The organism is Noviherbaspirillum autotrophicum (genome assembly GCF_000818395.1).
Lineage (GTDB): Bacteria > Pseudomonadota > Gammaproteobacteria > Burkholderiales > Burkholderiaceae_D > Noviherbaspirillum > Noviherbaspirillum autotrophicum.
In genome coordinates, this window is the sequence record NZ_JWJG01000028.1 from 2,064,766 (window position 1) to 2,119,949 (window position 55,184).

Genomic DNA, 55,184 nt, shown 5'->3' on the forward strand with positions numbered 1-55,184 from the left:
AAGAGGCCCAGCGCGTCGAGGTCGGCCACGATTTGCTTGCGCGCGTCGTAACGATCCATGCCCTGGTATTTCGCCGGCGCGTTCTCGTTGATCTTCGCGTCCAGCGTCATGATGTTGATCTGCGCGAGCTGATGGCGCTGGCCTACTGCGTAGTCGTTGAAGTCGTGCGCCGGCGTGATCTTCACGCAGCCAGTGCCGAATTCCTTGTCCACATAGTCGTCGGCGATGATCGGGATTTCGCGGTCGGTCAGCGGCAGTTTCAGCATCTTGCCGACCAGGTTGATGTAGCGCTCGTCGGTCGGATCGACCGCGACGGCGACGTCACCCAGCATGGTTTCCGGGCGGGTGGTGGCCACCGTAATATGCCCGCTGCCATCGGCCAGCGGATAGCGGATATGCCACATCGAGCCGTCTTCTTCTTCCGACACCACTTCCAGGTCGGACACCGCGGTGTGCAGCTTCGGGTCCCAGTTGACCAGGCGCTTGCCGCGGTAGATCAGGCCTTGCTCGAACAGGCGCACGAAGACTTCGGTCACGGCCTTGGACATCTTTTCGTCCATCGTGAAGTATTCGCGGCTCCAGTCGGTGGACGCACCCAGCCGGCGCATCTGCCCGGTAATCGTCGAGCCGGAGTGTTCTTTCCACTCCCACACTTTTTCGAGGAATTTCTCGCGGCCGAGGTCGTGGCGCGAAATCTTTTGTGCATCGAGCTGGCGTTCCACGACGATCTGGGTCGCAATGCCGGCGTGGTCGGTGCCGGGAATCCACGCCGTGTTATGGCCGCGCATGCGGTAGTAGCGCGTCAAGCCATCCATCACGGTCTGGTTGAACGCATGGCCCATGTGCAGCGTGCCGGTAACATTGGGCGGCGGCAACTGGATGCTGAATGCGGGCTTGGCCGGATCGGTGCTCGCGGTGTAGTAACCGCGCTGTTCCCACTCGGTGCGCCAGTGTTTTTCAATGTCGGCGGGCTCGAAAGACTTGGCTAATTCCATGATTTAATTTGTGTTTCAGCGAAACTTTCCATTATAAGGGAGGTGGCTGATGACTTTGGCGATCATCGGCGTATAATTCGGGCATTGCCATTTTTAGAGTTTTTTCTCTATTTTGACGGCATCACGCTAGGGGTCCTGGTCATTTGAACCGGGTGAGAAATACCCTCAAACCTGATCTGGGTAATGCCAGCGAAGGGAAGCACTCGGAAGTCCCGCCTTTTTCCGTCGCTCCTTCGCTTTCCGACATCGCAAAGGAGCACCATGAACGCCAACTCGCAATTCCTCGCCGCCACCGCCAAGGTGGACGAAGCCGCGATCCAGCCGCTGCCGAATTCCCGCAAGATTTACGTCGAAGGATCGCGTCCGGACATCCGCGTGCCGATGCGCGAAATCAGCCAGGCCGATACGCCGGCGTCGATGGGCGCGGAAAAGAACCCGCCGATTTATGTGTACGACACGTCCGGCCCGTATACCGATCCGACCGTGCAGATCGACATCCGTTCCGGTTTGCCGGCATTGCGCGCCGCATGGATCGCCGAACGCGGCGATACCGAAGAACTGGCCGGGCCCTCGTCGCAATACGGCATCGAACGCCTGAACGATCCGAAGCTGGCCGAGCTGCGCTTCAATCTGCACCGCAAGCCGCGCCGCGCCAAGGCTGGCAAGAATGTCACGCAGATGCACTATGCGCGCGCCGGCATCATCACGCCGGAAATGGAATACATCGCGATCCGCGAAAACCTGCGCCGCAAGGAATACCTGGAAGGCTTGAAGACGTCCGGCCCGATGGGACAGAAGCTGGCCGACCTGATGGGCCGCCAGCATCCGGGCCAGTCGTTCGGTGCGGCGATTCCCGCCGAGATCACGCCGGAATTCGTGCGCTCCGAAATCGCCTGCGGCCGCGCGATCATCCCCGCCAACATCAACCATCCGGAAATCGAGCCGATGATCATCGGCCGCAACTTCCTGGTGAAGATCAACGCCAACATCGGCAACTCCGCGGTGACGTCGTCGATCGGCGAGGAAGTGGAAAAAATGACGTGGGCGATCCGCTGGGGTGGCGACACCGTGATGGATCTGTCCACCGGCAAACACATCCATGAAACGCGCGAATGGATCATCCGCAATTCGCCGGTGCCGATCGGAACCGTGCCGATTTATCAGGCGCTGGAAAAGGTCAACGGCAAGGCCGAGGATCTGACCTGGGAAATCTTCCGCGATACGCTGATCGAGCAGGCGGAGCAGGGCGTCGACTACTTCACGATTCATGCTGGCGTGCGCCTGCAATACGTGCCGCTGACCGCCAAGCGCATGACGGGCATCGTTTCCCGCGGCGGCTCGATCATGGCCAAGTGGTGCCTTGCGCATCACAAGGAATCGTTTCTGTATACGCACTTCGAAGAGATTTGCGAAATCATGAAGGCGTATGACGTGTCGTTCTCGCTCGGCGACGGCCTGCGTCCGGGTTCGATCTACGATGCGAACGACGAAGCGCAGTTGGGCGAATTGAAGACGCTGGGCGAACTGACGCAGATCGCTTGGAGGCACGACGTGCAGGTGATGATCGAAGGTCCCGGCCACGTGCCGATGCACCTGATCAAGGAAAACATGGACTTGCAGCTGCGGGATTGCGCCGAAGCGCCGTTCTACACGCTGGGGCCCTTGACCACCGATATCGCGCCCGGCTACGACCATATCACGTCCGGCATTGGCGCGGCGATGATCGGCTGGTACGGTACCGCGATGCTGTGCTACGTGACGCCGAAGGAGCATCTCGGCCTGCCGAACAAGGCGGATGTGAAGGAAGGCATCATCACCTACAAGCTGGCTGCGCACGCCGCCGACCTGGCGAAGGGCCATCCCGGCGCGCAGATCCGCGACAACGCGCTGTCGAAGGCGCGCTTCGAATTCCGCTGGGAAGACCAGTTCAACCTCGGCCTCGACCCGGACAAGGCGCGCGAATTCCATGACGAGACCTTGCCGAAGGATTCCGCCAAGGTTGCGCATTTCTGCTCGATGTGCGGTCCGCATTTCTGCTCGATGAAGATCACGCAGGACGTGCGCGACTTCGCTGCTGCGCAGGGCGTGTCTGAAGAGGACGCGCTGAAGAAGGGGATGGAAGTGAAAGCCGTGGAATTCGTCAAGAGCGGCGCGGAACTCTATCGCAAGCAGTAAAGCCATGGAAATCGAACTGAACGGCGCACCGCATCCGATTACGGAAAACCAGAATGTGCAGGCTCTGGTCGAGTCGCTCGATTTGGCCGGCAAGTCGCTGGCCGTTGCGATCAACCGTGAAGTGGTGCCGCGTCATATGTGGCAGCAACGTGTGCTGCAACCGCGCGACCGCGTCGACATCGTGCGCGCGATCGGCGGCGGTTAATCAATAGGAGTAAACATGAATCTCGGTGATCGTCCGCAGGAATCAACCCAGCAGGTAGGCTTGACCATCGCAGGCAAGACCTACCGCTCGCGTCTGCTGGTCGGTAGCGGCAAGTACCGCGACCTGGAAGAAACGCGCGCTGCAACCGAAGCCAGCGGCGCCGAAATCATCACGGTGGCAATCCGCCGCGTGAATATCGGGCAAGACCCGAATGCGCCCAATCTGCTCGACGTGGTGCCGCCGTCGAAATACACGATCCTGCCCAACACCGCAGGCTGCTATAACGCGAAGGATGCGGTGTACACGTTGCAGCTGGCGCGCGAACTGCTGAACGGCCACAAGCTGGTCAAGCTCGAGGTGCTGGGCGACCAGAAAACTCTGTTCCCCAATATGCCGGAAACGTTGAAGGCAGCCGAGACGCTGGTGAAAGACGGCTTCGACGTGATGGTGTACTGCAGCGACGATCCGATCCAGGCCAAGATGCTGGAAGAAATCGGCTGCGTGGCGGTGATGCCGCTGGCGTCGCTGATCGGTTCCGGCATGGGCATCCTCAATCCGTGGAACCTGTCGCTGATCATCGAGCAGTCGAAGGTGCCGGTGCTGGTCGATGCCGGCGTCGGCACCGCGTCGGATGCGGCGATCGCGATGGAACTGGGCTGCGACGGCGTGCTGATGAACACGGCGATTGCGGGGGCGCGCGACCCGATTCGCATGGCGCGCGCGATGAAGCTGGCGGTGGAGGCGGGGCGCGAGGCTTATCTTGCCGGCCGCATTCCGAAGAAATTCGCCGCGTCGCCGTCGTCGCCGATGGAAGGACGGGCGACATGAAACGCCCGAGCGTCCTGATCTTCGCCGGGTCCGATCCGAGCGGCGGAGCGGGACTGCAGGCGGATATCCAGGCCGTGACCGCTCTCGGTGCGCACCCGCTGACGGCCATTACCGCGCTGACGGTGCAGGACAACGACCGCGTGTTCAACGTGCATCCGGTGCCGGCCGGACTGGTGCAGCAGCAGGCGCATGCGCTGATCGACAAGATCGATATTGCGGCGGTCAAGATCGGCATTGTCGGCAACCGAGAAAATGCGGAAGCGGTTGCCGCTACGCTGCGCGTGATGAAGCAGCGCCGGCCCGATCTGCATGTGGTACTCGACCCGGTGCTGGCCAGCGGCCATGGCGATCCGCTGGCTGCGGATAACGCGGCACAGACGATCATGCCGTTACTGCCGGAGGCGACCCTCGTCACGCCGAACCTGCCGGAAGCGTCGGCCTTGTGCGGCGGCGAACGGCGCCTCGATGCGCAGGTCGAAACCTTGCTGCGCTACTGCCCGAACGTATTGATCAAGGGCGGCCACGGCACGGGACCGGAAGTGGTGAACCGCTGGGTCACTGACGGTAATCAGCGCGCCTGGACCTGGCCGCGCCTGGAAGGAAGTTTCCACGGCACCGGCTGCACGTTGGCATCCGCGATCGCGGCCTTGCTGGCGAGCGGCAAGCCGATGGTGGAAGCGATCGAGGCAGCGCAGGCTTATTGTCATCAGGCGCTGGTGGCGGCATATGCGGTTGCCGATGGCCAGCGCATCCCCAATCGCTGGGTTTCTCTTGAGGATGCTGTATGAAGGGACTGTATCTTGTTACGCCCGATTGGGACGACACGCAAAAACTGCTGGACGTAACCGAAGCCGGTTTGCGTGGCGGTGCAGCACTCGTGCAGTACAGGCACAAGACGGCTGGCATGGAATTGCGCAAGGAACAGGCCGCGCAATTGCAGGCATTGTGCCGGCGCTACGGCAGGCCGTTCATCGTGAACGACTTCGTCGACCTGTGCATCGAGCTCGATGCCGATGGCATCCACGTCGGCGGGACCGACATGTCAGTGGCGCAGGTGCGCGCCGCAGTCGGCCCCGGAAAGATCGTCGGCGCGTCATGCTATGGCAGCCTGCGGATGGCGCACGATGCGCATCGGGCGGGCGCGAGCTACGTGGCGTTCGGCGGATTTTATCCGTCGCGCGTGAAAAAGTACGAAGTCAGCACGTCGCCGGCCATCGTGACACAGGCAAAGTCGGCGATTCCGCTGCCGAATGTGGTCATTGGCGGCATGACGCATGAAAATGCCGCACCGCTGGTGGCGCTTGGCACCGACATGGTGGCGGCGATCAGCAGCGTCTACATGGTCGACGATCCGGAGGCGGCGGCAAGGCGCTTCGTGCAGCTGTTTGAAGCGTAGACGGCCCATGCAGAGCCGGACCGTGGCCGCCGCACGGGGACTTGCACAGTGACAAAACGTTGAATTAATCGACAGGCAAGTCTTGGGATCGCCTGTCTTTCCAGGCTGTTATTGAAGCTTGTTCAAGGAAATATCACGGTCTGACGCATACTGCTCCCCGGTATAATCATGGGATGCAAAACCTCCTCCACAACCTCAATCCCGAACAACTCGCCGCCGTCACCCTGCCCGCGCAATCGGCGCTGATTCTCGCCGGTGCCGGCTCCGGCAAAACCCGTGTGCTGACCACGCGTATCGCATGGCTGATCCAGACCGGGCAGGTGTCGCCGGCAGGCATCCTTGCCGTAACGTTTACAAACAAGGCGGCGAAGGAAATGACGGCGCGTCTGGGGGCGATGTTGCCGATCAATACGCGGGGGATGTGGCTCGGTACCTTTCACGGTTTGTGCAACCGCCTGCTGCGCGCGCATTACCGCGATGCCGGCCTGCCGCAGACATTCCAGATCCTCGACTCGCAGGACCAGCTGTCGGCCATCAAGCGCCTGCTGAAGTCGCTGAACGTCGACGATGAAAAATACCCGCCGCGCAACTTGATGTACTTCATCAACAACGCGAAGGAACAGGGCTTGCGCGCGCACGATGTGGAAGCCAACGACGACTACAACCGCAAGTTCGTCGAGCTGTACGCCGCGTACGACCATCAGTGCCAGCGCGAAGGCGTGGTCGATTTCGCCGAACTGCTGTTGCGCACGTATGAACTGCTGACGCGCAATCAGCCGCTGCGCGAGCATTATCAGGCGCGCTTCAAGCACATCCTGGTCGACGAGTTCCAGGATACGAACAACCTGCAGTACAACTGGCTCAAGCTGATGGCGGGCGAACACAACGCGGTGTTCGCGGTCGGCGACGACGACCAAAGCATTTACGCATTCCGCGGCGCGAACGTGGGGAACATGGTCGCGTTCGAGCGCGAATTCCGCGTGCAGAACCTGATCAAGCTGGAGCAGAACTACCGCTCGCACGGCCACATCCTCGATGCGGCCAATACGCTGATTGCGAATAACAGCAAGCGCCTCGGCAAGAACCTGCGCACCGATGCCGGCCACGGCGAGCAGCTGCGCGTATACGAAGCGAGCAGCGATATCCAGGAAGCGAACTGGATCATCGAGGAAGCGAAGAGCTTGATTGCAGAAGGCGCTGCGCGCAGCGAGATCGCGATCCTGTATCGCTCCAACGCGCAGTCGCGCGTGATCGAGCATGCCCTGTTCACCGCCGGCATTCCGTACCGCGTCTATGGCGGCCAGCGCTTCTTCGAGCGCGCCGAAATCAAGCATGCGATCGCGTACCTGCAGCTGATGGACAATCCGCACAACGATTCGGCCTTCCTGCGCGTGGTGAACTTCCCGACGCGCGGCATCGGCGCACGCTCGATCGAGCAGCTGCAGGATGCGGCGCGCCAGTACGGCATTTCGCTGTACGCGGCGGTGCCCTATGTGACCGGCAAGGCCGGCAGCTCCCTCGGCTCGTTCGTGAAGCTGGTCGAGGGCATGCGGTTCGAGACCCAGAACCTGCCGCTGCAGGAAATGGTCAAAGTGATGCTCGACATGAGCGGCCTGATCCCGCATTACCAGAACGAGAAGGAAGGCGCCGACCGCATCGAAAACCTGGAGCAGCTGGTGAGCGCGGCGATGCTGTTCGTGTCGGAAGAAGGCTTCGGCATCGATGCGCCGGCCTTCCTCGGACCCAAGGGCCAGCAGGTGGCCGGCGAAGCGCTGACTACCGCCGATGGCGTGGAAGTGCTGGACGCGGATGCGCCGCTGCCGACCGTGATGTCGCCGCTGTCGGCCTTTCTGTCGCACGCCTCACTGGAAGCGGGCGACAACCAGGCGCAGGCCGGGCAGGATGCCTTGCAGCTGATGACGGTGCACTCGGCCAAGGGGCTGGAGTTCGACGCCGTGTTCATCACCGGCCTGGAAGAGGGATTGTTCCCGCATGAAAACAGCGCACAGGAAGAGGGCGGGCTGGAAGAAGAGCGGCGCCTGATGTATGTGGCGATCACGCGCGCCAAGAAGCGCCTGTACCTGAGCTTTTCGCAAACCCGCATGCTGCACGGCCAGACGCGCTACAACATGAAGTCGCGCTTCTTCGATGAATTGCCGGAAGAAGCGCTGAAATGGTTGTCGCCGCGCGTGCAGCCGCAGTGGTTCGGCCACCGGAAATCCGCATGGGACGAGGCGCCGGAAGCAGGGGCGAACAAGATTGCGCAAAGCTTTTCCCGCAAGGACGCCGGCTGGCGCATCGGCGAAACCGTGATGCACCAGAAGTTCGGCGAAGGCGTCATCGTCAACATCGAAGGCGGCGGCACGAATATGCGGGCGCACATCAATTTCGGCAAGCACGGCATGAAGCTGCTGGATCTCGGTATTGCCAAATTGGAAAAAGTAGCGCCGCGCCTCCACTAATAGCGCGCCTGGCCGCCGTGCGCCGACGCGGGACGGCATGCGGCCAAGTACGTCCCGCCTGCTTTCCCTGACTGTGGATGGAACTTTTTCGGCGCCCGTTCGTTAGAGCGGGTATCGATAATGCGAACCCTTGCCCACCTCGACGACATGCAATGCGCCATCCTCGCCCAGCGCGGCGACAGCCGGGCATTTTCCGAGCTGGTCGCGCGCTATCAGGACCGCATCTACCGCTTCCTGCTGCGGCTGGTCCGCACGCCGGAAGATGCGTCGGAACTGACCCAGGATACCTTCCTGCGCGCTTACCAGGGGTTGAATCGCTGGCGCCCCGATGCCCAGTTCAAGACCTGGCTGTTTCGCATCGCGCGCAATGGCGCGTTCGACCTGCTGCGGCGCGACAAGGTGGTCGAGTTCGTGGAACTGGACGACGACACCGATGTGCCCGATGCGGCCGCCGGGCCGGAGGCCATCGTCGAAACGGCGCAGCGCTACCGCATGCTGGAAGCCGCGTTGCTGCGCCTGCCGGCCGAACATCGCGAAATCCTGCTGCTGCGGGAAATCGAAGACATGAGCTATGAACATATCGCGGACGTGCTGGACCTGAACATCGGCACCGTCAAGTCGCGCATCGCGCGGGCGCGGGCCGCATTGCTCGACATTGTCAGACATCAAACGGAGTCACGCCGATGAACTGCCCGAGGCATGCCGAAATTTCCGCTTACATGGACGATATACTGACGCCCTCCGAGCGTCAGCAGTTTGCGCCGCATCTGGCCGGCTGCCCGGTGTGCCGGCAGCAGCTCGATGACTTGCTGGCGCTGCGGGAGGCGATGCACGCCCTGCCGTCGCCGGGGCTGGGCTTCGACTTGGCGGCGAATCTGGAATTCCGGACGCGCGGCGCAGCCAGGCCACGGCCACCCCGGTCGTTTTGGACGGCATGGGGCGCGCCCGGCTTGGCGGTGGCGCTGTCGCTGGCGTCCGGCGCCTGGCTGGGCGCGATGTGGATCGGCACCGGCGCTGCCGTCGCGCCGTCGACGCCGGTAACGCGCGTGTTCGATCCCGTCCCGCCCGGCGGGCTTTGCGCCGCGGCCGAACTGTGCGGCATATCGAAAGGACTGCAATGAATCGCACTGCGCTGAAATGGCTGCTGGCCGTGTCACTATCGCTCAATGCCGGCATCGTCGCGACCGTCGCCGCCGACAGGCTCGGAGCCATCCCGCATACGACGGCGCCGCAGAGCGAACACGTGAGCCTGCCGGATTATCTGGCGTTGAGCGCCGAACAGCGGCGGCGCTGGGATGAGATGGAGCGCGGCTTTCTGAAGGATCTGGCGGCCAACTGGCGCGAGATCAAGGCGCATCGCGAAACCCTGGTAAGGCAGGCCCTGTCGGCGGCGCCGGACCGCACCGTGCTCGATGCCGAGCAGGCCCGCATCGCTGCCTTGCAGGACAGCCAGCAGCGCCGCGTCATGCAACAGTTGCTCGCCGAGCGCGATGTGCTGAACCCGCATCAGCGGGAAAAGCTGATGGCGCTGTTACTGAACCGCTATGCGCAGGAAGCCACCGAAGAGGAAGTGCTGCACCGGCGCTAGGGCCTGTCATCCCTGCGTGGAGGAGGGCGAAGTGCCGTAGGCGTTGCAGCGTCTAAGCATGGAACATTTTCACGGGTGCTTCGTTTAAGCAGACAGGGCCGCTTGCAGGCGGCGTATCTTGAATATTTTTATGGAACCCATACACAATGAAATCCTCAGCATCCTTACTGGCCGCGATCTCGCTTGCTTTCCCGTTGACCTTGCTCGCTGCCGGGCACGACCATCATGAACACGGCGCGGCGCCGCAGAAAATCGAGCTCAACGCGGGCAAGAAATGGTCGACTGACGAGCCGCTGCTCAAGGGCATGGGCACGATCAGGGACCAGGTTGCCGCTGCACTGCCGCAAGCGCATGCCGGCAAACTGTCGCCGGCCCAGTACGAACAGCTGGGGCAAGACATCAACACCCAGATCGGCTATATCGTGCAGAACTGCAAGCTTGATCCGAAGGCAGATGCGCAGCTTCATGTGATCATCGCCGAGCTCACGCAAGGCGTCGATGCGCTCGAAGGGCGGCAGCCCGACAAGGACCGGGCGCTGGGCGTGGTCAAGGCGGCGCAGGCCGTCAATACCTATGGCAAGTACTTCGACCACGCCGGCTGGAAGCCGGTCAAATTGCCGCATTGATGACAGGCGCAGCGGCAACCGGCCTGCGTTGCGCGGCTCAGGCGGCGGGAGGCTGCTGTGGCCGGCCGAAAATATGGGTGTAGGTGGGATAGAACGAGCAATACATGACCACCGTGAGCATCAGCGTCAGCGGCAAAAGGACGACCATCACCGCCGCCGCGCGCGCAAAGAGCATGGCGATGATGCTGCTGGCGATGGCTGGCAGCAGCACGCCGATCAGTATCCACGCCAGTCCATACGTCAGGAAGGCCTTGCCCGAGCGCTGCACCGCAAAGAAGCTGTAGAACATCGCCTTGCCGACGCTCATGTTCTGCCACATGATCAAGGGCGCGGCATACCAGAAACCCATCGCTGCCGGCGTGTAGACGGCAGCCGAAAAAATCATCGCCAGCGTCAGATTGGACTGGCGCACGGTTTGCTCGTCGAGCTCCTTCTGGCCGCTCATGAGATCCCAGAGGACGCCGCCGTCGACCAGCGCGGAGGCGGCAATCGCGATCACCGCCGCCAGCAGGTAGAGCACGCCGAGCAGCAGCAGGCTGCGCAAGGCCGGCGACTGGAAACCGGTCAGCAGCAGGTTCGGAAAGACTTTCTTGTCCTGTTCGATCTGGACGCATGCCTGCATAAAGGCCATCGAAAACACCGGCACCAGCACCAGCGGCAGGATTTGCCCCAGCAGTGGAACGATGCCGATGGCTAGCATCAGGAACATGTAGCTCAAGAACAGGGTCGACATTTCGAAAGGCTGCTTGCGAAACAATGCGAAGCCTTCCTTCACCCAAAGCCAGCCTGTACGTGCGGGCAATTTTTCCATTGTCAAAATAATGCCGGAGCCGGGTTGTTGATGCGCTGGCGCAAAATGCGTTCGAAATGGGACGGGTCGTGCGGCGTCAGCATTTCCGCTTCGCGCGGCAGGTAGAAATCATACAGCCGCGACAGCCAGAAGCGCAGCGCTCCGGCTTGCAGCATCGGCTGCCAGGCTTCCCTTTCCGCCTCGGTGAATGGCCGTACCGCATGGTAGGCCGCAAGCAGCGCCTGCAGGCGTGCCAAGTCGAGCGCGCCGCTGTCCAGATCGATGCACCAGTCGTTGACCGTCACTGCCACGTCGAACAGCCAAGTGTCGCAGCCGGCGAAGTAGAAATCGAAAAAGCCGGTCAGGCGGTCGCCTTCGAACATCACATTGTTGCGGAACAGGTCGGCATGAATCGGCCCACGCGGCAGCGCGTGATATACCGCCGAGCCGGCAAACGCATCTTGCGCGTGGATTTCCGCGCGCAGCAAATGCTGGCCATCCTGCGGCAGGTACGGCAGCACGGTCGGCGTGGTTGCCAGCCACCAATCCAGCCCGCGCAGGTTGGGTTGGTGCAGCGGGAAGTCCTGGCCGGCGATATGCATTTTTGCCAGCATGGCACCAACGGCGGCACAGTGCACTGGCTTGGGCGACAGTTGCGACGCGCCTTTGAGCTTGGTCACGATCGATGCCGGCTTGCCATGCAGCGTATGCAGGATTTCACCCTGGCGATTTGCGACAGGCGCCGGCACCAGCACGCTGCGGTCGGCCAAATGGCGCATCAGTTGCAGGTAGAACGGCAGTTGTTCGAAAGTCAGCTTTTCGAAAATCGTCAGGACAAATTCGCCGGCTTCAGTTGTGAGGAAAAAGTTACTGTTTTCAATGCCGGATGAAATGCCTTTGATCGCCAGCGGCTTGCCAAGATCGAACTGCGTAATCCATTGCGTGAGGTCATCCAGGCTGACCGGGGTGAATACTGCCATGAGCGAAATCGAAAAAAGAAAATCGGGAATGTGGGGGCGAAATGCGCGTTATTTAAATGCGCGTTATTTTTTTGCCGGTGCGGGCGGCGGCGCAGGGATGGACGCAGCCTGTTCCGACGCCGCTTCCTGCTTGCGGCTCAAGTCGAATTCCTTGACTTGCCACTGCGCGCCGCGGTTGGCGCTGCTCTGGCCGTCGCCGGGCATGGCGCCGGGTTGCTCGTTCGGCTTCAGGTAATAGGTGCTCTTGCCGTTGGTGACCTTCACTTCGGTTACCTTGCCGCCGCGGGCACGCTTTTCGGTGATCTTGCGCTCCTGGTCGGGCTTGCGGATCGTGATGGCCGGCGCGTCGCCTTCTTCCAGCTTTTGCATCTGGGGTGGCGGCGGAGCGTCGGCTTGTTGAGCGTGGGCCAGCAGAGGCGTTGCGAAGGCGGCAATGCAGGTTGCCGTAAGATGCCAGGCCTTGAGTGTGCGCATGATGTTCTTTGACGTGTTATGGGACAGTGCGGCTCGAGCGAGTCGAGCCTCTCCGAAACATTTTAGCAAACCGCGCCCGCTGGCCTGGAAAATAACTGCGTCGGTATTATAAATACGCGCCGGTTTCTTTGCTTTCCGGCGAAAGTAAATCCTCGCGCGCCTCATAAAACGCAAAGATCGCGTCCACGATGTTGGCCGGTTCATCGATCAGCTGCACCAGGTCGAGATCCTTGTCGGCGATCATGCCATCCGCCGCCAGCCGGTCGCGGAACCAGTCGAGCAATCCGCGCCAGAAGGTGGTGCCGACCAAAATCACCGGAATGCGGCGCGACTTGCCGGTCTGAATCAGTGTCAATGCTTCGAACATTTCATCCAGTGTGCCGAAGCCGCCCGGCAGCACGACATAGGCATCCGCATATTTCACGAATGCCACCTTGCGCGCAAAGAAGTGGCGGAAACTGATCGAGATGTCTTGCCACATGTTGCTGCGCTGTTCGTGCGGCAGCTCGATATTCAGGCCGACCGAGGCGGATGCGCCTTCGAACGCGCCCTTGTTCGCCGCTTCCATGATGCCCGGCCCGCCGCCGGAGATGACGGCCAAACCCGCATCGGACAGGCGGCGCGCGATGTCGACGGCTTTCTGGTAGTAGGGATCTTCCGGCTTGATGCGGGCCGAGCCGAAAATCGACACCGCCGGACGCAGCTCCGACAGGCGTTCAGTCGACTCGATAAACTCTGCCATAATCGTGAGCATATGCCACGACTCGCGTGCCTTTTTCGCCGTGGCGCGATTGATGTCTGCCACTTGCCGCAGGCGTGGCACGTTTTTTCCCTTTGACACCATATGAATAAAACCCTGTTGTTGGTTGACGGCTCCAGCTATCTCTATCGCGCGTTCCATGCCATGCCGGACTTGCGCAACGCGGAAGGGGCGCCGACCGGCGCCATCTACGGCATGATCAACATGCTGCGCAAGTTACGCAACGACTACTCTGCAGCATACATTGCCTGTGTATTCGATGCAAAAGGAAAGACCTTCCGTGACGATTTGTATCCGGAGTACAAGGCGCATCGGCCGTCGATGCCGGAAGACCTGGCCCGGCAGATCGAGCCGATCCACGAAGCGGTGCGCGCGCTCGGCTGGCCGATCCTGATGGTCGAGGGCATCGAGGCCGACGACGTGATCGGCACGCTGGCGGTGCAAGCCGTCGAGCACGGCATGCAGGCGGTGGTGTCGACCGGCGACAAGGATCTCGCGCAGCTGGTGAACGACCATGTTTCGCTGATCAACACGATGACCAATGAAAAGCTAGACCGCGCCGGCGTCATAGCCAAGTTCGGCGTGCCGCCGGAACGCATCGTCGACTACCTGACGCTGGTGGGCGACGCGGTCGACAACGTACCGGGCGTGGACAAGGTGGGGCCGAAAACCGCAGTCAAATGGATCAACCAGTACGGCTCGCTGGATGGCGTCATCGAGCATGCCAAGGACGTCGGCGGCGCGGTCGGCGAACACCTGCGCCGCGCGCTGGACTGGCTGCCCACGGCGCGCACGCTCATCACCGTCAAGACCGACTGCGACCTGAAGGCGCACATGATCTCGATTCCGGAATCGCTGGCGGCCAAGCCGGTCGACAATGAGGCGCTGATCGACTTCTTCCGCCGCTATGGCTTCAAGACCTGGCTGCGCGAACTGAGCGGCGAGGCTGCCGGCACGCGCGCCACAGCGCAGGTGCATGACGGGCAGCCGCAAGCCAGCCTGTTCGAGGCTGCCGCGGTGGCCGCCGAGTATGAAACGGTATTGACCGAAGCGCAGCTCGACCGCTGGCTGGATACGATCAATGGCGCCTCCCTGACGGCGGTCGACACCGAAACTACCTCGCTCGACCCCATGCGCGCGCAACTGGTCGGCATTTCGCTGTGCTGCAAGCCGGGCGTGGCCGCCTATATCCCGGTGGCGCATCGTTACCAGGATGCGCCGGCACAGCTGTCGCGCGAACTGGTGCTGCAAAAGCTCAAGCCCTGGCTGGAAGACGCAGGCAAGCCCAAGGTCGGCCAGCACCTGAAATACGACTCTCATATCTTTGCCAACCACGGCGTGACGCTGCGTGGCATCGTGCACGATACGCTGCTCGAATCCTATGTGTTCGAGTCGCACAAGAGCCACGACATGGACAGCCTAGCGCTGCGCCACCTGAACCGCAAGACCATCACCTTCGAGGAAGTGTGCGGCAAGGGCGCGTCGCAGATCTGCTTCGACGAAGTGGCCCTCGAGCGCGCCACCGAATACGCAGCCGAAGACGCGGATGTGACGCTGCAGCTGCACCACGCGATGTGGCCGCAGGTGGCGCAGAGCGAGGGGTTGAAGTTCATTTACGAAAAGATCGAGGTGCCGACCTCGGTCGTGCTGCAAAAGATCGAGCGCAACGGCGTGCTGGTCGACGCGCAGCTGCTGGCCGCGCAGTCGCATGAACTGGGTCTGCGCATGCTGGAGATGGAGCGCCAGGCCTACGAGCTGGCCGGCCAGCCGTTCAACCTGAATTCGCCGAAGCAGATCGGCGAAATCTTCTTCGACAAGCTGCAGCTGCCGGTGGTGAAAAAGACGCCGTCGGGGTCGCCTTCGACCGACGAGGAAGTGCTGCAGAAGCTGGCCGAGAACTATCCGCTGCCAAAGATCCTGCTCGACTATCGCGGGCTGTCCAAGCTGAAGTCGACTTATACCGACAAGCTGCCCAAGATGGTCAATCCCGATACCGGACGCGTGCATACCAACTATGCGCAGGCGGTGGCGGTGACCGGGCGCCTCGCGTCGAACGATCCGAATCTGCAGAACATCCCGGTGCGCACGGCCGAAGGGCGGCGCATTCGCGAAGCTTTCATCGCGCCGCAAGGCAGTGTGATCGTGTCGGCTGACTACTCGCAGATCGAGCTGCGCATCATGGCGCACATTTCCGGCGACGAGAACCTGCTGCGCGCGTTCGCCGAAGGCGAGGATATTCACCGCGCCACCGCGTCGGAAATCTTCGGCGTCGAGCGCGCGGACGTGACGAACGAACAGCGCCGCTATGCGAAAGTAATCAATTTCGGCCTGATCTACGGCATGAGCGCGTTCGGCCTGGCAAGCAACCTCGGCATCGAGCGTTCCGCCGCTCAGCTGTATATCGACAAGTACTTCCAGCGCTATCCGGCAGTGGCGCAGTACATGGCCGACACGCGCACCCAGGCCAAGGCGCACGGCTACGTCGAAACCGTGTTCGGCCGCCGCCTGTGGCTGCCCGAGATTAATTCGCCCAACGGCCCGCGCCGCCAGGCGGCCGAGCGCGCGGCGATCAATGCTCCGATGCAGGGCACCGCCGCCGACCTCATCAAGCTGTCGATGATTGCGGTGCAGGACTGGCTCGAAGGCGAGCGGCTGCAGTCGAAGATGGTGATGCAGGTGCACGACGAGCTGGTGCTCGAAGTGCCGGAAACGGAGCTATCGAACATTCAGCACAAGCTGCCGGAACTGATGCGCAGCGTAGCGGCACTGAAAGTGCCTCTGATTGCGGAGGTGGGCGTGGGCAGGAACTGGGACCAAGCACATTGATCAATCATTTTTCGGAGGAGCGTGATGCAAGACTTGAAAGAAGATTTTGACAGCCTGGTTGCAAAGACGCCGTTGTCAGACGGCATCGACCGGCGTGATTTCCTGATGACGGCGCTGGGCACCGGCTTTGCGGCGGCCGTCTTGCCGGTCGCGGCGCAAAGCGTGATCAAGACCGACACGGCCGGCCTGACGGCGGGCACAGTCAGCGTCACCGTCAACGGCCAGACGGTCCCGGTGTACCGCGCCCAGCCGGAAGGCAAGAGCAACCTGCCGGTGATCCTGGTTGTGTCCGAAATCTTTGGGGTGCACGAGCATATTGCCGATATCGCGCGTCGCTTTGCCAAGCAGGGCTATCTTGCGCTTGCTCCCGATCTGTTCGTGCGCCAGGGGAACCCGGCCTCGTATGGCAGCATTCCCGAGCTGATGAAGGAAGTCATCGCCAAGGTGCCCGACGCACAGGTAATGGCGGACCTCGATGCCTGCGTGGCGTGGGCAAAGGACCATGGCGGCAACACCGATAAGCTGGGCATCACGGGTTTTTGCTGGGGCGGGCGCATCGTCTGGCTGTACTGTGCCCACAATCCCGACGTGAAGGCGGGCGTGGCCTGGTATGGCCGGCTGGTCGGGGAAAAAACGGCGCTGACGCCGACCCAGCCGGTCGATATCGCTGCCGGCCTGAAGGTGCCGGTGCTCGGATTATACGGCGGCAAGGACAGCGGCATTCCACTTGATACCGTGGAAAAGATGAAAGCCGAGCTGGCCAAGGGCAGCAGCAAGTCGGAAATCGTGGTGTTTCCGAATTCCGGCCATGCATTCAATGCCGATTACCGACCGAGCTATGTGGAGGCGGATGCGAAGGCGGCGTGGCAGCGCTGCCTGGCATGGTTCAAGGCGCACGGCGTGGCATAGATTGGTCGGGCCGGCCTCGCCGGCCCCGTTCGGTTTGCCGAAAAACCTTGTCTGTGCTTTAATTTGCAACTTTGTTGCATTTCCAGGGGCTCAAAATCGACTCCACGCTGTTATCCATCCTGCTGGCCACGACCATTTCGGGCGTGATCAGCATTAGCGCGGCGGCCGCGTTTTCATTCTCGCTGCTGTCGAAGGTGGTCGATCGGATGGTCAGCCTGTCGGTCGGCATTCTGCTGTCGACCTCGCTGCTGCATGCGCTGCCGGAAGCGTTCGAATCGCAGGCCGACACGCATGCGCTGTTTGCGACGCTGCTGGGCGGCTTGCTGGGATTTTTCCTGCTCGAAAAATTCGCCATCCTGCGCCATTCGCATCATTACGAAGGCGACGGCCATGGCCATGCGCACGGCCACGACAAGCACGAGGCGGGCAAGGCCGGCTGGATGATCCTGGTCGGCGACGGCTTGCACAATTTCACCGACGGCATCCTGATCGCCGCGGCTTTCCTCGCCAACCCGAGCCTCGGCATCATCACCGGCCTGGCGATCATCGCGCATGAAATTCCGCAGGAAATCGGCGACTTCATCGTGCTGCTCAACGCCGGCTTCACGCGCACGCGCGCTTACATGTACAACCTGATCTGCAGCCTGATGGCGGTGGTCGGCGGCGTGCTCGGTTATGCGATGCTGGACCGCGCGGCCGGCTGGATTCCGTACGTGCTGGTGTTTGCCTCGTCCGGCTTCATCTACATTGCGGTCAGCGACCTGATGCCGCAGATGCAGCGCCGCGCGACGCTGCGCGAAACCATCCCGCAAGTCATACTGATTGCCGTCGGCGTCGGCGTAGTGCTGTTCCTGACCGGGCGGGAGCACTAGCTCCCGGTAGCAACCGGGTGCGCCGGGTCGGCGCACCATTCGCTCCACGAACCCGGATACAGCACGGCGCCGGACAGTCCGGCCACTTCCATCGCCAGCAGGTTGTGGCATGCGGTCACGCCGGAGCCGCATTGCATGATGGTCGCCTGCGGCACTGTCACCAGCGCCGAGAATTCGGAACGCAATTGATCGGCCGGCTTGAAGCGGCCGTCTTCCTGCAGATTGTTCTTGAAAAAGCGGTTTATTGCGCCGGGAATGTGGCCGCCGACCGGATCGAGCGTTTCATTCTCGCCGCGGAACCGGTCCGGTGCGCGCGCGTCGATCACGGTGCGCGTCGGGTTCGACAGATTTGTCAGCACCTCGCCGGCGCTGACGGTCAGCATGCGCGATGAATGCGGCTCGACGTTGCCGCGCGGGCGCGTTGCCGGTTCGGTGGACAAGGGTAATCCCAGCGCCTGCCAGGCTTGCAAGCCGCCGTCCAGAACGGCCGCCGATTCATGGCCGATCCAGCGCAGCATCCACCACAGTCGCGCGGCGAACATGCCGCCGTGTGCGTCGTAGGCCACGACTTGCGAGCTGTGGGTGACACCCCAGCGGCGCAGCGTTTCGGTGAAGGCATTACGTTCCGGCAGGGGATGGCGTCCGCGGAATTCGCCGTGCGGCCCGGGCGACTTGTCCGACAGGTCGGTTTCGACATCGGCGAATTGCGCACCCGGGATATGCCCTGCCGCATAAGCGCTGCGCCCGGCATCCGGATTGGCCAGGTCGTGCCGGCAATCGAGCACGACCCAGTTCGTATCCCGGATATTCTTCGCCAGGTCAGTAGCGGAAATCAGGGTGGTATACGGCATTGCGTCTCCTCCTACACTTCAGTAGCTATCGGGTCATTCGCTTCGGCTGCCGAAGGACGACCGGCCGGCGCATTGATTTTTCTCGTATTGTAATAGGTTGCGGCCAGGCCGCTGAGCAGAATGACAGCGATGCCCAGCCACCCTAGCCAGCCGAGGTTGTCGTCCCACAGCAGCACACCCCAGATGCTCGAAAACACAATGCCGGTATATTGCAGGTTTGCCGTCACCAGCGTCTTGCCCAGACGGTAGGCGCGCGTCATCGCGATCTGCGCGACGGTTGCGGTGACGCCGATCGAGACCAGCAGAAACAGGCCCTTGCCGCTGTGTGGATGCCAGGTCGTGTGGCTGGCAAGCGTGCCCATCACGCCGGCCGCCAAGCCGGTCAGCGAAAAGTAAAACACCACGCGGGATTCGGGCTCGCCCATCTGGCCGAGCTTGCGCACCTGCAAGTAGGCGAGCGCGGACAGCACGCCCGAGGCCAGTCCGACCAGTGCGGCAAACCATTGTTCAGCATGGAAGACGGGGCGCAGCAGCAGCGTCACGCCGACAAAGCTGCAGGCGATCGCGGCGGCCAGCCCCCATTCGAAACGATTCTGTCCGTACCACCAGCCCGCCGTAAACAGGATGGCGGCGATCCAGATCGGCGACATGTAATTGAGCGTCATGCCGGCCGCCAGCGGGAGCTTGCCGATTGCATAGAACCAGAGCCAGAGCGCGACGACGCCAATCAAGCCGCGCCACAGGTGGTGCCAGGGCAGGCCGGTCTTGAAGCTGCCGCCATGCAGCCTGATGAGCGTGAACATGAAGAGCACGCCGACGGCGCCCCGATACATCACGATTTCCGCCGTGGAGTACAGGCTGGACGCCAGCTTCACGCACAATCCCATGATGGAGAAGGCGAAGCTTGCAAATAGCATCCAGAGCGATTGCATCGGGGAGCCTTACGGAGGTCGAAAAAGAAGGGCGGGCCGCAGGGCGGCCGCCCGTGGCAGCGAGGTTACAGTGCGATGCGGTTGCGGTACCACTCGTGGAAGTGCTGCATGCCGTCTTCCATCGGCGACTGGTAGGGGCCGACTTCATTGACGCCGCGCTCGAGCAGGATGCGGCGGCCCGCATCCATGCGTACGCCGATCTCGTCGTCCTCGATGCAGGTTTCCATGTAGGCGTCGCGCTCGGCTTCGACGAACTCGCGCTCGAACAGCACGATTTCTTCCGGGTAGTAGAACTCGACCACGTTGGTGGTTTTGTTCGTGCCGTTCGGCCACACGGTCGATACCACCAGCACATGCGGATACCATTCGACCATGATGTTCGGGTAGAGGGTCAGCCAGATCGCGCCATGCTGCGGAACCACGCCGTTGCGGAACTTCATCACCTGTTCTTGCCAGCGCTTGTATTTCGGCGAGCCGAACTTCGACAGCGCGTGGTTGATGCCGACGGTTTGCACGCTGTAGTTCTCGCCGAACTCCCAGCGCAGGTCGCTGCAGGTGACAAAGTTGCCCAGCCCCGGATGGAACGGCTCGACATGATAGTCTTCCAGGTAGACCTCGATGAAGGTCTTCCAATTGTAGTCGCAGTTGTGCACCTCGACGTGGTCCAGCATGTAGCCGGAAAAATCGAGGTCCTTGGTGACGCCGAGACCAGCCAGCGTCTTGGCGACATCAAAGCCGTTCTGCTCGAACAGCAGGCCGTTCCAGCTTTGCAGTTGGGTCTTCGGCAGGTTCAGGCACGGTGTATTTTCGAAATGCGGCGCACCGATCAGTTCGCCCTGAAGATCGTAGGTCCAGCGATGCAGTGGGCAGACGATATTGGCGGAATTACCCCTGCCGTCGACCATCTTTGCCTGGCGGTGGCGGCACACGTTGGATAGCAATTCAATGCCGTGCGGGCCGCGTACCAGCATGCGGCCTTCTTTTTCCCATGCCAGCGTGGCATAGTCGTTCACGTTCGGCACCATCAGCTCATGGCCGACGTAGCGTGGACCCTGATGGAAAAGTTGCTTGATTTCTTGCTGCAACAGCGCGTCGTCGAAGTAGACGTTGACCGGAAGTTGCGCGTCGGATCGCGCGAGCTTGGCAAAAGAAGCCAGATCGGACATCCCCACCCCCAAATTAATTTGCACCAACCTAAGAGAGAAAGAATCCGCAAAAACCTGTATTCAAATAAGATGAAACGGAAATTTTGGACAGAACAGGCGATTATACCCCAGACCATGGAAACGCCGCCTGATCTTCCGTGAGTTCCGGCAAAAAATGAGGCGGGTGTATGTTTTCCTGCGCTTTCAGGCGCTTTGTTGCGAATCAGCGCAGCAATAGAGTTGTTGAGCTCCACTTTGAAAGTGAGCGCATGCTTACGTGGGTGCATGATTTGCTGCCCGGCATTTGCAAATCGTGCGAGCCGCTTGCTTCGCCCCAACTCTGTAAGGTGGTTTGTTCTAAAATAACGGGCTACACTTTATATTTGCCCACTATGTCAAACAAAGTTACGCCTGCCGCGCAACCGGCCTCTTTCGAAGAGGCGATGGCCGAGCTGGAACAGCTGGTTGCCCAGATGGAGGCGGGGGAATTGCCGCTGGAGGCATCGGTGGCCGCCTACAAGCGCGGCTCCGAACTGGTCAAGTTCTGCGCCGGGCAGCTCGACAAGGTAGATAGCCAGGTCAAGGTGCTGGAGGGCGAGATGCTTAAGCCGTTCGCGTCCGACTCTGCGGTCGAGGCGGACGAATGACGGCTTCCCAGGCATTTCACGACTGGATGAAAACCGTCCAGTCGACGATGGAACATGCGCTCGCGTCCTTCCTGCCTGAGGCAGGTCATGCGCCGGCGCGCTTGCATGAGGCGATGCGCTACGCGGTGCTGGATGGCGGCAAACGCGTGCGGCCGCTATTGGTGTTTGCGGCCGGCGACTTGTTCGAAGCCGAGGCGGCGTTGCTGGCGCGCGCCGCCGCTGCCGTCGAGATGATCCATGCGTATTCGCTGGTGCACGACGATATGCCTTGCATGGACGATGATGCGCTGCGGCGCGGCAAGCCGACCGTTCATGTGAAATACGACGAGGCAACTGCTTTGCTGGTCGGCGACGCGCTGCAGGCGCAAGCCTTCTTGGCGCTGTTGCAGGCGGAGGGGGCGCCTCCCGCCCGCCTGCTGGCGATGTTGCGGTTGTTGGCGCACGCGTCCGGCTCGGTGGGCATGTGCGGCGGCCAGGCGATTGACCTGGAGAGCGTCGGCTTGACGCTGTCGCTGGCGCAGCTGGAGCAGATGCATCGCCTGAAAACCGGCGCATTGCTGCGCGCGTCGGTGCTGTTGGGCGCGATGAGCGGCAAGGAACTGGCAAGTGCTGAAGTCGCAGCGCTGGATGCCTATTCGGCGGCGATCGGGCTGGCCTTCCAGGTGGTTGACGACGTGCTCGATGCGACGGCCGATTCGGCCACGCTCGGCAAGACGGCCGGCAAGGATGCGGCCGACAACAAACCGACCTATGTATCGATCCTCGGCCTGGCGCAATCGCAGGCTCTGGCGGAAAAATTGCGGAATGACGCGCACCATGCGCTGATCCCGTTCGGGGACAAGGCGCGGCGCTTGCGGGAACTGGCAGACTTGATCGTGCAACGGAATGCATAGGGCGAACCGAAATACTCGCCTGCACAATAACGGCAGCTTGGCCGACAGACTACTGACATGACTATGAACTTGTTGAAACTGATCGACAGCCCGGCGGACCTGCGTCGGCTCCCGCGCACGCAACTGGCACAGCTGGCCGACGAATTGCGCGCATTCCTGCTCGACTCGGTATCTAAGACCGGCGGCCACCTGTCGTCCAATCTTGGCACGGTGGAACTGACGATTGCGCTGCATTACGTATTCAATACGCCGGAAGACCGCATCGTGTGGGATGTCGGCCACCAGACCTACCCGCACAAGATCCTGACCGGCCGGCGCGACCAGATGCATACGCTGCGCCAGCTCAACGGTATTTCCGGTTTCCCGCGCCGCGACGAAAGCGACTACGACACCTTCGGCACCGCCCATTCGTCGACCTCGATTTCGGCTGCGCTGGGCATGGCGCTCGCCGCCAAGACCAAGCATGAAAACCGGCACGCGATCGCCGTCATCGGCGACGGCGCGATGACCGCCGGCATGGCGTTCGAAGCGCTCAACAACGCCGGCGTCTATGACGACATCAACCTGCTGGTAATCCTGAACGACAACGACATGTCGATTTCGCCGCCCGTCGGCGCGTTGAACCGCTATCTGGCGCGCTTGATGTCGGGCCAGTTCTACGCGACCGCAAAGAATGTCGGCAAGTCCGTGCTGCCGGCGCCGATGCTGGAACTGGCCAAGCGCCTCGAGGAACATGCCAAGGGCATGGTGGTGCCGGCGACCATGTTCGAGGAATTCGGCTTCAATTACATCGGCCCGATCGACGGCCACGATCTCGAGTCGCTGATCCCGACCCTGCAAAACCTGAAGCACCTGAAAGGCCCGCAATTCCTGCACGTGGTCACGAAAAAGGGGCAGGGCTACAAGCTGGCCGAGGCCGACCCGGTGTTGTACCACGGCCCCGGCAAGTTCAATCCGGCCGAAGGCATCAAGCCGGCCGCCACCAGCAAGCTCACCTACACGCAGGTGTTCGGCGACTGGCTGTGCGACATGGCGGCGCACGACAAGCGGCTGATTGGCATTACGCCCGCCATGCGCGAAGGGTCGGGCATGGTGCAGTTCGAGCAGCGTTTCCCGGATCGCTACTACGATGTCGGCATCGCCGAGCAGCATGCCGTCACCTTCGCGGCCGGCCTGGCATGCGAAGGATTGAAGCCGGTGGTCGCCATTTACTCCACCTTCCTGCAGCGCGCTTACGACCAGCTGATTCATGACGTCGCGCTGCAAAACCTCGACGTCACCTTCGCGCTGGACCGCTCCGGTCTGGTCGGTGCCGACGGCGCCACGCACGCCGGCAACTACGACATTGCATTCCTGCGCTGCATTCCGAACATGGTGCTGATGGCAGCCTCCGATGAGAGCGAATGCCGCAAGATGCTGTCCACCGCATTCCAACATAACGGCCCGGCGGCGGTGCGTTATCCGCGCGGCTCCGGCGTCGGCGCCGTGGTCGGGAAAGACCTGGACACGCTGCCGCTCGGCAAAGGCGAAATCCGGCGCGAAGGCAAGCGCATCGCGATCCTGGCATTCGGCACGATGGTGGCGCCCAGCCTTGCCGCCGCCGACGAGCTGAATGCGACCGTCGCCAACATGCGCTTCATCAAGCCGCTCGATACCGACCTGGTCGCGCAGCTCGCCCAAAGCCACGATGCGCTGGTCACGGTGGAAGAGGGCGCGGTCATGGGTGGCGCCGGATCTGCCGTGGCGGAGGCGCTGGCCGCCGCCGGCATCGTCAAGCCGATCCTGCATCTTGGCTTGCCGGACAAGTTTATCGACCATGGCGACGCCGGGCAGCTGCTGGCGCAATGCGGGCTGGACGGCGCCGGGATCGCCGCCGCGATCAAGAAGCGATTCGACAAGGGCGAGCCGCGCCTGGTCGTGAACAATTAACGAAGCACCCCGGCGGCGCAGCGCCGCGACAAATGAATGAGTAACGCAATGAATTCCCCCGATCCGAACCTCCATGCCATTCCCGACGTGCAAAGCACGGTCGACACACGGCGCCTGTCAATCCAGCGCGTCGGCGTGAAGGGCGTGCGGTATCCGGTCACGATCAAGACCAGGAACGGCGCGCAGCCGACCGTCGGCACCTGGAACATGTACGTGCATCTGCCGCAAGACCAGAAGGGCACGCACATGTCGCGCTTCATCGCGCTGTTGGAGGGCAATCGCGCGCCGCTCGACGTGGCCAGGTTCGGCGCCCTGATGAGCAAGATGGTCAAGCTGCTGGAGGCGGATGCCGGGCGCATCGAATTGTCCTTCCCGTACTTCATCAACAAGACCGCGCCGGTCTCCGGCGTGGAAAGCCTGATGGATTACGAAGTCGGCTTCACCGGCGAGGTCAGGAACGGCGAGCTGGAAGTGACGTTGAAGGTGCTGGTGCCGGTGACCAGCCTGTGCCCGTGCTCGAAGAAGATTTCCGCCTATGGCGCGCACAACCAGCGCTCCCACATCACGGTCAGCGCGGTGCTCGACGGCGACCTGGAAGTGGACGACCTGATCGCGAAGATCGAGGAGCAGGCTTCATGCGAATTGTTCGGCTTGCTCAAGCGCCCCGACGAAAAGTATGTAACCGAGCGCGCCTACGACAATCCGAAGTTCGTGGAAGACCTAGTGCGTGACGTGGCGGGCATGCTCAACGCGGACCGGCGCATCATGGCCTACACATTGGAGGCGGAGAACTTCGAGTCGATCCACAATCATTCGGCCTATGCGCTGATCGAGAACGACAAGCGGAACAAGTAAGCCCGATTCCATTAATAAAAGCGGCGCCGATGCGCCGCTTTTTTCGTTTACACGTCGCGCTTGCGGTCTTTTTCCCACAGCACGTCATTGCCGCCGGCAAAGCGGTTCAGCACGCGTGACAGCACGAACAGCAGGTCCGACAGGCGGTTCATGTAGCGCCGCGGATTGTCGTTGATCTTCTCGCTGTTGCCGAGGCTGACGATGGCGCGTTCGCCGCGCCGGCAGATGGTGCGGCACACATGCGCCAGCGCCGCCGCGCGCGAGCCGGCGGGCAGGATGAAATCCTTCAGCGGCGGCAGGTCCGCATTGTATTTTTCCAGCAGGGTGTCCAGCCGCGCGACGTGCGCGTCGCCGATGAGTGTGTAGCCCGGGATGCACAGTTCGCCGCCCAGGTCGAACAGGTCGTGCTGGATCGAGATCAGCTCCTCGCGCAGCGCGCTCGGCAGCTCTTCGCACAGCAGCAGGCCGACATGCGAATTCAGTTCATCCACATCGCCCATTGCGTGCACGCGCTGATTGTCCTTGCCGACGCGGCTGCCGTCGCCAAGGCCGGTGGTACCGTTGTCGCCGGTGCGAGTTGCGATTTTCGAAAGTCGGTTGCCCATGATTGTTGTCGAAGACGAGGATCGGAAAGGCTTGAGGATACGGCAAAAACGCCCGCTTGCGCTGTCGTCCCGGCGTCAATGTGCGGGAGCAACCTTCGGGAGTAAAATCGACGCAGCTCACTAGGAGGCGAACATGAATCATCCTGCCCAGGCCGCCGCGCTCAAGAGGCCGGTGCCGCCGGCGCTGCTCGAGGCGCTGGCCGCGCTGTTCGAAGACCGCTTTTCCATCGCGCCGGCGATGCGCGAGCACCACGGGCGTGATGAATCCTCCTACGATCCGATGCCGCCCGACGCCGTGGTGTTTGCCCAGACCACCGAGGAAGTGGCGCAAGCGGTGAAGCTTTGTGGCAGCCATGATGTGCCCATCATCCCCTACGGGACCGGCACCTCTCTCGAAGGCCATGTGCTGGCACCTTCCGGGGGCGTCACGATCGACCTGTCGCAGATGAACAGGGTGCTGGCGGTGCAGGCGGAAGACTTGACGGCGACGGTGCAGGCCGGCGTGACGCGCAAGCAGCTGAACCAGGAAATCAGGGAGACCGGCCTGTTCTTCCCGATCGATCCCGGTGCCGATGCCTCGCTCGGTGGCATGGCCGCTACGCGCGCCTCGGGCACCAATGCAGTGCGCTACGGAACCATGCGCGAGAATACGCTGGCGCTGACGGTGGTGACCGCTGACGGGCGCGTCGTCAAGACCGGCACGCGCGCCAAGAAATCCTCGGCCGGCTATGACCTGACGCGCATCTTTGTGGGCAGCGAAGGCACGCTCGGCATCATTACCGAAGTCACGGTACGGCTCTATCCGCAGCCGGAAGCGGTGTCGGCCGCGGTATGTTCCTTCCCCAGCACGGCCGAGGCGGTCAGTGCCGTCATCCAGACCATCCAGCTGGGCGTGCCGGTGGCACGCGTCGAATTCCTCGATGAGAACGGCGTGCGCGCGATCAACGCCTACGACAAAATGAATCTGCCGGTGCAACCGCTGCTGCTGTTCGAATTCCATGGCAGCGCAGCCGGCGTGCAGGAACAGGCGCAGCTTGTGCGGCATATTGCGGCCGAGCACAACGCCATCGGCTTCGAGTGGGCGACGAAACAGGAAGAGCGTTCCCGCCTGTGGGCGGCACGCCACAATGCCTATTTCGCCATGCTGCAGATGCGCCCCGGCGCGCGCGCGATCACCACCGATTGCTGCGTGCCGATTTCTCGCCTGGCCGAATGCATCCTTGATACCAAGGCCGATTGTGAAAAGAATGACATGATTTATTCAATCATCGGCCATGTCGGCGACGGCAATTTCCATGTGCTGATGATGATCGATCCGCACGATCCGGACGATGTGGCGAAAGCCGACGGCGTGAATGCGCGCATGGTCGCACGCGCCCTGTCGATGGACGGCACCTGCACCGGCGAGCATGGGGTGGGGCTGCACAAGATGGCGTTCCTGGTGCAGGAGCATGGGACCGATGCCATTGAGACAATGCGCGTGCTGAAGCACGCATTTGATCCCAAGAACATAATGAACCCCGGTAAAATCCTCTCCTGGTAGAGAATTTGCCCGCACGCCCCGCCTGCCGCGGTCCAGCAGGGTAGATTCCCGGCTCTCACAGAGTGAAGGAACTCCTCCCCATGGCTACACGCCTGCCCCCGGTCCATGCCCTGTCCGCTTTCGAAGCGGCCGCGCGCCTTGGTTCTTTCGCAGTTGCTGCGGATGAACTGTGCATCACGCCGTCGGCACTGTCGCACCGCATTCGCCTGCTGGAGGACTTCGTTGGCGAGCGCCTGTTCCTGCGCGATGGCCGCACCGTCACCTTGTCGGAATTCGGGCGGCGCTATCTGGAAGTGGTGCGCACCGCCTTGCGCACGCTGACCGATTTCCCGTTGCCGCACCGCAGTGCCCCGGCGCAACCGCGCATCAAGATCACCGTCACGCCGACCTTTGCGCGCTGCCTGCTGGTGCCGCGCCTGGCGGAATTCTCCGCCCAGCATCCGGACATCGTGGTCGAGCTGTTCCTGTCGGTGCCGCTGTACGATCTGGCGCTGTCGGAAAGCGACATCGAGGTGCGCTTCGGCGCCGGCAAGTACCCCGATATCGTGACTGAAAAACTGTACGAGGAGCCCACCTTCGCGGTGGCAAGCCCGGCCTACCTGGAAAAGATCGGCGGCCTGAAAACACCGGCCGACCTGCGCAAAGCGACCTTGTTGCGCTCCGCGCTGGAGCCGTGGCAGTCGTGGTTTGAAGTGGCCGGGCTCGATTGGCCGGAGCCGTCGACCGGCTTGCGGCTGGACGACCTGGGGCTATTGCTGGAGGCGGTCAGGCATGGCCACGGCGTCGGGCTCACGCGCAAGCATTTCGTGCAAGATTTGATGGCCAAGGGCGAAATCGTGCACCTGTTCCCGGATGTGCAACTAAAGACGCCGCCGCACGCGTACTATATCGTGTACGAACAGGACGTGCGCGACCGGCCCGAAGTGGCGGTCTTCATCGAATGGCTGCTGAAAACCTTTGGCAGTCTGTAATGTCTTCGCTGGCGTTGCTGCCGTTTTAATTTTCCATGGAAGTGGTTATCGACTATTGCGCGTGAAAAGATTTCACGCCATCGGGAAAAGTTTTTCAGCCCGCCGCGCCTGCACGAGCGCCCTGTGGCCGCCTGTTTTCGCTACACTCATCCCCTACCGCACAAGCATCTCCTACCGCACAAGCAGGAAGCAGAAATGAATGCTCCATCGAAACTTACCTTTACCGTCGAGCGGCAGCGCGAAGTCGTCGCCGCATTGCGGGCCGTACTGCCCAGTTATTGCATCTTGTATAACGAGGAAGACACGCGCCCCTACGAGTGCGACGGGCTAGCGGCATACCGGCAGCTGCCGATGGTCGTGGTGCTGCCCGAAACCGAAGCGCAAGTCATCGCCATTCTCAATACCTGCCGCGAACTGAAAGTGCCGATCGTGCCGCGCGGCGCGGGCACTGGCTTATCCGGCGGCGCCATGCCGATCGCCGACGGCGTGGTGCTGTCCACCGCGAAGTTCAACAAGCTCATCAAGCTCGATCCCTATGCGCGTACCGCCGTGGTGCAGCCGGGCGTGCGCAATCTCGCGATCTCGGATGCGGCTGCACCGCATGGCCTCTACTATGCACCCGACCCGTCGTCGCAGATCGCCTGCACCATCGGCGGCAACGTCGCGGAAAATTCCGGCGGCGTGCACTGCCTGAAATACGGCCTGACCGTGCACAACGTGTTGCGCGTGCGCATGGTGACGATCGACGGTGATATCGTCGAACTCGGCGGCGGGGCACTCGATGCGCCTGGGCTTGACCTGCTGGCCGTGTTCATCGGCTCCGAGGGCATGCTTGGCGTGGTGACCGAGGTGACCGTCAAGCTCGTGCCCAAGCCGCAGCAGGCGCGCGTGATCATGGCGTCGTTCGATTCGGTGGTCACCGGCGGCGATGCGGTCGCCAACGTGATTGCCGCAGGCATCATCCCGGCCGGCCTGGAAATGATGGACAAGACGTCGTCGCGCATGGTCGAGCCGTTCGTGAAGGCCGGCTACGACACGGACGCGGAAGCAATCCTGCTGTGCGAGTCGGACGGCATGCCGGAAGAGGTCGAGGAAGAAATCGCGCGCATGAGCGCCGTCCTCAAGTCTTCCGGCGCGACTGCCATCGCGGTTTCGCAGAATGAAGCGGAGCGCCTCAAGTTCTGGTCCGGCCGCAAGAACGCCTTCCCGGCGGCGGGCCGCATTTCGCCCGACTACTACTGCATGGACGGCACCATTCCGCGCAAGCGCCTGGCCGACGTGCTTATCCGTATCACTGAAATGGAAGGCAAGTACGACTTGCGCTGCGCAAATGTGTTTCACGCGGGCGACGGCAACCTGCATCCGCTGATCCTGTTCGATGCCAACAAGGAGGGCGAATTCGAGCGTGCCGAAGCCTTCGGTGCCGAGATACTGGCGCTGTGCGTGGAAGTCGGCGGCACCATCACCGGCGAGCACGGCGTGGGCATCGAGAAAATCAATTCGATGTGCGTGCAGTTTTCGCCGAAGGAGATCGAGGCCTTCTTCGCGGTCAAGCGCGCCTTCGACACCGCCTTCCTGCTCAACCCGGATAAGGCGATCCCCACGCTCAACCGCTGCGCTGAAAACGGCAAGATGCTCGTCAAGGGCGGGCAGACGAAGTTCGCGCATCTGCCGCGCTTCTGATAAGGAACTGCATGGAACAGGTATTACAAGGATTCAAGGCGCGCATCGCCGATGCGGCTGCGAGCAAGACTGCGCTGCGCATTCGCGGCGGCGGCAGCAAGGACTGGTATGGGCAGACGCTGCAGGGCGACGTGTTCGACACGCGCAGCTATCGCGGCATTATTTCCTACGATCCGACCGAACTGGTGATTACCGCGCGCTGCGGCACGCCGCTGTCGGAAATCGAGGCGACGCTGGCCGAGCGCAACCAGATGCTGGCCTTCGAGCCGCCGCAATTCGGGCCGGATTCGACCATCGGCGGCGTGGTGGCCAGCGGCCTGTCCGGCCCGCGCCGGCAGGCAGTGGGCGCGGCGCGCGACTTCGTGCTGGGCGTGACGCTCATGGATGGCAAGAGCGACGTGCTGCGTTTCGGCGGGCAGGTAATGAAGAACGTCGCCGGCTACGACGTGTCGCGCATGCTGGCCGGCTCGCTCGGCACTCTCGGGCTGATTCTGGATGTGTCGCTGAAGGTGTTGCCAAGGCCGTTTTTCGAAGCCACGCTGCGCCTGTCGATGAGCGAGGCGCAGGCGATCGACAATCTGAACCGCTGGGGCGGCCAGCCGCTGCCGATTTCGGCCAGCGCCTGGCATGACGGCGTACTGGCGGTGCGACTGTCCGGCGCGGAAGCCGCAGTGAAGGCGGCGGTGCAAAAGATCGGCGGAGAGCAGGTGGCCGATGCGGCGCCGTTGTGGGCGGCATTGCGCGACCAGACCGATGCGTTTTTTGCCGAAGGCACCGCTGCCGTGTGGCGTCTGTCGCTGCCGTCGGTGGCGGCTCCCCTCGGGCTGCGCGGCGAGCAACTGATCGAATGGGGCGGCGCGCTGCGCTGGCTGAAGACCGACGCCGATGCGGCCAGCGTGCGGCGCGCGGCGGAACAGGCCGGCGGCCATGCGACGCTGTATCGCGGCGGCGACAAGAGCGCGGGCGTGTTCCATCCGCTCGCGCCGGCCATCGCCGCCATTCATCGCAATCTGAAAAACGCTTTCGATCCGTCCGGCATCTTCAATCGCGGGCGGATGTATCAAGAATTCTGAGCATGCAAACCAATCTCGCTGATTTCATCAAGCATACCCGCGCCGGCGACGAAGCCGACGCGATTTTGCGCAAGTGCGTGCACTGCGGTTTTTGCACCGCGACGTGCCCGACCTATCAATTGCTCGGCGACGAACTGGACGGTCCGCGCGGACGCATCTACCTGATCAAGCAAGTCCTCGAAGGCAAGCCGGCCACCGAAAAGACGCTGGCGCACCTGGACCGCTGCCTGACCTGCCGCAATTGCGAATCGACCTGTCCGTCCGGCGTGCAGTATGGCCGCCTGGTCGACATCGGCCGCAAAATCGTCGAGGAGCAGGTGGCGCGCCCGCTGTCGCAGCGCATCGTGCGCACCGCGCTGAAGGAAGCCTTGCCGCGCAAATGGCTGTTTGCGCCAGCAATGAAAGCGGGGCAACTGATGCGCCCGCTGCTGCCCAAGGCCTTGCGCAACAAGGTGCCGGCAAAACAGCACGCCGGCGCCTGGCCGACGACGACCCATGCGCGCAAGATGCTGTTGCTCGACGGCTGCGTGCAGCCGTCCATGGCGCCCAACATCAATGCCGCCACCGCGCGCGTACTCGACGCGCTCGGCGTGCAGCTGGTCATTGCGGCCAAGGCCGGTTGCTGCGGCGCGATCCGCTATCACATGAACGACCAGGACGGCGGGCTTAACGACATGCGGCGCAATGTCGACGCCTGGTGGCCTTACGTTGAGGCTGGCGTGGAAGCGGTCGTGATGACGGCTTCCGGGTGCGGCGTGACGGTCAAGGAGTACGGCCACCTGCTCGCGCATGACCCGGCTTACGCCGACAGGGCCAGGCGCATTTCGGAACTGACGAAAGACTTGAGCGAAATCCTGCCGGCATTTGAAGCGGATCTGCAAAAGAAGCTGGCCGGGAAGATCAAGAAACGCGTGGCCTATCATCCGCCATGCACGCTGCAGCACGGCCAGCAGATTCGCGGCAAGGTCGAAGGCGTGCTGCGCGCGGTCGGCGTCGACGTGCAGCTGTGCGCCGACAGCCATTTGTGCTGCGGCTCGGCCGGCACGTATTCGGTGTTGCAGCCGGAACTGTCCTACCAGCTGCGCGACAGGAAGTTGGCCAATCTGGATGCGACGCAATCGGAGACGATCGTGTCGGCCAATATCGGTTGCATCACGCATTTGCAGTCGGGAACGGAAACGCCTGTGCAGCACTGGATCGAGCTGGTGGACAACGCCTTGGCGGCGGCATCCTGATACCCGTATTTCCATTTTTAATGTGAATGTCTGATATCTGGATCGGCAATTGGATTTATAACTGGTGCGTTTCTATACTGCCTTCAGGCAAGTCAGTCATGGAAAGGAAAGCATCATGTCTATCGTCCCCGTTGTCGTTGTTACCTCGCTGGCAGTGTTGGTCGTCGTTGAAGCCTATACGTTCGGCCTGTTGAAAGGAAAGGCGCGTCCGCAGACGAAATAAGCGGCAAAGCAGGCAGTCGTAACAGGGGCTGAGTTTGACGCAGCCCATCCTGCATGCGGCGCCGCCCGATACAGTCTAGTCTAGGTCATTGAAAGGACTTGGCGCCATGATTACGCGAATCTGGCGGGGCTGGACGACGGTGCGAAATGCCCCTGTTTACGAAAGCCTGCTGTTAAATGAAATCTTCCCCGGCATTGCCAAACGCGATGTGCCCGGCTATCGCGGCATTTCGCTGCTGCGCCGCGATGGCGACCATGAAGTCGAGTTTGCCACCATCATGTGGTTCGATTCGCTCGACGCGGTGCGCGCCTTCGCCGGCGACAATCACGAGATGGCAGTCGTCCCTCCCAAGGCACGCGCGCTGCTGTCGCGCTTCGATACCCACTCGGCCCACTACCACACCGTGGTTGCGCCGCCGCCGCTCGACGGCATGCAGGCCAGCGGGCCGCCCTGAGCCACTCTTGCACATTCCAAGGTCAGCCGCATGATCAACACCTTCGCTACCTTGCTCGTTTTCCAGACGCTCGGCGAGGGCCTGGCGTACGCACTTGCGTTGCCGGTGCCGGGACCGGTGATCGGCATGGTGCTGCTGTTTTGCTATCTGCTGGCAAAGCGCGGCGCGGTCGACAAGCTCGCGCCCACCACGCTGGAGTTTCTTAAGCATCTGTCGCTATTGTTCGTGCCTGCCGGCGTCGGCATCATGGTGCACGGGCAACGCGTCGCCGCCGAGTGGCTGCCGATTGCGGCGGCCCTCATGGTCAGCACCGCCGTGTCGCTGGTGGTCACGGCCTACGTATTGAAGTGGTTGCAGAAATGACGCCGGCGTTCAACCAGATCTGGGTCTACCTGTCGGCTTCGCCGCTGCTGTGGCTGACCGCCACCCTGCTGGCGTATCAACTCTCCTATGCGCTGTACGCCCGCAGCCGCTTCAATCCGCTGGTCAATCCGGTGGCCATCGCCGTGACACTGCTGGTGCTGGTCCTCAGCATCACCAACACTCCGTACCGCACCTATTTCGAGGGGGCGCAGTTCGTCCACTTCCTGCTCGGACCGGCCACGGTTGCACTGGCGATTCCGCTCTACCTGCAGCTGGAAAAACTCAAGCGCAACTGGTTTGCCCTACTCGCCAGCGTGCTGGTCGGCGGCGCATGCGCCATCGCTGTCGCCATGAGCGTGGCCTGGGCGCTCGGCGCATCGCCCGCCACCGTGCTGTCGATCGCCCCCAAGGCTGTCACCACGCCGATCGCAATGGGCGTAGCCGAAAAAATCGGCGGCCTGCCTTCGCTCACGGCCGTGCTGGTGATCCTGACCGGCATCCTCGGCGCGAGCACTGCGCGCTGGATTTTCAACCGGCTCAATATCAACGACCACAGCATCCGCGGCTTCGCGCTCGGCGTCACGTCGCACGGCATCGGCACCGCGCGCGCATTCCAGGTCAGCGAGGAGATGGGCGCCTTTTCCGGACTGGGCATGGGCATCTCGGGAGTGCTGACTGCCTTGCTGCTGCCGCTGGCGCTGAAGCTGTTCGGCGTGATTTAAGTGTCTTGCCGCTCGATGCGGGCGAACGCGGAGTGGTTGTGGATCGACTCGAAATTCTCCACTTCCACCGCATAGTTGGTGACCCGCAGATCCCGCTCCAGCGCGATGGCGACGTCGCGCACCAGGTCTTCGACGAACTTCGGGTTGTCGTAGGCGCGCTCGGTCACATACTTTTCGTCGGGGCGCTTGAGCAGGCCGTACACCTCGCACGACGCGCTTTGTTCCGCAATCGCCACCAGTTCCTCGATCGTCATCGCGGCAGCGAGTTCGGCTTCGATCGTGATGTGCGAGCGCTGGTTGTGCGCGCCATAGGCGGAAATCTCCTTGGAGCACGGGCACAGGCTGGTGGCGGCGACAACCACTTGCATCCAGGTACTCATCTTTCCATCGCGCGCGCGGCTGACCCTCCAGCAGGCATCCAGGTCGAGCAGGCTTTGCACGCCGGAGACCGGCGCAGTCTTGCGCACGAAATAGGGAAAGCGCATCTCGATCGTCCCGCTGGCGGCATCCAGCCGTTCCAGCATCTGCAGCAGCAGCGACGTGAAGCGCGGCAGGTCGAGCGGCGCAGCTTGCACCTCCAGCAGCTCGATAAAGCGTGACATGTGCGTGCCCTTGGCGGATGCCGCCAGGCCCACTGTCATCGAGAACGTGGCCACGGTCGGCATCTGCGCCTCGGCTGCGGCCAGCACCACCGGGTAGCGCACGCCCTTGATGCCCACGGCGTTGATGGGCATGTTGCGCGGATCGTGCTGGGACTGGATATCGGGTAAAAAAAGTCGTTCGGGAGCGTTCATCGTGATCCTCGTCGCGGGAGCGCGCCGGCGCGCTCCCCGTTTTTACTGGTCGGCGTTATTTGAATTTGTCCGGGAACTGTTTCGCGATGGCGCCAGCGAGTGCATCGGCAATCACGTACATGTGATTTTTCATCGCTTCCCAGGTCTGTGCTTCCTGTGCGTATTGCTTGGCGTGCAGCTGCTGGATTTGCTGCATGTGGTGTCCACCGTGCGCCACCAGCAAACCGCGCAGGGTATCAACCGGCAGGTTCGGATTGGCTCCGCCGAGGAAGACGGCAATCTCGTTCGCGTTGTCGGTGAGGCTTTTCTGAGCCGCATCCTGTTTGGCCTTGCTGTTGGCTACCGTCGCCTCGAGATACTGTTTGACTGCGCCATAGTGTCCGGCCAACAGCGAGAACATTTTGTCGGCGGCGGCCTTGCCATAGAACGGCTCGATGGCGGCGGCGATTTGCTTGGCATTGGCGACCACTTGGTTTTCATCGATTTTGGCGGCATCAGTGCGGCCGGCGAGCGTATCTTCGACGACATTGCGTACCCAGAACACGTGGCCGACCCACAAGTCGCGTAAGGCCATCGCCGTTTGCGCAACTTGCACGGATGCTAATGCTGGTTTGGCATCATGGGGGGCATGCTGTTGCGCATACGTCTCTCCAGTCGCTCCCAAGGCAAGCGCCAGCGCTCCGGATGCCAGGATGCTTCGTCTAATCGGTTTCATGGTCTACCTCCTTTTTCAGGTGATTGGGTAAGCAAAGAATAGATTATTAAAACAACTTTGTACAGTAATTTATGTTTTAAGTGTTTTAACCCAGGGGAGTGCGCTACAATGAATCCGTGTTGTGATTGGGGACAAAATGGGTAGTCTTCATCGCGGAAAGGATGAAAACATGCTGGAAATACTGGGCGCGCGACAAAAGGAATTGCTGAAGCTCTTGTTGAAGAACAAGGTCGGCATGACAGCCGATGAGTTGTCGGAGGGATTGAACATCACGCGCAACGCCGCGCGCCAGCATCTTGCGGCACTGGAAACCGATCGCCTAGTCGAGAAGGGCATCACCCGCCCCTCGGGCGGACGGCCGGAGCAGCTGTACCGCTTGACGGACAAGGGCCGCGAGCTATTCCCGCGGCACTATTCCTGGTTTGCCGAACTGTTGATCGAGTCGATCAAGGCGAGCGCGGGGGAGGATGGCTTGCGTGACCGCTTGCGCGAAATGGGAGCACAGGTGGCAAGCCAGTTGCGCAATCAGAATCCGGAGCTGACCACGCCGGAAGAAAAAGTGCAGAAGCTGTCGGACATCATGGAGCAGCTCGGCTACAACGCCAGCTACCATATCAACGCCGGCGAAGACCCGGTGATCGAAGCCGATAACTGCATCTTCCATCATCTGGCAGTGCACAACCAGGATGTCTGCCAGTTCGACCTGGAACTGATGGCCGCCTTTACCGGCAGCGCCGTGGAACACCAGGAATGCATGGCCCGGAATGGCAACGTCTGCCGCTTCCGGCTGCATGCGAAAGGCAAGTAGCCGGCCTTATTCCGCCAGCAGCTTCTCGATATCCCGCATCAATTCTTTCGGCGCGGTCTGCGGTGCGTAACGCTTGTACACCGTGCCATCCTTCTTCACCAGGAATTTGGTGAAATTCCACTTGATCATTTCAGAGCCCAGCAAGCCGGGTGCGGCGCTTTTCAGGTGCTTGTACAGAGGGTGTGCGTCATCGCCGTTGACGTCGATCTTCTCGAACAGCGGGAAGGTCACGCCGTAATTCCTTTCGCAGAAGGCGCCGATTTCGTCGGCCGTGCCCGGCTCCTGCGCGCCGAACTGATTGCACGGAAAACCGAGCACCTCGACACCCTTGTCCTTGAACTGCTGGTACACCTCTTCCAGCCCCTTGTATTGGGGCGTGAAACCGCAGTTGCTGGCGGTGTTCACAATCAGCAGGACCTTGCCGCGATATTGTTTCAGATCGACCGGCTTGCCGTCCAGGCTCCTGGCCTTGAAGTCGTAAACGCTCGTCATACAATCCCCAGATGTTCGGTGCCCTTGCTCAGATCGCGGTTATGGGCTTCCTTGCCGTGCAGTTTGATCGACAGACGCAGGTCATTGACCGAGTCGGCATTGCGCAATGCGTCTTCATACGAAATCTTGCCTGCTTCATACAGGTCGAACAGCGCTTGGTCGAAGGTCTGCATGCCGAGTTCGCGCGACTTCTTCATGATTTCCTTGATCTCGTGGACTTCGCCCTTGAAGATCAGGTCGGAAATCAGCGGCGAGTTCAGCATCACTTCTACCGCCGCGCAGCGCCCCTTGGTGTCCTTCAACGGAATCAGCCGCTGCGACACCATCGCCTTCAGGTTCAGCGACAAGTCCATCAGCAGCTGCCCGCGCCGTTCTTCCGGGAAGAAGTTGATGATGCGGTCGAGTGCCTGGTTGGAACTGTTCGCATGCAGGGTGGCCAGGCACAGGTGGCCGGTTTCCGCAAAAGATACGGCGTAATCCATCGTTTCGCGGTCGCGGATTTCGCCGATCAGGATCACGTCCGGCGCCTGGCGCAGCGTGTTTTTCAGCGCCGTGAACCAGTCGTCGGTATCGACGCCGACTTCGCGCTGGGTGACGATGCAGTTCTTGTGCGGATGCACGAATTCGATCGGGTCTTCGATCGTGATGATGTGACCATAGCTGTTTTCATTGCGGTAGCCGAGCATGCCGGCCAGCGTGGTCGACTTGCCCGAGCCGGTCGCGCCCACCATGATGACCAGTCCGCGCTTGGTCATGGCGACTTCCTTGAGTACGTTCGGCACGCCCAGGTCTTCGAGCTTCGGAATTTCGGTCGTGATGGTGCGCAGAACCATGCCGACCCTGCCTTGCTGGATGAACGCCGATACGCGGAAGCGCCCCAGGCCGCCGGGGCTGATCGCGAAATTGCATTCCTTGGTCGCCTCGAATTCGGCTGCCTGCTTGTCGTTCATGATGGCGCGCGCCAGCTCGACCGTATGCGTGGCCGACAGCGGCTGGTTCGACACCGGCGTCATCTTGCCGTCGATCTTGAACGCGGGCGGAAAATCCGCGGTGATGAAGAGGTCGGAGCCGTTCTTGCTGACCATCAGGCGCAGCAAGTCGTTCATGAATTTTGTGGCCTGATCGCGTTCCATGTGAAGTCCTTGATGAAGCGAGCTCTATTTTATCCGGGGAAGTTTTCCGGTGTCTTTGCGGCAGCTCGTGCCGTCGCCGCGGAAATCACATTACGGCGTACCAAATCGGTCAGATTCTGGTCCAGCGTCTGCATGCCGACATTGCTGCCGGTCTGGATCGCGGAATACATCTGCGCAACTTTTGCTTCCCGGATCAGGTTGCGGATCGCCGGGGTGCCGAGCATGATTTCATGTGCCGCGACGCGGCCGCTGCCATCCTTGGTCTTGAGCAGCGTCTGCGAAATCACCGCCTGCAGGGACTCCGACAGCATCGCGCGCACCATTTCCTTTTCTTCCGCCGGGAATACGTCGACGATACGGTCGATGGTTTTCGCCGCCGACGAAGTATGCAGGGTGCCAAACACCAGATGGCCGGTTTCAGCCGCCGTCAATGCGAGGCGGATGGTTTCCAGGTCGCGCAATTCGCCGACCAGGATCGCGTCCGGGTCTTCGCGCAGCGCCGAGCGCAAGGCGTTGTTGAACGACATCGTATGCGGGCCGACTTCGCGCTGGTTGATCAGGCATTTCTTCGATTCATGCACGAATTCGATCGGATCTTCCACCGTCAGGATGTGCGCGTATTCGGTTTCGTTCAGATGATTGATCATTGCCGCCAGCGTGGTCGACTTACCGGAGCCGGTCGGCCCCGTCACCAACACCAAACCACGCGGCTTCAATGCGAGGTCGGCAAAGATTTTGGGCGCATTCAGCTGTTCCAGCGTCAGCACCTTGGAGGGGATGGTACGCAGCACGGCCGCCGCACCGCGGTCCTGGTTGAATGCGTTGACACGAAAGCGCGCCAGGCCGGGGATCGCGAATGAAAAGTCGCATTCCAGCATTTCTTCGTACGCCTTGCGCTGGCCGTCGTTCATGATGTCATAAATCATGCCGTGCACATCGCGATGCTCCAGCGGCGGCAGATTGATCCTGCGCACGTCGCCATGCACGCGGATCATCGGCGGCAGGCCCGACGAGAGATGCAAGTCGGACGCATTATTCTTGACGGCAAAAGCGAGGAGTTCGGAGATGTCCATTTATAATCCCAGGGGGTGGCAAAGCGCCAATGATGAAGGCTGGAAGTTGCACTAAGTCAATAGATTATGTCCTCAATTTCTCATAACTTGCAAGCCGTGACAGCGCGTATCGACGCCGCCTGTCGCGCGGCGTTGCGCAATCCGCAAACGGTCACGCTGCTAGCCGTGTCCAAGACGTTCGGGCCGGAAGCGGTGATCGAGGCTGCGGACGCAGGACAGCGCGCCTTCGGCGAGAACTACTTGCAGGAAGCGCTGGACAAGATGGCGTCAATTCGCGCTTCCCGGCCTGACTTGTTGTTGGAGTGGCATTTCATCGGCCCGATCCAGAGTAACAAGACGCGTCCGATCGCCGAGCATTTCGATTGGGTGCACTCGGTGGACCGGGAAAAGATCGCGCAGCGGCTTTCCGAGCAGCGTCCGGCGCATTTGCCGCCATTGAATATCTGCTTGCAGGTCAATATCAGCGGAGAAGAAAGCAAGAGCGGGGTGGCGCCGGAGCAGCTTGGGCCATTGGCGAATACGGTATCCATGCTGCCGCGCCTGGCGCTGCGCGGGTTGATGGCCATTCCCGAGGCTGCCGAAGACATGGACAAGCAGCACGCACCGTTGCGACGGCTGCGGCAGTTGTGCGACTCCTTGCGCGAACAAGGATTGGCACTCGACACGCTGTCGATGGGCATGTCGGCCGATCTGGAAGCGGCCATCGCCGAGGGCGCCACCATCGTACGGATTGGAACGGCAATTTTTGGAAAACGAGACTATGCAAAGTGAAATGAAAAACGCGCTGAAAATCGCCTTCGTAGGCGGCGGCAACATGGCGGCAGCATTAATCGGCGGCTTGGCCGGCAAGCTCACCGACGGCGCCAACATCCACGTCGTCGATATCAATGCCGACACGCTGCAAAAATTGCAGGCGCAGTTCGGCGTGACCACGGCCCAGGAAATCGGCGCGGCGATCGCGCCCTGCGATGTGGTCGTGCTGGCGGTCAAGCCGCAGCAAATGAAGGAAGTGGTCGCCAAGCTGCGGCCGCATGTGTCGAAGCAGCTCATCCTGTCGATTGCCGCCGGCATCCGTGCCGTCGACCTGTCGCGCTGGCTGAACGGCTATAACGCCATCGTGCGCACCATGCCCAACACGCCGGCCCTGATCGGCAAGGGCATCACCGGCATGGTGGCCACCGCCGGCGTATCGGATCAGCAGCGCATGGCGGCAGACGCCATCATGCGCGCGGTGGGCGCGACCGTCTGGCTGGACGACGAAACCCTGATCGACCCGGTGACCGCCGTCTCCGGCAGCGGCCCGGCCTATGTGTTCTATTTCATTGAAGCCATGCAGCAGGCGGCGCAGGAAATGGGGCTGACGGCCGAGCAGGGTACCCAGCTGGCGATTGCGACTTTCGTCGGTGCGGCGCAGCTGGCGGCGCAGTCGCCTGACCCGGTTTCGGTCTTGCGCGAGCGCGTGACGTCGAAGGGCGGCACGACCTATGCCGCGTTGACCAGCATGGAGTCTGGCGGCGTCAGGGATGCAATCGTCAAGGCGATGAAAGCCGCCGCCGCCCGCGGCAAGGAACTGGGTGAGGAATTCGGGTGCGACTAAGGCCTCGCGCAACGGATTCCTGGGCAACGCCTAACCGGGCTTGCCGCGGCGCGCAGTAGGCAACGCCTGTGCACGAGGCTCGGCCAGCGAGATGTCGGCGTAGTGCGGCCCGCTGACGATGGTAACGGGCGGCGACGCGGATGGCGCTGACTGCAACAGTGGCGCCGCATGCCGCAACAGACGCAGACTGGCTGTGCCGAGCCGCAGGAATGACGAGATCCGGTGCGGACGGATCGCCAGCACACCGAGCGCAACAGTGGCGAGCCAGCCGGGATGCTGTCTGACCCGGCCCAGGATGCGCATGCCGATATTTACCGATGCCAGCGTGTACACAATCGGTTGCACTTGCATCGCGAGTTCGGCGCGCTGCATATTGCTTTCGGCAATCAGCAATTGCCTGCGCCAGGCAAGCATCTCGGCGCGTGTCTTCATGTTCGCGGCTGCAACATCTCGGTGTCGCGCGTCAGTTCCGTCATCGTGTGCGTGAGCAGTTTCGGCTTGCCGCGATAGCGGCTGCGCACGCGCAGGCCGATCATCGCTGCCGATAACGCAAACAGCACCGTCAGCGCCAGCAGCACGCCGGTCCGGTTGGACTCCCAGTACAGTACGACGATGAGCATGGTTCCAAGCAGGATCGCCACGCCGGCGCAGAACATGGCGGCCATCGACATCAGCAGGTAGGAAAAATAGCGCAGCGATTCTTCCTCGACTTCGGTCGCGACCAGTTCGACGCGCGTCTGTGCGATGGCAAGCAGGGTGGCGGCAAGGCGCGCTACCGATTCGGCAATCATCATGGAGTTATCTGCGGCCGAGCCACATGCCCAATACCAGCCCTGCCAGCGCGCCGACGCTAACCGATTGCCACGGGTGTTCCTGCACGTATTGATTGGTGTTGGCGAGCGCTTCGCGGCTGTTTGCAAAGACGTTGCCTTGCAACGAGGTCAACCCGCTCTTGGCGTTGCTGACGGTGGATTCGAACTTGGCGCGGGCCGCTTGGTAACCTACATCGACTTGCTGCCCCGAACTTCTCAGTAATTCTTCCGCGTCCTTGATGACCAGCTTCAGGTCGTTGACCAGTCTGTTGCGTACATCTGTGCCTTGCTGGGTCGTGTCCATGCGTGCTCCGTCCTGTTGTTCAAGCTTCTTTGCAGTGTAGGGAACAGGGCGGGGCTCATTTTGTGCGGTGTCAAACTACCGCCGGGCATAGCGGGCGCAGGATTAGCGCAACGCGTAGTCGAGTGCGATGCCGGCGAATACGGCCGCGCCGAGCCAGTTGTTATGGCGAAAAGCGGCGAAACAACGCATACGGTCGCGCTCCCGGATCAGGGTGTAGTGATACAGCGCGCAGGCGGCGGCCACTATCAGGCCGGCGAGGAACCAGCCGCGCAACCCGTATTGCCATCCCACCACCAGCATGATCGCAAACGACACCGCGTAGCAGAGCATGACTGCGGCCACATCGAAGCGGCCGAAGGTGATCGCCGAGGTCTTGATGCCGATTTTCAAGTCATCGTCGCGGTCGACCATCGCATACTCGGTGTCGTAGGCGACTGCCCAGAAGATATTGCCGATCAAGAGCAGCCAGGCTGCTGGCGGCACGTTGTCCTGCACCGCCGCGAATGCCATCGGAATGCCGAAGCCGAAGGCAATGCCAAGATATGCCTGCGGAATCGCGAAGAAGCGCTTGAAGTATGGATAGCTTGCCGCGATCAGCACTGCCGCCACCGACATTTCCTTGGTCAACGTATTGAGCGGCAGGATCAGCGCAAACGCGGCCAGGGCCAGCACCGCCGCGACCATGAGAGCTTCCCCTGCAGAAATCTTTCCACTGGTGATGGGACGTTCGGCGGTGCGCTTGACGTGCTTGTCGAAATCGCGGTCAGCGTAATCATTGATAGCGCAACCGGCCGAGCGCATCAGCACCGTGCCCACTGTAAAGATGAGCACCAGTTTCCAGTCGGGGCTGCCTTTGGAGGCAAGCCATAAGGCAGCCAGCGTCGGCCACAGCAAAAGCAGGCTGCCGATCGGTTTGTCGAGACGAATCAGGCGGAAATAGAGAGCAAGACGGTTCATGGCGGATCAGGTCAATGGTCAGGCACAGGCAGGCGTCTGTCGCGTGCATTGGTCATGGCACGGCGCATTATAGGCGCCCGCAGGCACGGGGTCAGGCTTCGGCGGTTTCCGCGTCGTGCAGCATGGTCGCACCATGCAGGTCGCACGACAGTACCGCCTGGCGAATCGCTTCGATGGCGGGCCGGCGCGTAAAGCTCTTGCGCCACGCAAGCACCACCCGGCGCGATGGCGCCGGCTCGGCAAACGGCACATAGCGCAGCATGCCATCCTTCGCATGCATGTCCGGCACCGACGCCTGCGGCAGGACGGTGATGCCGATTCCGGAAGCGACCATATGCCGGATGGTTTCCAGCGACGAGCCTTCGAAGGTGCGCGCGATGCCGTCGCCGCTGGTCGAAAAGCGCGACATCTCCGGGCACACTTCCAGCACTTGGTCGCGGAAACAGTGGCCGGTGCCGAGCAGCAGCATGGTTTCCGATTTCAGCTCCTCGGCGCGGATCGACGCGCGCTCGGCCCATGCATGGTGCTTGGGCAGCGCCACGACGAACGGCTCGTCGTACAGCGGCTGCACCATCAAACCTTGATCGGCGAATGGTAAGGCCATGATCGCCGCATCCAGTTCGCCTTGGCGCAGCAGTTCGATCAGGCGCACCGTGAAATTTTCCTGCAGCACCAGCGGCATCTGCGGCACGCGCTCGATCATGGTCTTGACCAGCGGCGGCAACAGATAGGGGGCGATGGTGTAGATCACGCCCAGGCGCAAGGGACCTGCCAGCGGGTCCTTGTTCTGCTTGGCGATTTCCTTGATCGCAGCCGTCTGCTCCAGCACGCGCTCGGCCTGTGCGACGATTTGCGCGCCGAGCGGCGTCATTGAGATTTCGCTGCCGCCGCGCTCGAAAATCACTACGCCGAGCTCATCCTCCAGCTTCTTGATTGCGACCGACAGGGTCGGCTGGGCCACAAAACAGGCTTCCGCGGCATGGCCGAAATGTTTTTCACGGGCGACAGCGACGATGTATTTGAGTTCCGTAAGAGTCATAAGGGTCCGCTCGATTTCGGTCCGCCAGGGAACGGTCTTGTCGAAAAACCAATCGATGGCCGGCTTGTCATCGCCATAGTATAAAGACTGCGTGGAAAATGGGGAAAATGCCTGCGGACCGCGATGTCGGTTGCCTTAAACCTTCAAAAACTCTTCGCGCCCGCCCAGCCAGCGCGCCAGATGCGCCTCCACCGTCGCCGGGTCGTCGCGCAGCAGCCCGTGCGCCACGTCGCGCGCTTTTTCCACCAGCCATTGATCGGTCTGTAGGTCGGCGAAGCGCAGCATTGCCTGCCCCGACTGGCGCGCGCCGAGAAATTCGCCCGGGCCGCGGATTTCCAGGTCGCGCCGCGCGATCTCGAAGCCGTCGGTGGTTTCACGCATCGTCATCAGGCGCTGCCGCGCAACCGGCCCCAGCGGGCTTTGGTAGAGCAGCAGGCAAACGCTGGCCGCCGAGCCTCGCCCGACGCGCCCGCGCAACTGATGCAGCTGTGACAGGCCGAAGCGCTCCGCATGTTCGATCACCATCAGCGAGGCGTTCGGCACGTCCACGCCGACTTCGATCACCGTGGTGGCCACCAGCACATGGACTTCCCCGCGCGAAAAGCCGTCCATCACGATCTGCTTTTCGGCCGGCTTCATGCGCCCGTGCACCAGTCCCACCTGTAGGTCGGGCAAGGCTGCGGCCAGCGTCGCATGGGTTTCGGTCGCGGTCTGCAACTGCAAGGCTTCCGATTCCTCGATCAACGGGCAGACCCAGTACACCTGCCGCCCCTCCTGCGCAGCCGCGTGCACGCGCTCGATGACTTCGTCGCGCCGGTTCTGGTCGACCACGCGCGTGACGATCGGAGTGCGTCCCGGCGGCAGCTCGTCGATCACTGATACTTCCAGATCGGCGTAGTACGTCATCGCCAGCGTGCGCGGAATCGGCGTGGCCGACATCATCAGCTGGTGCGGCACGGTCTGCTGATGGAACAGGTTGTCGCCTTCCAGCCCCTTGTTGCGCAGCGCCAGACGCTGGCCGACGCCGAAGCGGTGCTGTTCGTCGACGATCACCAGGCCGAGCTTGGCGAATTCGACGCCTTCCTGGATCAGCGCATGGGTGCCGATCACGAGCTGCGCCGCGCCGGATTCGATCATTGCCTGCGCTTCGGTCTTTTCCTTTTTCCGCAGGCTGCCGCTCAGCCAGGCCACTTTCACACCCAGCGGCTCCATCCACTGCGCGATCTTGCGGAAATGCTGCTCGGCCAGGATCTCGGTCGGTGCCATCAGGGCCGCCTGAAAGCCGCTGTCGATGGCCTGCGCGGCGGCGAGCGCCGCCACCACCGTCTTGCCGCTGCCGACGTCACCCTGCAGCAGGCGCTGCATCGGGAACGACTGGCGCAGGTCGGCGCGGATTTCCTGCAGCACCCGCTGCTGTGCGCCAGTCAGCTGAAACGGCAGATGCGCCGCGAACGCGCCGGAGAGATCGCCGACCACCGGCAGGGCAGCCGCTCCCTTGGCGCGGCGCGCCTCCTGCGCGCGCTTGAGTGACAGCTGCTGGGCCAGCAATTCGTCGAACTTCATGCGCGTCCAGGCGGGGTGGGAGCGCTCCATCAAGGCGTTTTCGTCGATATCCGGCGGCGGATTGTGCAGCAGCTTCACCGACGCTTCGAACGGCGCAAGCTTCAGTTGCTCCAGCAAGGCCGGCGACAGCGTGTCGCGCCAGTCCACGCGCTTCAAGGCATTGGCGATCGCCTTGCGCAGGTAGGTTTGGGACAAGCCTTCGCCGGCGGGGTAGACGGGCGTGAGGGCGGTCGGCAGCGGATCGCCTTCGTCGACGGCCTTGTAGGCTGGATGCACCATCTCGGCGCCGAAAAAACCGTGCCGCACCTCGCCGCGCGCGCGTACTCGCGTGCCCACGGCGAGTTGCTTGGTCTGGCTGCCGTAGAAATTCAGGAAGCGCATGACAAGCGTGCCGGAGTCGTCGGCGATCGTCACCACCAGCTGCCGGCGCGGCCGGTACTGGATGTCGCATTCGGTTACCACGCCTTCGACCTGCGCCGGGCTGCCCGCGATGAAGGCGGCTTGCCGGATTGGCACGATCTTGGTTTCGTCTTCGTAGCGCAGCGGCAGGTGCAGCACCAGGTCCATGTCCGAGCGCAGGCCGAGCTTGGCGAGCTTGTTCTCGCTGGCGCTGGCTTTGGTGGTGGCTGGGGAGGCAGGCTTGCGCTTGGTTGCTGGCATATCGGGCCGAAATGGGCGGCAGGACGGTAAAATAGCGGGTTTAACCAGCCTGAGCGTAATGTGCCTGCCATTGTAGGGCAAAGTTATCAAAAATGGCGGCGTCTTGCCAGCGCCGCCGGCCGCCGATGACTGTTGCCCCCCGCAAGCGGCGCTCTCGCTCCCCAGTTGCCTACAGCATGTACTCGCTTTCCGATTTCGATTTCGACCTGCCGCAAGAATTGATTGCGCAATTGCCGCTGCCGCAACGCAGCGCATCCCGCCTGCTGCACGTGGATGGCGACGCGCTGGTGGACCGCGCGTTCGCCGATCTGGTCGGGCTGCTTGCGCCTGGCGACCTGTTGGTGTTCAACGATACGCGCGTGCTGAAGGCGCGCTTCTTCGGCGTGAAGGAAACCGGCGGCAAGGTTGAGGTGCTGGTGGAGCGCGTGCTCGACAACCGAACCGTGCATGCCCAGGTGCGCGCATCCAAGTCGCCGCAGGCCGGCAGCAGAATCCGCCTGTCGGATGCATTCGATGTCGTGGTCGGCGAACGCGCCGGCGAATTCTATACATTGCAATTCCCGTCCGACGTGTTCGACCTGATCGAAGCGCATGGGCGCTTGCCGCTGCCGCCCTATATCGAACATGCGGCCGACGACTTCGACGAGCAGCGCTACCAGACCGTCTACGCGAAACAGCCGGGCGCGGTCGCGGCACCCACTGCCGGCCTGCACTTCGACCAGCCGTTGCTCGATGCCTTGCGCGACAAGGGCGTGCAGTTTGCCTACGTGACGCTGCACGTGGGCGCCGGCACTTTCCAGCCGGTGCGCGTCGAGAACCTGGCCGAGCACAAGATGCACAGCGAGTGGTATACCATTCTGCCGGAGACGGTCGATGCGGTGCGTGCGGCGAAAGACGGTGGCGGCAATGTGATCGCGGTCGGCACGACCAGCATGCGGGCGCTGGAATCGGCGTCGCAGTCGGGCCGGCTGCAGGCCGGCAGCGGCGACACGTCGCTGTTCATTACGCCCGGCTACGTCTTCAAGACGGTCGATCGCCTGATCACCAACTTCCATTTGCCGAAATCGACCCTATTAATGCTGGTTTCCGCGTTCGCCGGCTACCAGCGCATCCGTACCGCCTACGCGCACGCCATCGAAAAGCGCTACCGCTTCTTCAGCTATGGCGATGCGATGCTTTTAACAAATACTTCATGCTAAATTTCAAACTCATCAAAACCGACGGCCACGCCCGTCGCGGCCGCCTGACGCTCAATCACGGCGTGGTCGAAACGCCGATCTTCATGCCGGTCGGTACCTACGGTTCGGTCAAGGCGATGTCGCCGCTCGAATTGCACGACATCGATGCGCAAATCATCCTCGGCAATACCTTCCACCTGTGGCTGCGGCCGGGCCTGGACGTGATTAGCAAATTCGACGGCCTGCACCGCTTCATCGGCTGGAACAAGCCGGTGCTGACCGACTCTGGCGGCTTTCAGGTGTTCTCCCTGGGTGCCATGCGCAAGATCACGGAAGAGGGCGTCAAGTTCGCCTCGCCGATCAATGGCGACAAGCTGTTCTTGTCGCCCGAGATCTCGATGCAAATCCAGCGCGTGCTCAATTCCGACATCGTGATGCAGTTCGACGAGTGCACGCCGTACGAGATCGAAGGCCGTCCCGCGACAGAAGCGGAAGCGGCAAAGTCGATGCGCATGTCGCTGCGCTGGGCCAAGCGCTCGCGCGACGAATTCGACAGGGGCGAGAATCCGAACGCGCTGTTCGGCATCGTGCAGGGCGGCATGTTCGAGCACCTGCGCGACGAGTCGCTGGCCGGCCTGCAGGAAATCGGCTTCGGGGGCATCGCCATTGGCGGTCTGTCGGTGGGCGAGCCAAAGGAGGACATGATGCGCGTGCTGGCGCACGTCGGCCCGCGCCTGCCGGCCGACAAGCCGCATTACCTGATGGGCGTGGGCACGCCGGAAGACCTAGTGGCCGGTGTGGCCAACGGTGTCGACATGTTCGATTGCGTAATGCCGACCCGGAACGCGCGCAACGGCTGGCTTTTCACCCGTTTCGGCGACCTCAAGATCAAGAATGCGCGCTACAAGGATGACGAAAAGCCGCTCGATGAGACGTGCGAATGCTATGCCTGCCGCAATTTTTCGCGCGCCTACCTGTATCACCTGCACCGCGCCGGCGAAATCCTCGGTGCACGCTTGAATACCATCCACAACCTGCACTATTACCTGCAACTGATGCGCGAAATGCGCGCTGCAATCGACAACGATCGTTTCCAGGCATTTGTCGTGCAATTTCATGCCGATCGGGCGCGCGGCGTGTAACTGGCATGCGGCAGCCAGGAGCATGCTGGCTACCCAGTTTTTCCGGCCTTAATTCAAGGCAAATAATATGGCTTCCGCGGTTTTGCGATAAGGTCAGGAAACCGTGTGACGAATGCTAGAATGCCGGGTTATTCATCACAAAAATTGGAGTAGAACGTGTTTATTTCTAACGCCTATGCACAAACCGCGGCAGGCGCCGAAGGCAGCCTGATGAGCTTTTTGCCGATCATCCTGATGTTTGTCGTACTGTACTTCTTGATGATCCGTCCGCAAATGAAGCGTCAGAAAGAACAGAAATCGATGATGGACGCGCTCACCAAGGGCGATGAAGTGGTCACTGCCGGCGGCATGTTGGGCAAGGTGACCAAGGTGACCGACGCATATGTGACGGTGGAAATCGCCAACGGCACGGAAGTCGTGGTGCAAAAAGCTGCCGTTTCCACGTTGTTGCCAAAAGGCACTATCAAATCGCTGTAATTGGGTCGGACCGGAATCCCAACTCATGCCGGTCCGTTGATACACCCGATCTCCAAGCTGAATCGCTATGAACCGTTATCCTCTCTGGAAATATATTGTCATTGCCGTTGCGCTGATCCTCGGCGCGCTGTACACGGCGCCGAATTTCTTCGGTGAATCGCCTGCGGTACAAATCAGCAGTGCCAAAGCCACCGTCAAGGTCGATCCGGCCATGATGGACCGCGTCGAGCAGCTGCTGCAGAAGGGCGGCCTGAAGCCTGGCAGCGTGCAGTACGATGTCGCCGGCACCCAGGGCTCGATACGCGCGCGCTTTGCCGATCCTGACACCCAGTTCAGGGCCAAGGCCTTGCTGGAGCACGAATTGAACACCGATGCGGCGGACCCGACCTATATCGTGGCATTCAATCTGCTGCCGAATACGCCGCAGTGGCTGCAAAGCATCCATGCATTGCCGATGTACCTCGGCCTCGACTTGCGCGGCGGCGTGCATTTCCTGATGCAGGTCGATACCAAGGCGGTCTTGAACAAGCGCCTGCAAGGGCTGCAAACCAGCGTCCGCACCATGTTGCGCGACAAGAACGTGCGTCATTCCGGCATCAGCCGCAACGGCGATGCCATCGAGATCCGCTTCCGCGATGCCGACACGCTTGCCAAAGGTAAGGAAGTTCTTGCGTCGCAACTGTCCGAAGTGGCGCTGACTGAAGCGGCCGACGGCGCCGACCTGAAGCTGGTGGCGACCATGAAGCCGCAGGCGCTGACCCAGACCGTGGAAAACGCGGTGCAGCAAAACATCACCACGCTCTCCAAGCGCGTCAACGAACTCGGCGTGGCCGAGCCGGTGATCCAGCGTCAGGGCGCGGACCGCATCGTGGTGCAGTTGCCCGGCGTGCAGGATGTGTCGCGCGCCAAAGACATCATCGGCCGTACCGCGACCCTGGAAGTGCGCATGGTCGACGAGACTGTCACGCGCGGCACCGAGGAAACCGCCGCGGTGCCGTTCGGCTCCGAACTGTTCAAGGTCGGCAAGGGTGCACCGGTAGTGCTGTACAAGGACCCTGTTATTACCGGCGACTACATCTCCAATGCAACGGCGAGCTTCGACCAGAATCAGCAGCCGGCGGTCGGCATCGATCTGAACGGCGACGGCGGCCGCAAGATGCGCGAAGCAACGCGCGACAAGATCGGCAAGCTGATGGCCATCGTACTGTTCGAGAAGGGCAAGGGCGAAGTGCTGACGGTGGCAACCATCCGCGACGAGCTCGGCGCGCGCTTCCAGATCACCGGCATGGGCACGCCCGAGGCGGCCAATGACTTGGCGCTGCTGCTGCGCGCAGGCTCCCTGGCTGCGCCGATGGAAATCATCGAGGAACGCACCATCGGCCCGCAACTCGGCGCCGACAACATCAGGAAAGGCTTCGATTCGACGCTGTACGGCTTTGGCGCAATCGCGGCGTTCATGATGCTGTACTACATGCTGTTCGGCTTTTTCAGCGTGCTGGCCTTGGGCACCAACCTGCTGTTACTGGTGGCCTTGCTGTCGGGCCTGCAGGCCACGCTGACGCTGCCGGGTATGGCGGCCATTGCGCTGGCGCTTGGCATGGCGATCGACTCGAACGTGCTGATCAATGAACGCATCCGCGAAGAACTGCGCGCCGGGAACACGCCGCAGGCGGCAATCGCGGCCGGCTTCGAGCGGGCGTGGGCAACCATCCTCGACTCGAACGTGACGACCCTGATTGTGGGTATTGCGCTGTATGCGTTCGGTTCCGGCCCGATCCGCGGCTTTGCCGTGGTGCACGTGCTGGGCATTCTGACGTCGATGTTCTCCGCCGTGTTCGTTTCGCGCGGGGTGGTCAATCTGTGGTACGGCCGCCGCAAGAAGCTGGCGTCGGTATCGATCGGCCAGATCTGGAAATCGGGCCAGGCTTAAGGAACGCTTCTCCCCCTGCCTGGGGGAGAACAGAGAAACCGAATAACAGGATTCGACATGGAATTTTTCCGCATCAAAAAAGATATTCCTTTCATGCGCCACGCGCTGGTGTTCAACGTGATCTCAGCGCTCACCTTTGTCGCCGCGGTGTTCTTCCTGTGGCATAAGGGCCTGCACTTGTCGATCGAGTTCACCGGCGGCACCGTGATGGAGGTGACTTACCCGCGTGCGGCTAACGTGGAAGGCATCCGCAAGTCGGTTGAAGGACTGGGCTTTTCCGACGTCCAGGTGCAAAGCTTCGGCCGCGCGCAGGATGTGATGATCCGCCTACCGGTGCAAAAGGGCTCCACCTCGGCGCAGCTGAGCGAAAAGGTGATGTCGACCCTGAAGACGCAGGACGCCGATGTCGAATTGCGGCGTGTCGAATTCGTCGGCCCGCAAGTCGGTGAAGAACTGGCGCACGACGGCCTGTCGGCACTGGCGATGGTGGTGATTGGCGTGATGATCTACCTTGCGGTGCGCTTCGAGTGGAAGTACGCTGTAGCAGCTATCATCGCCAACCTGCACGACGTGGTGATCATTCTCGGCTTCTTCGCGTTCTTCCAGTGGGAGTTTTCGCTGTCGGTGCTGGCTGGTGTGCTGGCCGTGCTCGGCTATTCGGTCAACGAATCGGTGGTGATCTTCGATCGTATCCGCGAAAACTTCCGCAAGCTGCGCAAGGCGTCGGTGACCGAAGTAATCAACAACGCGATCACCAGCACCATGTCGCGTACCGTGATCACCCACGGCTGCACCCAGATGATGGTGTTGTCGATGCTGCTCTTGGGCGGCCCGACGCTGCACAACTTCGCTCTGGCGCTGACGATTGGCATTTTGTTCGGCATTTACTCGTCGGTGTTCGTCGCCGCCGCCGTTGCCATGTGGCTGGGCGTCAAGCGCGAAGACTTGATCAAGCCGGTCAAGGACAAGGATGCCGCCGATGGCGCAGTGGTATAACGTTACGAACTGCAATGAAAATGCCGGCTCATGAGCCGGCATTTTTTTATCCAAGTGTGCGATTAGGTGCCCACGTTGCCGGTGATCGCTTCCAGACGGCTTTTCAGCTTCGCCAGCTCCCTGTCCAGTGCAGCAAAATCCTGTTCCTCGAAGTTCAGGAAAGGCTGCTTGCAGAATTGGATATGCGGCACAAACACGCGCTCAAACTCTGCTTTGCCTTGTTCGGTCAGCTGCACGATCATGCAGCGCCGATCATCCGGATTGGTGGTGCGCTTGACGAGGCCTTTGGCCTCAAGCCGGTCGATCACGCCCGTCAGCGTTCCCTTTGTGATCAGGGTTTTTTCACCGAGCTCCTTGCAGGACATACCCTCGGTATTGCCAAGCGTGGCGATGATGTCGAATTGCGCGAGGGTCAGTCCCATGGTGCGCACATGGGCATCCGAGATTTGCTCGAATGCGTGATAGCACTCCGCCAGCAGGCGGATGCTGCGCAAATACCGTTCTCTCGCCATGTCATTCTTTACGTTGCGTGGATCATAAAAAAGCCGGCACACACTGTGGCCGGCTTTGTGCTGCGAGGTCGGCCGCTTAGTTGGCTTTCACTGCTTCGACCTGAATCGCCAGCGTCACATCCGGCGAGAAGCCCATCGGCACCCCGTAGTTCAGGCCGAAATCGGTGCGCTTGAATTCGGCAGTCGCATCGGCGCCGCACACTTCGCGCTTGAGCATCGGATGCATGATGCATTTGAACTTGTTGATTGCCAGTTTCACCGGCTTGGTCACGCCCAGCATGGTCAGGTCGCCTTCGACCGCCACCGGCTTGTCACCCTCAAACACGACCGACTTGCTCTTGTAGGTCACGGTCGGGAATTGCTCGACGTTGAACATGTCCTTCGACTTCGCGTGCTCGTTCATCTTGGCGTGGCCGAAATCGACCGAACCGGCATCGATAGCGATGTCGACAGAACCCTTCTTGGCGGCGCGATCGAGATTGATGGTGCCGCTGGTTTTAGTGAACTTGCCGCGCCAGACCGAGATGCCCATGTGGTCGGCTTCGAAGCTCGGGTAGGTGTGATTCGGCTCGATGGTGTAGGTCTGGGCGAACGCGGACGCAGCGCTGGCGGCGATGACGGCGGCGACGAGGTGCTTGAATTGCATGAAAACTCCTTGGTTGACAGATTTATTGCGCCGTAACGACGCGGAACTTGATGAGAACTTCATCGGCGACCATGCTGGTGTCTTTCCATTCACCTTCACCGACGTTATAGGCCAGCCGCTTGATCGGCAGCGTGCCTTCGAAAATCTGGCCAGCACCTTCCTTTTTCACCGTGAGCGGAAAGTTGACATCGGCCGTCTTGCCCTTGATGGTGAGCTTGCCGACCACGTCGAACTTACCGCCGGCGCCCGGTTTTACGGCGGTCGACACGAAGCTCGCCTTCGGGAACTGGGCGCCGTTGAACCATTCCTTCTTCTGCACTTCCCTGTTGTATTCCGCGTCGCCCAGGTCGAAGCTGGGCACGTCGATCTCGACGCTAGCCTTCGAGGCTTCCGGCTTGGCACTGTTGAAGTCGATCTGCGCATTGAATTTCTTGAACTTCGCCTCGACCGGCACATTCATTTGCTTGAATACGGCCGAAACGCTGCTCTTGGCGGCATCGGTTTTTAGAGCTGCAGCAATGGCGGGCAGGGCGAACGCAAGCACGGCAGCGGTAGAAACAATGGCGGCGCGGTGCAGCAAGGGGCGGGATGACATAGTTATTCCTTCGTTTCGAACAGGTTGAAGTCAGGGCAGCATGCGCTTGAGCACGCCGTCGCGATCAATGAACTGGTGCTTGAGTGCGGCCGCCACATGCAGCGCAACGGCGGCCAGCATCGCCATATTCAGTGCGTAATGCACCAGCTTGAGGAGCGGCTTTAACGCCGGGTCCGGCGCGATCAGCACCGGTAGGGGAAGCACGCCGAGATATACCACTGGTACGCCCGCCGCCAAGCTGTAGAAATAACCCGATACCGGCACCGCGAACATCAGCAGATACAACAAGCCGTGCAATCCCTGCGCGGCCGTTTTTTGCCAATCCGGCATGCCGAGCGGATGGGGGGGCGCGGCATGGGTCAGGCGCCACAGCAGCCGCAGGCCCGCCAAGCCCAGCACGGTAACGCCAATCCATTTATGCCAGGAAAAATATTTCAGCTTGGTCGGCGTAATGCCGGGGATATCGACCATCGTGACGCCCAATGCAAATGCAGCCACGATCAGCAGCGCGATCAGCCAGTGAAGCATAATGGCAAGGAGGGAATAGCGTTGCGCCATAATGTTTCTTTTTGTTAATTAGTTCGAATTAGAACCAATATAGCATAAAAAATTCCGTGTTGCAGGAAGTCGATTGACGACCTGCAACACGGAATGGATGCGTGCTTAGATCTTGCGCGCCAAGTCTGCTGCGCGACCGATATAGTTCGCCGGGGTCATCGCCAGCAGTTGTTCTTTTGCTTGCTGTGGAATGGCCAGTCCGTTGATGAACTCGCGCAGCGCATCCTTCGAAATCCCCTTGCCGCGAGTGAGTTCCTTCAATTGCTCGTAAGGGTTCTCGATGCCGTAGCGGCGCATCACAGTTTGTACCGGCTCTGCCAGCACTTCCCAGGTTGCATCCAGATCTTCCGCCAGTCGTGCCGGATTGACTTCCAGCTTGTTCAAGCCGCGCAGGCAGCTGTCGTAGGCCAGCACCGCATAGCCGAATGCTACGCCGATATTGCGCAGCACGGTGGAGTCGGTCAAGTCACGCTGCCAGCGCGATACCGGCAGCTTTTCCGACAGGTGCTTTAAGACGGCATTGGCCAGCCCGAGGTTGCCTTCCGAATTTTCAAAATCGATGGGGTTGACCTTGTGCGGCATGGTCGAGGAACCGATCTCGCCGGCCTTGGTGCGCTGCTTGAAGTAGCCGAGCGAGATATAGCCCCAGAGGTCGCGGTTCAGGTCGAGCAGGATGGTGTTGGCGCGCGCGATGGCGTCGAACAATTCCGCCATGTAGTCATGCGGTTCGATCTGGATCGTGTACGGATTGAAGCTCAGGCCCAGGCGCTGCTCGATCACGTTCTTCGAGAAAGTCTCCCAGTCGAATTCCGGATAGGCCGACAGATGCGCGTTGTAGTTGCCGACAGCGCCATTCATCTTGCCGAGGATGTCCACGGCAGCGATGCGCTGCTCTGCGCGCTTCAGGCGCGCCACCACGTTCGCGATTTCCTTGCCCAGCGTAGTCGGGCTCGCCGGCTGGCCATGGGTGCGCGACAGCATGGGCAAATCTGCATTCTCATGCGCGATGTCGGTAAGCTTAGCGATCACGCTGTGCAGCGCAGGCAGCAGCACGTCGTTGCGTGCGGCCTTGAGCATCATGCCGTGCGACGTGTTGTTGATGTCTTCGGAGGTGCAGGCGAAATGGATGAACTCGGATGCGGCGACCAGTTCCGGCACATCCTTCACCTTTTCCTTCAGCCAGTACTCGACCG

58 protein-coding genes and 1 riboswitch (2 of these 59 only partly in view) are annotated in these 55,184 nt (G+C 61.6%); of the genes, 33 read left to right on the forward strand and 25 right to left on the reverse strand.

Features of this window, described 5'->3' with window-relative positions; genetic code table 11:
• On the reverse strand, positions 1-995 hold the 5' portion of the coding sequence (locus TSA66_RS10790; RefSeq protein WP_040040013.1) for a valine--tRNA ligase. Its footprint begins 1,819 nt before the window's first position; only the first 995 of its 2,814 coding nucleotides appear in the window; it begins with the start codon at positions 993-995; its stop codon lies off the left edge, out of view.
• A gap of 118 nt (positions 996-1,113) precedes the next feature.
• Positions 1,114-1,210: riboswitch (TPP riboswitch) on the forward strand.
• Between the two features lie 46 nt (positions 1,211-1,256).
• Here TSA66_RS10790 and thiC point away from each other — a divergent pair.
• From thiC to TSA66_RS10840, 10 genes are all read left to right on the forward strand, one after another.
• A complete protein-coding gene (thiC, locus tag TSA66_RS10795) occupies positions 1,257-3,170 on the forward strand; it encodes a phosphomethylpyrimidine synthase ThiC (RefSeq protein WP_040040014.1) in 1,914 nt (637 codons plus the stop codon).
• A gap of 4 nt (positions 3,171-3,174) precedes the next feature.
• A complete protein-coding gene (gene thiS / locus TSA66_RS10800) occupies positions 3,175-3,375 on the forward strand; it encodes a sulfur carrier protein ThiS (protein WP_040040015.1) in 201 nt (66 codons plus the stop codon).
• 15 nt (positions 3,376-3,390) lie between these two features.
• On the forward strand, positions 3,391-4,203 hold the full coding sequence (locus TSA66_RS10805) for a thiazole synthase (RefSeq protein WP_040040016.1): 813 nt from the start codon (positions 3,391-3,393) through the stop codon (positions 4,201-4,203).
• A complete protein-coding gene (thiD, locus tag TSA66_RS10810; protein WP_040040017.1) occupies positions 4,200-4,991 on the forward strand; it encodes a bifunctional hydroxymethylpyrimidine kinase/phosphomethylpyrimidine kinase in 792 nt (263 codons plus the stop codon). The genes TSA66_RS10805 and thiD overlap by 4 nt, the downstream gene beginning before the upstream one ends.
• Positions 4,988-5,599 (forward strand): thiamine phosphate synthase, encoded by a 612-nt coding sequence (gene thiE, locus TSA66_RS10815; RefSeq protein WP_040040018.1) that lies wholly within the window; start codon positions 4,988-4,990, stop codon positions 5,597-5,599. Before thiD ends, thiE begins: the two co-directional genes overlap by 4 nt.
• A gap of 173 nt (positions 5,600-5,772) precedes the next feature.
• On the forward strand, positions 5,773-8,061 hold the full coding sequence (locus TSA66_RS10820; RefSeq protein ID WP_040040019.1) for a UvrD-helicase domain-containing protein: 2,289 nt from the start codon (positions 5,773-5,775) through the stop codon (positions 8,059-8,061).
• Positions 8,062-8,181: 120 nt separating this feature from the next.
• Positions 8,182-8,748, forward strand: a complete 567-nt coding sequence (locus TSA66_RS10825; RefSeq protein ID WP_040040020.1) for a sigma-70 family RNA polymerase sigma factor — start codon at positions 8,182-8,184, stop codon at positions 8,746-8,748.
• Entirely contained in the window at positions 8,745-9,182 is a 438-nt protein-coding gene (locus TSA66_RS10830; protein ID WP_040040021.1) for an anti-sigma factor family protein, read from the forward strand. The genes TSA66_RS10825 and TSA66_RS10830 overlap by 4 nt, the downstream gene beginning before the upstream one ends.
• Positions 9,179-9,649 carry a periplasmic heavy metal sensor gene (locus tag TSA66_RS10835; protein WP_040040022.1) on the forward strand — a complete coding sequence of 157 codons (471 nt, stop codon included), beginning with the start codon at positions 9,179-9,181 and terminating at the stop codon, positions 9,647-9,649. Before TSA66_RS10830 ends, TSA66_RS10835 begins: the two co-directional genes overlap by 4 nt.
• A 146-nt stretch (positions 9,650-9,795) precedes the next feature.
• Entirely contained in the window at positions 9,796-10,275 is a 480-nt protein-coding gene (locus TSA66_RS10840; protein ID WP_040040023.1) for a hypothetical protein, read from the forward strand.
• Between the two features lie 37 nt (positions 10,276-10,312).
• Here the strand turns inward: TSA66_RS10840 and TSA66_RS10845 are convergent, their stop codons facing one another.
• From TSA66_RS10845 to TSA66_RS10860, 4 genes are all read right to left on the reverse strand, one after another.
• Entirely contained in the window at positions 10,313-11,086 is a 774-nt protein-coding gene (locus TSA66_RS10845) for a BPSS1780 family membrane protein (protein WP_040040024.1), read from the reverse strand.
• 2 nt (positions 11,087-11,088) lie between these two features.
• Positions 11,089-12,045, reverse strand: a complete 957-nt coding sequence (locus TSA66_RS10850; RefSeq protein WP_040040025.1) for a homoserine kinase — start codon at positions 12,043-12,045, stop codon at positions 11,089-11,091.
• Positions 12,046-12,108: 63 nt separating this feature from the next.
• Complete coding sequence (locus TSA66_RS10855; protein ID WP_040040026.1) at positions 12,109-12,519, reverse strand: DUF2782 domain-containing protein; 411 nt, start codon at positions 12,517-12,519, stop codon at positions 12,109-12,111.
• 106 nt (positions 12,520-12,625) lie between these two features.
• On the reverse strand, positions 12,626-13,363 hold the full coding sequence (locus TSA66_RS10860; protein WP_040040027.1) for an LOG family protein: 738 nt from the start codon (positions 13,361-13,363) through the stop codon (positions 12,626-12,628).
• Between TSA66_RS10860 and polA the strand changes: the two genes are divergently transcribed.
• From polA to TSA66_RS10875, 3 genes are all read left to right on the forward strand, one after another.
• Positions 13,364-16,105 (forward strand): DNA polymerase I, encoded by a 2,742-nt coding sequence (gene polA / locus TSA66_RS10865; protein ID WP_040040028.1) that lies wholly within the window; start codon positions 13,364-13,366, stop codon positions 16,103-16,105.
• A gap of 24 nt (positions 16,106-16,129) precedes the next feature.
• Positions 16,130-17,014: a dienelactone hydrolase family protein gene (locus TSA66_RS10870; RefSeq protein ID WP_040040029.1), complete on the forward strand. Its 885-nt coding sequence runs from the start codon at positions 16,130-16,132 to the stop codon at positions 17,012-17,014.
• A gap of 143 nt (positions 17,015-17,157) precedes the next feature.
• The gene (locus TSA66_RS10875) at positions 17,158-17,886 is read left to right on the forward strand and encodes a ZIP family metal transporter (protein ID WP_040042448.1); all 729 of its coding nucleotides are present in this window, start codon (positions 17,158-17,160) and stop codon (positions 17,884-17,886) included.
• Here the strand turns inward: TSA66_RS10875 and TSA66_RS10880 are convergent.
• The 3 genes from TSA66_RS10880 to TSA66_RS10890 all read right to left on the reverse strand — a co-directional run bounded on the left by TSA66_RS10880 (position 17,883) and on the right by TSA66_RS10890 (position 20,835).
• The gene (locus tag TSA66_RS10880; RefSeq protein ID WP_040040030.1) at positions 17,883-18,737 is read right to left on the reverse strand and encodes a sulfurtransferase; all 855 of its coding nucleotides are present in this window, start codon (positions 18,735-18,737) and stop codon (positions 17,883-17,885) included. The two genes, TSA66_RS10875 and TSA66_RS10880, sit on opposite strands and share 4 nt — an antisense overlap.
• Before the next feature lie 11 nt (positions 18,738-18,748).
• Positions 18,749-19,669 carry a DMT family transporter gene (locus tag TSA66_RS10885; RefSeq protein ID WP_040040031.1) on the reverse strand — a complete coding sequence of 307 codons (921 nt, stop codon included), beginning with the start codon at positions 19,667-19,669 and terminating at the stop codon, positions 18,749-18,751.
• Between the two features lie 65 nt (positions 19,670-19,734).
• A complete protein-coding gene (locus TSA66_RS10890; protein WP_040040032.1) occupies positions 19,735-20,835 on the reverse strand; it encodes an aromatic ring-hydroxylating oxygenase subunit alpha in 1,101 nt (366 codons plus the stop codon).
• 371 nt (positions 20,836-21,206) lie between these two features.
• Between TSA66_RS10890 and TSA66_RS10895 the strand changes: the two genes are divergently transcribed.
• From TSA66_RS10895 to folE2 (TSA66_RS10910), 4 genes are all read left to right on the forward strand, one after another.
• Positions 21,207-21,461 (forward strand): exodeoxyribonuclease VII small subunit, encoded by a 255-nt coding sequence (locus tag TSA66_RS10895; RefSeq protein WP_040040033.1) that lies wholly within the window; start codon positions 21,207-21,209, stop codon positions 21,459-21,461.
• A complete protein-coding gene (locus TSA66_RS10900; protein ID WP_040040034.1) occupies positions 21,458-22,354 on the forward strand; it encodes a polyprenyl synthetase family protein in 897 nt (298 codons plus the stop codon). The genes TSA66_RS10895 and TSA66_RS10900 overlap by 4 nt, the downstream gene beginning before the upstream one ends.
• Before the next feature lie 63 nt (positions 22,355-22,417).
• Positions 22,418-24,283, forward strand: a complete 1,866-nt coding sequence (gene dxs, locus TSA66_RS10905; protein WP_040040035.1) for a 1-deoxy-D-xylulose-5-phosphate synthase — start codon at positions 22,418-22,420, stop codon at positions 24,281-24,283.
• A gap of 48 nt (positions 24,284-24,331) precedes the next feature.
• Positions 24,332-25,138, forward strand: a complete 807-nt coding sequence (gene folE2 / locus TSA66_RS10910) for a GTP cyclohydrolase FolE2 (protein ID WP_040040036.1) — start codon at positions 24,332-24,334, stop codon at positions 25,136-25,138.
• A gap of 47 nt (positions 25,139-25,185) precedes the next feature.
• Here folE2 (TSA66_RS10910) and TSA66_RS10915 read toward each other — a convergent pair whose 3' ends face one another.
• Entirely contained in the window at positions 25,186-25,743 is a 558-nt protein-coding gene (locus TSA66_RS10915) for a cob(I)yrinic acid a,c-diamide adenosyltransferase (RefSeq protein ID WP_040040037.1), read from the reverse strand.
• A 133-nt stretch (positions 25,744-25,876) separates the two neighbouring features.
• Between TSA66_RS10915 and TSA66_RS10920 the strand changes: the two genes are divergently transcribed.
• The 8 genes from TSA66_RS10920 (at position 25,877) to TSA66_RS10955 (ending at position 34,010) form a co-directional block, all read left to right on the forward strand.
• Positions 25,877-27,286, forward strand: a complete 1,410-nt coding sequence (locus tag TSA66_RS10920; protein ID WP_040040038.1) for an FAD-binding oxidoreductase — start codon at positions 25,877-25,879, stop codon at positions 27,284-27,286.
• Between the two features lie 80 nt (positions 27,287-27,366).
• Complete coding sequence (locus tag TSA66_RS10925; protein ID WP_040040039.1) at positions 27,367-28,257, forward strand: LysR substrate-binding domain-containing protein; 891 nt, start codon at positions 27,367-27,369, stop codon at positions 28,255-28,257.
• A 195-nt stretch (positions 28,258-28,452) separates the two neighbouring features.
• Positions 28,453-29,940: an FAD-linked oxidase C-terminal domain-containing protein gene (locus tag TSA66_RS10930; RefSeq protein WP_040040040.1), complete on the forward strand. Its 1,488-nt coding sequence runs from the start codon at positions 28,453-28,455 to the stop codon at positions 29,938-29,940.
• Positions 29,941-29,951: 11 nt separating this feature from the next.
• On the forward strand, positions 29,952-31,013 hold the full coding sequence (gene glcE / locus TSA66_RS10935; protein WP_040040041.1) for a glycolate oxidase subunit GlcE: 1,062 nt from the start codon (positions 29,952-29,954) through the stop codon (positions 31,011-31,013).
• Between the two features lie 2 nt (positions 31,014-31,015).
• Positions 31,016-32,248, forward strand: a complete 1,233-nt coding sequence (gene glcF / locus TSA66_RS10940) for a glycolate oxidase subunit GlcF (RefSeq protein WP_040040042.1) — start codon at positions 31,016-31,018, stop codon at positions 32,246-32,248.
• 329 nt (positions 32,249-32,577) lie between these two features.
• Positions 32,578-32,925 (forward strand): hypothetical protein, encoded by a 348-nt coding sequence (locus TSA66_RS10945; protein WP_040040043.1) that lies wholly within the window; start codon positions 32,578-32,580, stop codon positions 32,923-32,925.
• 30 nt (positions 32,926-32,955) lie between these two features.
• Entirely contained in the window at positions 32,956-33,288 is a 333-nt protein-coding gene (locus TSA66_RS10950) for a CidA/LrgA family protein (protein ID WP_040040044.1), read from the forward strand.
• Complete coding sequence (locus tag TSA66_RS10955; RefSeq protein ID WP_040040045.1) at positions 33,285-34,010, forward strand: LrgB family protein; 726 nt, start codon at positions 33,285-33,287, stop codon at positions 34,008-34,010. Before TSA66_RS10950 ends, TSA66_RS10955 begins: the two co-directional genes overlap by 4 nt.
• Here the strand turns inward: TSA66_RS10955 and folE2 (TSA66_RS10960) are convergent.
• Together folE2 (TSA66_RS10960) and TSA66_RS10965 are read right to left on the reverse strand one after the other, a co-directional pair.
• On the reverse strand, positions 34,007-34,804 hold the full coding sequence (gene folE2, locus TSA66_RS10960; protein WP_040040046.1) for a GTP cyclohydrolase FolE2: 798 nt from the start codon (positions 34,802-34,804) through the stop codon (positions 34,007-34,009). The genes TSA66_RS10955 and folE2 (TSA66_RS10960) overlap by 4 nt on opposite strands.
• Before the next feature lie 55 nt (positions 34,805-34,859).
• Entirely contained in the window at positions 34,860-35,519 is a 660-nt protein-coding gene (locus TSA66_RS10965) for a hypothetical protein (RefSeq protein ID WP_040040047.1), read from the reverse strand.
• Between the two features lie 169 nt (positions 35,520-35,688).
• Between TSA66_RS10965 and TSA66_RS10970 the strand changes: the two genes are divergently transcribed.
• Positions 35,689-36,327 (forward strand): helix-turn-helix transcriptional regulator, encoded by a 639-nt coding sequence (locus tag TSA66_RS10970; protein WP_040040048.1) that lies wholly within the window; start codon positions 35,689-35,691, stop codon positions 36,325-36,327.
• 6 nt (positions 36,328-36,333) lie between these two features.
• On the opposite strand, the gene TSA66_RS10975 is transcribed toward TSA66_RS10970, so the two are convergent.
• From TSA66_RS10975 to TSA66_RS10985, 3 genes are read right to left on the reverse strand one after another with little or no spacing between them, the layout of a single operon-like run.
• Positions 36,334-36,819 (reverse strand): glutathione peroxidase, encoded by a 486-nt coding sequence (locus tag TSA66_RS10975; protein WP_040040049.1) that lies wholly within the window; start codon positions 36,817-36,819, stop codon positions 36,334-36,336.
• Positions 36,816-37,952 carry a PilT/PilU family type 4a pilus ATPase gene (locus TSA66_RS10980; RefSeq protein WP_040040050.1) on the reverse strand — a complete coding sequence of 379 codons (1,137 nt, stop codon included), beginning with the start codon at positions 37,950-37,952 and terminating at the stop codon, positions 36,816-36,818. Before TSA66_RS10980 ends, TSA66_RS10975 begins: the two co-directional genes overlap by 4 nt.
• Positions 37,953-37,981: 29 nt before the next feature.
• Positions 37,982-39,025 carry a type IV pilus twitching motility protein PilT gene (locus tag TSA66_RS10985; protein ID WP_040040051.1) on the reverse strand — a complete coding sequence of 348 codons (1,044 nt, stop codon included), beginning with the start codon at positions 39,023-39,025 and terminating at the stop codon, positions 37,982-37,984.
• A gap of 66 nt (positions 39,026-39,091) precedes the next feature.
• On the opposite strand from TSA66_RS10985, the gene TSA66_RS10990 reads away from it, so the two are divergent.
• Together TSA66_RS10990 and proC are read left to right on the forward strand one after the other, a co-directional pair.
• Positions 39,092-39,796, forward strand: a complete 705-nt coding sequence (locus TSA66_RS10990) for a YggS family pyridoxal phosphate-dependent enzyme (RefSeq protein WP_040040052.1) — start codon at positions 39,092-39,094, stop codon at positions 39,794-39,796.
• Position 39,797: 1 nt separating this feature from the next.
• Positions 39,798-40,622 (forward strand): pyrroline-5-carboxylate reductase, encoded by an 825-nt coding sequence (proC, locus tag TSA66_RS10995; protein ID WP_040040053.1) that lies wholly within the window; start codon positions 39,798-39,800, stop codon positions 40,620-40,622.
• A gap of 30 nt (positions 40,623-40,652) precedes the next feature.
• Here the strand turns inward: proC and TSA66_RS11000 are convergent, their stop codons facing one another.
• The 6 genes from TSA66_RS11000 to recG form a co-directional block, all read right to left on the reverse strand.
• On the reverse strand, positions 40,653-41,054 hold the full coding sequence (locus tag TSA66_RS11000) for a YqjK family protein (RefSeq protein ID WP_040040054.1): 402 nt from the start codon (positions 41,052-41,054) through the stop codon (positions 40,653-40,655).
• Positions 41,051-41,416, reverse strand: a complete 366-nt coding sequence (locus TSA66_RS11005; protein WP_040040055.1) for a phage holin family protein — start codon at positions 41,414-41,416, stop codon at positions 41,051-41,053. The genes TSA66_RS11000 and TSA66_RS11005 overlap by 4 nt, the downstream gene beginning before the upstream one ends.
• Before the next feature lie 4 nt (positions 41,417-41,420).
• On the reverse strand, positions 41,421-41,738 hold the full coding sequence (locus TSA66_RS11010) for a DUF883 family protein (protein WP_040040056.1): 318 nt from the start codon (positions 41,736-41,738) through the stop codon (positions 41,421-41,423).
• Between the two features lie 102 nt (positions 41,739-41,840).
• Entirely contained in the window at positions 41,841-42,695 is an 855-nt protein-coding gene (gene ubiA / locus TSA66_RS11015; RefSeq protein WP_040040057.1) for a 4-hydroxybenzoate octaprenyltransferase, read from the reverse strand.
• 91 nt (positions 42,696-42,786) lie between these two features.
• Entirely contained in the window at positions 42,787-43,734 is a 948-nt protein-coding gene (locus tag TSA66_RS11020; RefSeq protein ID WP_040040058.1) for a hydrogen peroxide-inducible genes activator, read from the reverse strand.
• Between the two features lie 135 nt (positions 43,735-43,869).
• The gene (gene recG, locus TSA66_RS11025; RefSeq protein WP_040040059.1) at positions 43,870-45,957 is read right to left on the reverse strand and encodes an ATP-dependent DNA helicase RecG; all 2,088 of its coding nucleotides are present in this window, start codon (positions 45,955-45,957) and stop codon (positions 43,870-43,872) included.
• A 176-nt stretch (positions 45,958-46,133) separates the two neighbouring features.
• On the opposite strand from recG, the gene queA reads away from it, so the two are divergent.
• The 5 genes from queA (at position 46,134) to secF (ending at position 51,680) form a co-directional block, all read left to right on the forward strand.
• The gene (queA, locus tag TSA66_RS11030) at positions 46,134-47,156 is read left to right on the forward strand and encodes a tRNA preQ1(34) S-adenosylmethionine ribosyltransferase-isomerase QueA (protein ID WP_040040060.1); all 1,023 of its coding nucleotides are present in this window, start codon (positions 46,134-46,136) and stop codon (positions 47,154-47,156) included.
• Entirely contained in the window at positions 47,150-48,277 is a 1,128-nt protein-coding gene (gene tgt, locus TSA66_RS11035; protein ID WP_040040061.1) for a tRNA guanosine(34) transglycosylase Tgt, read from the forward strand. The genes queA and tgt overlap by 7 nt, the downstream gene beginning before the upstream one ends.
• A gap of 210 nt (positions 48,278-48,487) precedes the next feature.
• Complete coding sequence (gene yajC, locus TSA66_RS11040; protein WP_052452649.1) at positions 48,488-48,754, forward strand: preprotein translocase subunit YajC; 267 nt, start codon at positions 48,488-48,490, stop codon at positions 48,752-48,754.
• Between the two features lie 67 nt (positions 48,755-48,821).
• Complete coding sequence (secD, locus tag TSA66_RS11045; protein ID WP_040040063.1) at positions 48,822-50,684, forward strand: protein translocase subunit SecD; 1,863 nt, start codon at positions 48,822-48,824, stop codon at positions 50,682-50,684.
• 57 nt (positions 50,685-50,741) lie between these two features.
• Positions 50,742-51,680 carry a protein translocase subunit SecF gene (secF, locus tag TSA66_RS11050; protein WP_040040064.1) on the forward strand — a complete coding sequence of 313 codons (939 nt, stop codon included), beginning with the start codon at positions 50,742-50,744 and terminating at the stop codon, positions 51,678-51,680.
• A gap of 62 nt (positions 51,681-51,742) precedes the next feature.
• On the opposite strand, the gene TSA66_RS11055 is transcribed toward secF, so the two are convergent.
• The 5 genes from TSA66_RS11055 to purB form a co-directional block, all read right to left on the reverse strand.
• Complete coding sequence (locus TSA66_RS11055) at positions 51,743-52,192, reverse strand: MarR family winged helix-turn-helix transcriptional regulator (protein WP_040040065.1); 450 nt, start codon at positions 52,190-52,192, stop codon at positions 51,743-51,745.
• A gap of 76 nt (positions 52,193-52,268) precedes the next feature.
• Positions 52,269-52,838 carry a YceI family protein gene (locus TSA66_RS11060; RefSeq protein ID WP_040040066.1) on the reverse strand — a complete coding sequence of 190 codons (570 nt, stop codon included), beginning with the start codon at positions 52,836-52,838 and terminating at the stop codon, positions 52,269-52,271.
• A gap of 22 nt (positions 52,839-52,860) precedes the next feature.
• Positions 52,861-53,433: a YceI family protein gene (locus TSA66_RS11065; protein ID WP_052452243.1), complete on the reverse strand. Its 573-nt coding sequence runs from the start codon at positions 53,431-53,433 to the stop codon at positions 52,861-52,863.
• A 30-nt stretch (positions 53,434-53,463) separates the two neighbouring features.
• Complete coding sequence (locus TSA66_RS11070; protein WP_040040067.1) at positions 53,464-53,991, reverse strand: cytochrome b; 528 nt, start codon at positions 53,989-53,991, stop codon at positions 53,464-53,466.
• A gap of 105 nt (positions 53,992-54,096) precedes the next feature.
• Positions 54,097-55,184, reverse strand: the 3' portion of a protein-coding gene (gene purB, locus TSA66_RS11075) for an adenylosuccinate lyase (protein ID WP_040042450.1). The gene runs 280 nt beyond the window's last position; the window shows 1,088 of its 1,368 coding nt (coding positions 281-1,368); its start codon lies off the right edge, out of view — the gene reads right to left on this strand; its stop codon occupies positions 54,097-54,099.

Excerpts from the sequence above, each read along its gene's own strand:
- TSA66_RS10980 (WP_040040050.1), bottom strand. The coding sequence starts at position 37,952 with ATGGAACGCGATCAGGCCACAAAATTCATGAACGACTTGCTGCGCCTG.
- TSA66_RS10830 (WP_040040021.1), top strand. The coding sequence starts at position 8,745 with ATGAACTGCCCGAGGCATGCCGAAATTTCCGCTTACATGGACGATATA.
- queA (WP_040040060.1), top strand. The coding sequence starts at position 46,134 with ATGTACTCGCTTTCCGATTTCGATTTCGACCTGCCGCAAGAATTGATT.
- TSA66_RS11070 (WP_040040067.1), bottom strand. The coding sequence starts at position 53,991 with ATGGCGCAACGCTATTCCCTCCTTGCCATTATGCTTCACTGGCTGATC.
- TSA66_RS10895 (WP_040040033.1), top strand. The coding sequence starts at position 21,207 with ATGTCAAACAAAGTTACGCCTGCCGCGCAACCGGCCTCTTTCGAAGAG.
- TSA66_RS10890 (WP_040040032.1), bottom strand. The coding sequence starts at position 20,835 with ATGTCCGATCTGGCTTCTTTTGCCAAGCTCGCGCGATCCGACGCGCAA.
- TSA66_RS11010 (WP_040040056.1), bottom strand. The coding sequence starts at position 41,738 with ATGGACACGACCCAGCAAGGCACAGATGTACGCAACAGACTGGTCAAC.
- TSA66_RS10885 (WP_040040031.1), bottom strand. The coding sequence starts at position 19,669 with ATGCAATCGCTCTGGATGCTATTTGCAAGCTTCGCCTTCTCCATCATG.
- thiD (WP_040040017.1), top strand. The coding sequence starts at position 4,200 with ATGAAACGCCCGAGCGTCCTGATCTTCGCCGGGTCCGATCCGAGCGGC.
- secD (WP_040040063.1), top strand. The coding sequence starts at position 48,822 with ATGAACCGTTATCCTCTCTGGAAATATATTGTCATTGCCGTTGCGCTG.
- thiS (WP_040040015.1), top strand. The coding sequence starts at position 3,175 with ATGGAAATCGAACTGAACGGCGCACCGCATCCGATTACGGAAAACCAG.
- TSA66_RS10845 (WP_040040024.1), bottom strand. The coding sequence starts at position 11,086 with ATGGAAAAATTGCCCGCACGTACAGGCTGGCTTTGGGTGAAGGAAGGC.
- TSA66_RS10880 (WP_040040030.1), bottom strand. The coding sequence starts at position 18,737 with ATGCCGTATACCACCCTGATTTCCGCTACTGACCTGGCGAAGAATATC.
- polA (WP_040040028.1), top strand. The coding sequence starts at position 13,364 with ATGAATAAAACCCTGTTGTTGGTTGACGGCTCCAGCTATCTCTATCGC.
- TSA66_RS10920 (WP_040040038.1), top strand. The coding sequence starts at position 25,877 with ATGAATCATCCTGCCCAGGCCGCCGCGCTCAAGAGGCCGGTGCCGCCG.
- TSA66_RS10835 (WP_040040022.1), top strand. The coding sequence starts at position 9,179 with ATGAATCGCACTGCGCTGAAATGGCTGCTGGCCGTGTCACTATCGCTC.
- TSA66_RS10925 (WP_040040039.1), top strand. The coding sequence starts at position 27,367 with ATGGCTACACGCCTGCCCCCGGTCCATGCCCTGTCCGCTTTCGAAGCG.
- TSA66_RS10945 (WP_040040043.1), top strand. The coding sequence starts at position 32,578 with ATGATTACGCGAATCTGGCGGGGCTGGACGACGGTGCGAAATGCCCCT.
- ubiA (WP_040040057.1), bottom strand. The coding sequence starts at position 42,695 with ATGAACCGTCTTGCTCTCTATTTCCGCCTGATTCGTCTCGACAAACCG.
- dxs (WP_040040035.1), top strand. The coding sequence starts at position 22,418 with ATGAACTTGTTGAAACTGATCGACAGCCCGGCGGACCTGCGTCGGCTC.
- tgt (WP_040040061.1), top strand. The coding sequence starts at position 47,150 with ATGCTAAATTTCAAACTCATCAAAACCGACGGCCACGCCCGTCGCGGC.
- yajC (WP_052452649.1), top strand. The coding sequence starts at position 48,488 with ATGAGCTTTTTGCCGATCATCCTGATGTTTGTCGTACTGTACTTCTTG.
- TSA66_RS11055 (WP_040040065.1), bottom strand. The coding sequence starts at position 52,192 with ATGGCGAGAGAACGGTATTTGCGCAGCATCCGCCTGCTGGCGGAGTGC.
- TSA66_RS10965 (WP_040040047.1), bottom strand. The coding sequence starts at position 35,519 with ATGAAACCGATTAGACGAAGCATCCTGGCATCCGGAGCGCTGGCGCTT.
- TSA66_RS10985 (WP_040040051.1), bottom strand. The coding sequence starts at position 39,025 with ATGGACATCTCCGAACTCCTCGCTTTTGCCGTCAAGAATAATGCGTCC.
- TSA66_RS11060 (WP_040040066.1), bottom strand. The coding sequence starts at position 52,838 with ATGCAATTCAAGCACCTCGTCGCCGCCGTCATCGCCGCCAGCGCTGCG.
- TSA66_RS10855 (WP_040040026.1), bottom strand. The coding sequence starts at position 12,519 with ATGCGCACACTCAAGGCCTGGCATCTTACGGCAACCTGCATTGCCGCC.
- glcE (WP_040040041.1), top strand. The coding sequence starts at position 29,952 with ATGGAACAGGTATTACAAGGATTCAAGGCGCGCATCGCCGATGCGGCT.
- TSA66_RS10990 (WP_040040052.1), top strand. The coding sequence starts at position 39,092 with ATGTCCTCAATTTCTCATAACTTGCAAGCCGTGACAGCGCGTATCGAC.
- folE2 (WP_040040036.1), top strand. The coding sequence starts at position 24,332 with ATGAATTCCCCCGATCCGAACCTCCATGCCATTCCCGACGTGCAAAGC.
- TSA66_RS10900 (WP_040040034.1), top strand. The coding sequence starts at position 21,458 with ATGACGGCTTCCCAGGCATTTCACGACTGGATGAAAACCGTCCAGTCG.
- TSA66_RS11000 (WP_040040054.1), bottom strand. The coding sequence starts at position 41,054 with ATGAAGACACGCGCCGAGATGCTTGCCTGGCGCAGGCAATTGCTGATT.
- TSA66_RS10825 (WP_040040020.1), top strand. The coding sequence starts at position 8,182 with ATGCGAACCCTTGCCCACCTCGACGACATGCAATGCGCCATCCTCGCC.
- TSA66_RS10805 (WP_040040016.1), top strand. The coding sequence starts at position 3,391 with ATGAATCTCGGTGATCGTCCGCAGGAATCAACCCAGCAGGTAGGCTTG.
- TSA66_RS11065 (WP_052452243.1), bottom strand. The coding sequence starts at position 53,433 with ATGTCATCCCGCCCCTTGCTGCACCGCGCCGCCATTGTTTCTACCGCT.
- TSA66_RS10850 (WP_040040025.1), bottom strand. The coding sequence starts at position 12,045 with ATGGCAGTATTCACCCCGGTCAGCCTGGATGACCTCACGCAATGGATT.
- TSA66_RS11005 (WP_040040055.1), bottom strand. The coding sequence starts at position 41,416 with ATGATGATTGCCGAATCGGTAGCGCGCCTTGCCGCCACCCTGCTTGCC.
- thiE (WP_040040018.1), top strand. The coding sequence starts at position 4,988 with ATGAAGGGACTGTATCTTGTTACGCCCGATTGGGACGACACGCAAAAA.
- proC (WP_040040053.1), top strand. The coding sequence starts at position 39,798 with ATGAAAAACGCGCTGAAAATCGCCTTCGTAGGCGGCGGCAACATGGCG.
- TSA66_RS11020 (WP_040040058.1), bottom strand. The coding sequence starts at position 43,734 with ATGACTCTTACGGAACTCAAATACATCGTCGCTGTCGCCCGTGAAAAA.
- TSA66_RS10820 (WP_040040019.1), top strand. The coding sequence starts at position 5,773 with ATGCAAAACCTCCTCCACAACCTCAATCCCGAACAACTCGCCGCCGTC.
- TSA66_RS10975 (WP_040040049.1), bottom strand. The coding sequence starts at position 36,819 with ATGACGAGCGTTTACGACTTCAAGGCCAGGAGCCTGGACGGCAAGCCG.
- glcF (WP_040040042.1), top strand. The coding sequence starts at position 31,016 with ATGCAAACCAATCTCGCTGATTTCATCAAGCATACCCGCGCCGGCGAC.
- TSA66_RS10930 (WP_040040040.1), top strand. The coding sequence starts at position 28,453 with ATGAATGCTCCATCGAAACTTACCTTTACCGTCGAGCGGCAGCGCGAA.
- TSA66_RS10870 (WP_040040029.1), top strand. The coding sequence starts at position 16,130 with ATGCAAGACTTGAAAGAAGATTTTGACAGCCTGGTTGCAAAGACGCCG.
- TSA66_RS10955 (WP_040040045.1), top strand. The coding sequence starts at position 33,285 with ATGACGCCGGCGTTCAACCAGATCTGGGTCTACCTGTCGGCTTCGCCG.
- thiC (WP_040040014.1), top strand. The coding sequence starts at position 1,257 with ATGAACGCCAACTCGCAATTCCTCGCCGCCACCGCCAAGGTGGACGAA.
- TSA66_RS10840 (WP_040040023.1), top strand. The coding sequence starts at position 9,796 with ATGAAATCCTCAGCATCCTTACTGGCCGCGATCTCGCTTGCTTTCCCG.
- secF (WP_040040064.1), top strand. The coding sequence starts at position 50,742 with ATGGAATTTTTCCGCATCAAAAAAGATATTCCTTTCATGCGCCACGCG.
- TSA66_RS10915 (WP_040040037.1), bottom strand. The coding sequence starts at position 25,743 with ATGGGCAACCGACTTTCGAAAATCGCAACTCGCACCGGCGACAACGGT.
- TSA66_RS10950 (WP_040040044.1), top strand. The coding sequence starts at position 32,956 with ATGATCAACACCTTCGCTACCTTGCTCGTTTTCCAGACGCTCGGCGAG.
- recG (WP_040040059.1), bottom strand. The coding sequence starts at position 45,957 with ATGCCAGCAACCAAGCGCAAGCCTGCCTCCCCAGCCACCACCAAAGCC.
- TSA66_RS10860 (WP_040040027.1), bottom strand. The coding sequence starts at position 13,363 with ATGGTGTCAAAGGGAAAAAACGTGCCACGCCTGCGGCAAGTGGCAGAC.
- folE2 (WP_040040046.1), bottom strand. The coding sequence starts at position 34,804 with ATGAACGCTCCCGAACGACTTTTTTTACCCGATATCCAGTCCCAGCAC.
- TSA66_RS10970 (WP_040040048.1), top strand. The coding sequence starts at position 35,689 with ATGCTGGAAATACTGGGCGCGCGACAAAAGGAATTGCTGAAGCTCTTG.